The following is a 57,671-nucleotide window of genomic DNA, read 5'->3' as shown; positions in this document are numbered from 1 at the left end:
ATGATTACGCAAAGGGTTCAGCACGTAGTGTTGAACAGATATCCATGTATGAAAGTCTCGACCAGGCACGAGAATTGATTACAAAGTTTGGTGGTCATCATATGGCGGCTGGTATGACGCTACCAATCGATCATATTGAACAGTTAGAACGTAGTATCAATCATTATTTGGAAAGCGTATTAGACGGTGAACCGATAACTTCCCAGTTAAATATAGATACTGTTATTGATATGGATGATATTACAGTAAAAAATATTAGTGATATTGAATTACTACGACCATTTGGAACAGATTTTAAAGCACCGGTAATTGGTTTATATGACCAGATAATCAGTGAGATTAAACAAATTGGGCAAAATGCGGCACATTTAAAGTTTAAAACAATGTCTGATTTGAATTGTTTAATGTGGAAACAAGGAGACTTAATTAATGAATTTCCTTCAGGAGCTGTTGTTAATTTAGCAGGTTCACTTCAACTCAATGAATGGAATGGCAATGTTTCACCGCAAATGATTGTGCAGGCTATGCAATCAGATAATATTAAAATGATTGATTTTCGTAATGCACATCCAAGAAAATTTGCATTTTTAAAGGATGAACAAGTTGCCTATGTTATTCATCCAGGTCAACAAAAAATCAACGAAAATTACTATTATTATGGCGAATCTGTATTTGGGCATGATAAAATAGTATTCAGGGATATCCCACACGATTTTGAAAGTTTCAAAAGAACTTTTGATACAAATGATGCAGATACTATCTATTTAATTTTTCATAAGAAAAATCAAATTTACTTTGAGGGTATGCCAAGTATCGAAAAATTCAAATTATTATTTAAATGTTTTAAGATGAAGCCAGTCATTGATTTAAAGACAGATGGGGGTTATCTTATTGATTTACTGAAGGTGAAACCTGATACTTTACTATTTATGTTAGAAGTATACAAAGATTTAAACTTTATTTATCAAACTGAATTAACATATCATTTAAATGAAACGATTAAAAAAGCTGAAATACAGTCTTCAGAAACGTATAAAAAAAGATTAACTGCTTTGAAATTAGAACAGACTTTCCTGTTCTCAACATTTGACAGTTTAAAACAACAAATTATGGAATAATATTAAAAAAATAAATGAATTTTATTGTGGAGGCACAAAGATGGATTTAAAAAAGTATATTGCAGAAGTGAAAGACTGGCCAAAAGAAGGAATTAGCTTTAAAGATATAACTACTTTGATGGATAATGGTGAAGCATATGCCTATGCTACAGATCAAATCGTTAATTTCGCACGTGAAAAAGAAATTGATATCGTAGTTGGACCAGAGGCACGTGGATTCATTATTGGATGTCCAGTCGCTTATGCAATGAACATTGGCTTTGCACCTGTTAGAAAAGAAGGTAAATTACCAAGGGAAGTTATTCGTTATGAATATGAACTTGAATATGGAAGTAATGTGTTAACGATGCACAAAGATGCGATTAAACCGGGTCAACGTGTTTTAATAACAGATGATTTACTGGCAACAGGTGGTACGATAGAAGCAACGATTAAATTAATTGAGCAATTAGGTGGAATTGTTGCGGGTATTGCCTTTATTATAGATTTAAAATATTTAAAGGGTATGCAGAAGTTAGAAGGATACGATGTTTTAACATTGGTAGAGTATGAAGAGGAATAATAATTTACCGAAAAAGATTGAGTAGCACTAAATTGACTCAGTCTTTTTTATATTTCATTTAAAAATCAGTCATAATATAGTATTATTAATACATTATAAAAAGAGGTGGTGATAGAATGAACAATGAATATCCATATACAAAAGATGATGTTCTTGAGATGACAAAAGCTTACTTATCTGAAGAGGACTATCAATTCGTTGTTAAAAGCTATCAACTTGCCGAAAAAGCTCATACAGGTCAATTTAGAAAAAATGGTTTACCATACATAATGCATCCTATTCAGGTAGCTGGTATATTAGCTGAGATGAAATTAGATGGGCCGACAATTGTTGCTGGATTCTTACACGATGTTGTGGAAGATACACCATATACGTATGAGGATTTAAAGGCAATGTTTAACGAAGAAGTTGCATATATCGTAGATGGCGTTACAAAGCTAGAAAAAGTGAAATATCGTTCAAAAGCAGAACAGCAGGCAGAAAACCATCGTAAATTGTTTATTGCTATCGCAAAAGATGTGCGTGTTATCTTAGTTAAACTCGCTGATAGATTACATAATATGCGTACATTAAAAGCAATGCCTCACGAAAAACAAGTACGCATTGCAAAGGAAACATTAGAAATTTATGCACCACTTGCACATCGTCTTGGGATCAATACGATTAAATGGGAATTAGAAGATATTTCCCTAAGATATATTGACAGTATACAATATTTTAGGATCGTCCATTTAATGAAGAAGAAACGCAGTGAGCGAGAAGCATACATAGAAAATGCCATTGAAAATATTCGCAAAGAGATGGGAATTACGGGCATCCAGGGGGAAATCACTGGCCGTCCTAAACATATTTATAGTATCTATCGTAAGATGGTTAAACAAAAGAAACAATTCGATCAGATTTTTGATTTATTAGCGATTCGTGTATTAGTTGACTCAATTAAAGATTGTTATGCAGTATTAGGATTAGTTCATACATTGTGGAAACCGATGCCGGGAAGATTCAAAGATTATATTGCGATGCCAAAACCAAATATGTATCAATCCCTTCATACTACAGTTGTCGGGCCAAATGGTGATCCATTAGAAATACAGATAAGAACACATGAAATGCATGAAATAGCAGAACATGGGGTAGCTGCACACTGGGCATATAAAGAAGGTAAAACATTAGTTAATCCAGATGAAGCGAAAAATTTAAGCAAGATGAGCTGGATGAAAGAAATTGAAGAAACAGATTCTACATCACCGGATGCTGAAGCATTTATGGAATCACTTAAGTATGATCTACAGTCGGATAAAGTATACGTATTTACGCCGGAAAGTGATGTTGTAGAATTGCCTATTGGCGCTGTTCCGATTGATTTCGCATATGCAGTACATAGTGAAGTCGGAAATAAAATGATCGGTGCGAAAGTAAACGGTAAAATCGTTCCGATTGATTATGAGCTTAAAACGGGTGACATCATTGAGATTAGAACTTCAAAACATTCTTATGGTCCAAGTCGCGACTGGTTGAAAATCTGTAAATCAGCTAGCGCTAAAAGTAAGATAAAAAGTTTCTTTAAGAAACAGGACCGTTCGAGCAATGTAGAAAAAGGAAAGTTCATGATTGAAGCAGAGTTAAAAGAGCAGCGTATCAATATAGATGATGTGATGATTGATGAAAATATAGCTGTAGTGATTGAAAAATACAATTTCACATCAATTGATGATGTATATGCTGCTGTTGGATTTGGTGGATTAACAGCATCAGCAGTAGTTAATAAATTAACTGAAAGACACCGTATCAAAGAAAAGGAACAAAAGTTAAATCAAGTACAGGAAGTTAATAAAACGTTAAATGTTAAACGTGATATTCAGACAGAAACTGGTGTTTATGTTGAAGGCATGGACAATATGCTGATTAAATTATCAAAATGTTGTAACCCTGTACCAGGAGATGACATCGTTGGTTATATTACAAAAGGTCATGGGGTAAAAGTCCATCGTACCGAATGTCCAAATGTCGTAAATGAAACTGAACGTTTGATAGATGTAGAGTGGGTAAAATCTTCAGAGAACAAGACTTATCAAGTAGACTTAGAAATCACAGCATATGATCGACTTGGCTTATTAAATGAAGTATTACAAGCCGTAAATGCAACGAAAACAACTTTAACACAAGTTTCTGGTAAAGCTGATATCGATAAAAATGCTAAGATAAATATAAGTATTATGGTGAAGAATGTCAGTGAACTGATGCGTGTTGTTGAAAAAATTAAGCAGTTGAGTGATATATACACAGTAACTAGGATATTAAATTGAGGTGTCAAACATGCGTGTAGTATTACAAAAAGTAAAACAAGCTTCTGTCACTGCAGGAGATTATTTTCAATCCATTGATCAAGGTTACTGTTTGTTGGTTGGAATAGGACAAAATACGACAGAAAAAGATTTAAATACTGTTGCAAAGAAAATTGCCAATACCCGTATTTTTGAAGATGAACATGGAAAGATGAATTTATCAATTAACGACGTTGGTGGCAAGATTTTATCGATATCACAATTTACTTTATATGCAAATGTCAAAAAAGGTAATCGTCCAAGTTTTACAGATGCCAAGACGCCTGAAATAGCGAAAGAGATGTATGAAAAATTTAATGAAATATTAAAAGGACATCAACTTGAAGTTTTTCCTGGTGTATTTGGAGAAATGATGGAGATATCTTTAATTAATGATGGTCCTGTAACGATTATTTTTGAGAGCGTTGAGGGGAAGATACAATGAAGAAGATTGATTTAAGACCTATCCAACGTTCAAGATTTTTAAGACTACTGATTTTAGCTTTTGTCACAATATTATTGATTGTCTTATTATTTTGGTTGTTTACGAAGCAGAATAATAAACCGACAACATTGGCGATGATTGAAGATGGCGCCCTTCGCACTGGACCACAAGCGTTTTATCCTATTATTTTTGATGTTAAAAAGGGTGACCATTTTGACATTATAAAACATACCGGGAAATGGTATTACGTTGATAATGGAGAGAAAAAGGGATGGATTGCAGGATGGCACACAAATCTTAATATAAAAAAAGATAAGATTGCTGGGACTAATCCATTTAAAGATAAAGTCATCATGATTGATCCTGGTCATGGTGGAAATGATCAAGGTGCTTCAAGTAAAGACGGTACGATAGAGAAAGTTATTACTCTGAAGACAAGTTTAATGCTGAAACAGAAGTTAGAAGAAGAAGGTGCTACTGTTTTGATGACAAGAAACAGTGATGAATATATCAAGCTAAAAAATAGAAAAGGTGCTGCAGATGTATTTATCAGCATTCATGCAGATGCTTTAGAAGCATCTAGTCCACATGGTTTAACCGTATATTATCATCATGATAATCAAAAGGTGCTTGCCGACACATTGCATATGGCGATTAAACAAAAAGCACTGTTATCTGATCGTGGTGTTCGCCAGGAAAACTTCCAGGTGATACGTCAAACGAAGACACCTGCAGTTTTATTAGAACTGGGCTATATCAGTAATCCTACCGATGAAAAATTGATGAATGATAAAGTGTACCGTCAAATTATTACGACAAGTATTGTTGATGGTCTGCGTAATTACTTTTTATATTAACTTGACTTTAGCAGATTAACTTAGTAATATAAACCTATTCAAACTTAACAAATACCGTTTTAGTCTATCATTTATAGGAAATTTATTGAATAGAGACATCTATGCTGCTGAAATTAGATGATAAATTCTTATAAGATGTAACAATAGATGAGGTTGTGATATGAAAGTATCACCGTTTTACATGCGTTAAATGTACTAGAGTGGGTACTTTGTACCAATTAGGGTGGCAACACGGAAAATTTTACGTCCCTTATGCATTATTTATAATGCATAAGGGACTTATTTTTTTAGGAGGAAAATTTATGATTAATATACCAAGAGGAACACAGGATATTTTACCGACAGAAACTCCGAAGTGGCGATATATTGAAGATAGATTACATGCAATTGCTGCATCATTTAATTATAAGGAAATTCGTACACCAATATTTGAATCGACAGATTTATTTGCGAGAGGTGTTGGTGATACAACAGACATCGTACAAAAAGAGATGTATACATTCAAAGATAAAGGTGATAGAAGTATCACACTGCGTCCTGAAGGTACAGCAGCTGTAGTTAGAAGTTATATTGAGAACAAGATGAATGGTGATGCGAATCAACCAATTAAATTATATTATAATGGTCCGATGTTCCGTTATGAACGTAAACAAAAGGGACGTTATCGCCAATTTGTTCAGTTCGGTGTAGAAGCAATAGGAGCAGAAAATCCTGCTTTGGATGCTGAAGTCATCCATATGGTGTATTCGATCTATAAATCATTTGGCTTACAACATATTAAAATTGTATTAAATTCAATTGGTGATCTGGAAAGCCGTAACATCTATAAAGAAGCATTAGTTAAGCATTTTGAACCACATATCGAGCACTTCTGTAATGATTGTAAAAATCGATTACACATAAATCCAATGCGTATTCTTGATTGTAAAGTTGACCGAGATCAACCATCAGTTAAAAATGCACCAAAAATAACGGAATTCTTAAATGATTATTCTTTAAATTACTATAACGAAGTTAAACGTTATTTAGATATTTTAGAAATACCTTATGTAGAGGATGCAAATTTAGTGCGTGGCTTAGACTACTATACCCATACTGCATTTGAAGTAATGAGTGATGCTGAAGGATTTGGTGCAATTACGACATTATGTGGCGGTGGCCGCTATAATGGATTATTAGAAATGCTAGACGGTCCGAAAGAGACGGGTATTGGATTTGCTCTCAGTATTGAACGTCTGTTACTTGCAATCGAAGCAGAAGGTATCGAGCTTGAAATTGAAGAAGCAATCGACTTATATATCGTTACTATGCCTGAAACAGTGGATGCCGGAATTAAGATTTTAGCAGATTTACGTAACAACGGTATTAAAGCTGATATCGACTATTTAAACCGTAAAATGAAAGGACAAATGAAACAAGCAGATCGAATTCATGCCAAAAATACGATTGTGCTTGGTTCTAATGAACTTGAAAGCGGTAAAATAAATGTGAAATCGATGGAAACTGGTGAAAGCACCGAAATTGAGATTGAAAAACTAGCATCATTTATAAAAGGAGAAAAATAACATGGAGAAAAGAACAACATACTGTGGATTAGTTACAGAAGAATATATTGGACAAGAAGTAATATTAAAAGGGTGGGTACAAAAACGACGAGATTTAGGTGGATTAATTTTCATTGATTTACGTGATAGAGAAGGTATCGTGCAAGTTGTATTCAATCCAGATTTCTCTCAAGATGCATTAGCAATAGCAGAAACAATTCGTTCTGAGTACGTTGTTGAAATAAGAGGAAAAGTAACGGAGCGAGATGCAGCAGTTGTAAATCCAAAAATCAAAACTGGAAAAATTGAAGTTCAGGTTGCTGAAGTTAACATTATCAATAAATCTGAGACACCACCATTCCAAATCGAAGCAGAAACTGATATTTCTGAAGATATCCGTTTAAAATATCGTTACTTAGATTTACGTCGTGAACCACTTGCGAATACGTTTAAGATGCGTCATCAAATTACAAGAGCAGTACGTAATTATTTAGATGAGTCAGGATTTTATGAAGTTGAAACGCCAGTACTTACAAAGTCAACACCAGAAGGCGCACGTGACTATCTAGTACCTTCACGTGTGCAGGAAGGTAAATTCTTTGCGTTACCACAATCACCGCAAATCTTTAAACAGTTATTGATGATCGGTGGATTCGATAAATACTATCAAATCGTTAAATGTTTCCGTGATGAAGATTTACGAGCGGACCGTCAACCCGAATTTACTCAAATTGATATCGAGATGAGTTTCGTAGATCAGGAAGATGTGATGGCGATGAACGAAGGTATGCTGGCACGTATTATGAAAGACGTGAAAGGGATTGAAATTACTACACCATTTCCGCGTATGACATATGCTGAAGCAATGCGTGATTACGGTATTGATAAACCTGACACACGTTTCGATATGAAATTAAAAACATTAAATGACTTAGCTTCTAAAATGGACTTTAAAGTATTTAGTGAAGCAGTGAAAAACGGTGGTTCAGTAAAAGCAATCGTCGTAAAAGGCGCTGCTGATAAATATTCAAGAAAAGATATTGATGCATTACAAGAGTTCGCAAAAATTTACGGTGCTAAAGGGCTTGCCTGGGTAAAAGTTGTAGAAGATGGATTAAACGGGCCAATTGCTAAATTCTTTGATGAAGCTAATACAGCAGAATTAATTAAACTTACTGGTGCTGACAATGGAGATTTAGTATTATTTGTCGCTGATAAATCATCGGTAGTAAATGCGAGTCTAGCAAACTTACGTAACAAATTAGGTAAAGATTTAGGATTGATTGATGAGAATAAATTTAATTTCTTATGGGTGACAGATTGGCCACTATTTGAATATGACGAGGCGTTAGATCGTTACTTTGCGGCACACCATCCATTTACTGCTCCAAAACCTGAACATTTAGAATTATTGAAATCGAATCCTGAAGCTGCTGAAGCAAATGCTTATGATGTTGTATTAAATGGTTATGAATTAGGTGGAGGATCTATTCGTATCCACGATCAGGAAGTTCAGGCACAAATGTTTGAAGCACTTGGCTTTACGAAGGAAGAAGCGGAAGAACAATTTGGTTTCTTAATGAATGCATTTAAGTATGGTGCACCACCACATGGCGGTATTGCTCTTGGATTAGACAGAATGGTGATGTTACTTGCAGGACGTTCTAACTTACGTGACGTTATTGCTTTCCCTAAAACAGCATCTGCAACTGATCTTCTTACAGAAGCTCCAAGTGCAGTAGCAACAGCACAGTTAGATGATTTACACATTGCATTAAACATTAAGGAAGCTGCTAACACAGAAGAAGAAAAAGAAGATTCGAAATAGTTGCAAATAAATAAATATGTGATATTATATAGTCATAAGATAGGTGTCTGAAGAGTTCGATGTTTGTTTATTCTATTTTGACCTAACACTTTTTGATCGGGAGTCTAATAGGTTTTCTTTTAGCGCACACGCCTCACATGGAGGACTTGCAAAATTAGAAACGGGACACCCACCTGTTTATAGCAGGCCAAAATGATCAACACTTAAAACAACGGCTCACTTGGATACTATCGTAAGGCGAGAGACTTTTGTCTCTCGTCTTTTTTTGTAATGATTAAAGCTTACTAATATGATAGGATATATTTATTGACAATATGGAATGGAGAAATGAAATGAAACATCAATTTTCAAGAAATGAACTTGCTTATGGTAAAGAAGGTTTAGAAGCACTTAAAAACAAAACAGTTATGATATTAGGAGTAGGTGGAGTTGGATCATTTGCTGCAGAAGCACTTGCAAGAACAAATATCGGACACATTATTCTGATTGATAAAGATGATGTGGACATTACAAATGTTAACCGCCAGATTCACGCATTAACTACGACGGTTGGTCAGTCAAAAGTTACATTAATGGAAGAGCGTATTAAACTCATTAATCCTGAATGCAAAGTTACACCGCTACATATGTTCTATACAGATGAAACATATGAAGAAATATTTAAATATGATATTGACTATGTTGTAGATGCAAGTGACACGATTATGTATAAAATTCATTTAATGAAAGAATGTTTAAAACGTAATATTAAAATGATTTCAAGTATGGGAGCTGCGAATAAAACGGACCCGACACGCTTTAAAATTGTAGATATTTCAAAAACACATACTGATCCAATGGCGAAAGTTATCCGTACAAAATTAAAGAAAGAACGTATTCATAAAGGGGTTCCAGTCGTATTTAGTGATGAAAGTCCAATCGTTATTCGTGAAGATGTAAAAGCTTATGTCGGAAATGCAGATGCCCCTGTAAGAAAAGCGCAGATGCCGCCATCAAGTAATGCTTTCGTACCAAGCGTTGTTGGGCTGATTTGTGCCAGCTGGGTTGTCAATGATATATTAAAAGATTTTCCGGTAACACGTGTAAAAGATAGATGATAGTTTAATAGTTAACCTAAAAAAGCTGAAGTAAAATCAATGATGATTTCACTTCAGCTTTTTGTATGATATAACCTTAAATTTACCTTAAAAGTTGTTGCTAAAAAGTAAATGACTGGATTTATCATGTATGATAAATATAACGGAGGTGTAAAAATGGAAGAAAATCAATTTAGTTTACAGGTTAGCAATTTAAATAAGACGATTAACAAAAGGCACATTATCAAAGATTTAAACTTTGATGTAAAAAAGGGTGAAGTATTTGGCTTTTTAGGTCCGAATGGTGCTGGTAAAACAACTACTATTCGAATGATTGTTGGTCTTACGACACCTACTTCTGGAGATGTTAAAGTTTTAGGACGTTCGGTATTAAAGAATCGTAGTGAAGTCATGAAAGATATCGGTGCAATCGTTGAAAACCCGGAATTTTATCCATTTTTATCAGGTTTAGAAAATTTAAAGCAATTTGCAAGAATGCAGGTTGGAATTTCAGAAGAAGATATTGACCGTGTCGTCAAGTTAGTAGGACTTGAAAATCGGATTAAAGAAAAAGTTGGACGTTATTCATTAGGTATGCGACAACGTCTGGGCCTTGCGCAAGCGTTGCTACATAAGCCAAAAATATTGATTTTGGATGAACCAACCAATGGTTTAGATCCTGCGGGTATACGTGAAATTCGTGATTATATTAAAAAGCTTGCCCGAGAAGAAAATATATCAGTTATCGTATCAAGTCATTTAATGAGTGAGATGGAACTCATGTGTGATAGATTTGGGATAATTAAGAATGGACAGATGATTCGTATTGAAGATGTTAACACAGTTGTTACTGCGAGTGATATCGTAAAACATGATTTTGATGTCTATCCAATCGATCAGGCAGTTAAGTTCCTAAATGAAAAAGGTGTGCCATTTAAATTGAATAATAACATGCTAGCAATTGACATTGCCTCAAAAGATGTACCGCAACTTGTACGTGATCTTGTAAAAGCTGATGTCGATATTTATGGTGTTACAAAAGAAAAACTTTCACTTGAAGATCGCTTCATGGCATTAACAAAAGAAGGAGGCGGTAGCATTGTTTAAGTTAGTGATAAATGAATTTAATAAGTATTTTAATCGCCTTGGCACATATATCATGTTAGGAATTATATTAGTCTTTATGTTGATTGGTGTATTTTTGAACATGCAGTTTAGTGGTAAATACGATAATAAAACGTATACAGATAACTGGAAAACGGAAGTTAAACAGGATATCGTAAAGTATGAAAAACGTCTTGCAGAAATTTCGAAAAAAGAAAATGATAAAAAGTCTATGAAAGATATTACTGATGAAATGACACTTGGCGAACGTATGTCGAAATTGCAGTACTATCTAAAAGAAGATGTAAAACCACCAGCTATCAATAATTTTTATCAAAACTTATTAGATACGGGTAGCTTTATATCATTTGTAACAATTATGATTGTTATTATTTGTAGTGGGCTAATGTCACGTGAACACCAGCAAGGAACAATTAAATTATTACTTATTCGACCTGCATCAAGATTAAAAATCTTTTTCTCTAAATATATTTTTGCAATTTTAGCGTCAATTTTATTTTTAGGCTTTACTTATTTAATGTCGGCTATTATCTTTTTCTTTACGACAAAAATGAATCCAACTGCTCAACTTGTGGTTCAAAGTAACAAAGGATTGAAAATGATAAATGTATTTGAAGTACTTGGTCAGCAATTATTTGCAAATTTTATATTTATTATTACGTTTGCGATTTTAGCATATGCGCTATCAGTTATCTTTAAAAATACAGCACTAAGCTTAGGTGTAAGTTTTGCATTCTTATTTTTCGGAGATTTACTCATTTTGTTTTTACAAGGTAAAACGAAATTATTAGAATATTTCTGGCCGGTCAATTGGAACTTATCACAATATTTACCGACAAATCCTTCGAAACTTGTTGATAAAGATTTATCATTTGGTTTTAGTTTAACGTATGACATTGTAATATTATTGATTATTACAATAATCGCAGCATGGATCTTTAATAAAAGAGATGTAGCAAACTAATAAACAAGCATTGAGTGATTTAACTCAATGCTTGTTTTGTTGTTGTTTAATATTATCGTAAATTTGTTTGAATTGTTGTTCTGCTTTACTAGTGCTCTTTGGTACATAGTATTGCTTTTTCTTTAGTGTATCCGGTAAATATTGTTGAGCGATAAACCCTGATGGTACGCTATGAGGATATTGATAGCCCACACCATTCCCTAAATCTTTCGCACCTTGATAGTGTGCATCTTTTAAGTGTTTAGGGATGGCACCAATTTTGCCGCTTCGTACATCAGATAAAGCAGCGTCAATTGCGGAGATGCCAGAGTTTGATTTCGGTGATAAGCAAAGTTCGATGACAGCTTGCGCAAGTGGTATGCGTGCTTCGGGAAATCCAAGTCGTTCAGCAGATTCAATCGCAGCAAGCGTCCTTGAGCCTGCTGAAGGAGATGCGAGTCCGATATCTTCGTAACTGATGACCAGTAAGCGTCTGGCTATTGTCGGTAAATCGCCACCTTCGATGAGGCGCGCAAGATAATGCAGTGCTGCATCTACATCACTACCACGAATAGATTTTTGGAACGCACTCATCAAGTCATAGTGCATATCACCGTCTTTATCGAATTGAAAGCTGGATTTCTGTAAACAATCCTTCGCATCTTTTAATGTGATTTTTATTGGATTTTTAGTTTCAGATGAAAGGATTGCCAGCTCTAATGCATTTAAGCTCGTTCTAATATCCCCTTGAGCACTTTGCACGAAATGATTGATTGCTGCTTCATCAATTTCGATATCATCATTACCATAACCTTTTTCCTTATCGTTTATCGCACGAAGTAGTGCTGTTTTAATGTCGGCTTCTGTTAAAGGATAAAGCTCAAATATTTGTGTTCTTGATCTGATCGCAGGATTGATTGCATGATATGGATTACTCGTTGTTGCACCGATTAATATAATTTGACCATTTTCAAGATGAGGCAATAGAAAATCCTGTTTCCCTTTATCTAGTCGATGAATTTCATCTAAAAGGAGGATAACTTGTCCACTCATTTTAGCTTCTTCTGCAATCATTTGCATATCTTTTTTTGTATTGGTTACTGCGTTTAATTGTCTGAATTTCACTGCCGTACTGCCTGCAATTGCTTTGGCAATACTTGTTTTACCGACACCAGGAGGTCCGTAAAGAATCATTGAAGAAAGTCTTTTAGCATTGACCATTCTACGAATAATTCCTTGTTCACCAACAAGATGCTGCTGTCCAATGACTTCATCAATAGAAGAAGGACGCATTCTATATGCTAAAGGTTCCAATATATTATTCACTCCTTTAATAAAAGTGTACCTTATTTTAAGTCAAAATGTGATAAAATTGATTTATTGAAAAGGGGCGTAATAATTATGAAGATTTCAACTAAAGGTAGATACGGTTTAACTTTGATGATATCCCTTGCTAAACGATATCAGACGAAACCTGTATCATTAAAAATTATCGCAGAAGAAAATAATCTCAGTGATCTGTATTTAGAACAACTTGTAGGACCGTTAAGAAATGCTGGTCTCATTAAAAGCGTAAGAGGTGCAAAAGGTGGTTACATGTTAATGAAAGCCCCTAAAGAAGTGACAGCAGCAGATATTATCCGATTACTTGAAGGCCCAATTACACCAGTAGAAGGCATTGAAGATGAACCACCAGCTCAAAAGCAATTGTGGATTGATATTCGCGATGCTGTAAAAAAAGTACTGGATGAAACGACTTTGGAAGATTTAATGAACTATAAAGAAGAGGATATTATCGAAGGTTACATGTTCTACATATAGGGATAATCAAAAAAATAGTTATCGCAGATGCGATAACTATTTTTCTTCTGTAATTTCTTTTAACCATCTGAAACTTTGATGTTGTTTTTCAAGATCATAGATATAACTAACCACAATAAATTCATCGACATTGAATTCATTTTGAAAAGCTTGTAATTTTTGTTTTACAGTTTCTTTAGAACCTACAAAACCAGTTTGAGTACGAGACAATGCCATTTGTTTTTCTTGTGGACTCCAAATCGCATCCATATCTTCTACTGGTGGTTGAAGCGGTTGTCTTGCATTTCGGATTACACTTAAGAAAAATTGATGCGTGGAAGTCGCCAGATAATCAGCTTCTTCATCAGTTTCACCGATAATCACATTCGTACCGACCATAACATAAGGTTTGTCCAGATATTCAGACTTCTGGAAAAGATTGCGATAAATTGCGATCGCTTCTTTCATCTGTTCCGGTGCAAAGTGTCCGGCAAACGCATAAGGTAAACCGAGACGTGCTGCAAGATGTGCTGAATCAGTTGAAGAACCAAGTACAAATATCGGTACATTTGTGTCAGCACCAGGATAAGCTTTTACAAATCCTTGTTTTTCTTCAGGTCCAAAATACTTTAACAATTCCTGAATTTCTTCAGGAAAAGTATATACACTATCATGACGGTCGCGACGTAGAGCACTCGCAGTCATCATATCCGTACCAGGTGCACGACCTAATCCAAGATTCAATCGATCAGGATAAATTGTTGCCATCGTACCAAATTGTTCTGCTACAACGAGTGGTGCATGGTTAGGTAACATGATTCCACCTGAACCAACCTGTATTGATTTTGTATGTTGAAGGACATGATTAATTAGTACTACTGTTGCTGAACTCACAAGGCTCGGTGTATTATGGTGCTCAGCAATCCAGTAGCGGTTATAACCTAGTTCTTCAGCCAGTTGAGCCAGTGATACCACCTGATCGATTGCATCCTTGTTCGTATCTCCTTTTCGTACTGGCGCTAAATTCAAAATAGAAATAGGAATATTAAGATTAGACATATAATTAACTCCTTTTAATTTAGTACCGATAGTTTAGCACTTAGATCGGTAATTATGATAATTATATGCTTGTGGGAGTTATACCTGTATATTGAACGAATAATTGATATAATACTCTAACTATAATATGTTCGAGTTAGAGCAAACGACCAACTGAGAGATATAAATCAAAAATAGTGCGCTAACGTCAGAGTAAACGAATAACTGAGTGAAAAAAATCCAAATAATACGCTAACGTCAGAGTAAACGAATAACTGAGTGAAAAAAATCAAAATAATACGCTAACGTCAGAGTAAACGAATAACCGAGTGAAAAAAATGAAAATAGTGCGCTACCGTCAGAGTAAACGAATAACCGAATGAATAAACGGTAAGATGCACTAATACAAGTTGGAAATTGCACTAATATATTTAATTTTTTAAAAATATGAATCATTAAGTCGATATTTTAATTTTTTAATATAAATAATAGAATTTTGTTGCTTCCATTTCGTAAAATACTTCTCTAAAGTTCTTTTGTTAATAACTTCACCTATGAATTTATGAAACTTTATATTATCAAAAGCATTATCTCCCTTCACCAGACAATAATACTGTAAATTTTTGAATACTATGTCTGCTAAATGATATGATTCTCCACAACTGCGACAAATATATTTTTTTCGACTGCGTTCTCCGAGTAGACTGAAACATTTAGGACAATTCAAACCTTTCTTCAAAGTATCTAATTTCTCAGGATAGTGTTTCAGGAAAGGGTTATATCGCGAACGTAGTTCGAAAATATCGGCAGCAGTATACATTGATACGCGATGTCGCGATAATTTTTGAAGACATTCCTCCAATCGATTCAATTGAATAATCGGTAACTTTTTCTCCAAACCATATATATAGGCATTTTCATTACACCATATTATATAGCCATAAATTTTTAATTGCATGCCATGATAATAGAGTAACTTTTTCAAATGCTGATTTACGGTATTATTCAAACTCGTCAAAGGATTCTTTATTTGTAAATCATCTAAATACCATTCACCATTCTTGATGTAAACGTCGGTACTATAATATTTAGCATCAAAAATAATCAAATGATTACCCGATATAATCAGATGGTCTATTTGAAAATAACTGCCATCAACTTCAAATAAAATATCATGAATTGCGTCGATTTCTTCAAATTGTGCTATGATTCCTCGAACGTTTTGTTCTCCATCATTACCTAATCGTAACTTTTCTAGTTTTTTTGATTGGTCAAAGTCAACATCACGGCTATTTAGAATTTCTAATATGATTCGTTCCAAATGAAATCTCCTCCTATTTATATATAGTAGAAAATCGTTAAAGTATTTTTCAAAATGAGAATCTTTACAATTTTTACAATTAAGTTAATTAGATAGTTTTTTTTCTTAAAGGGTGTTAAGATAAGTTATTGAAAAATTTGAAAGGATGTTCATAAATCATGAAGGTATATGCAGACTATGCAGCAACTACTAATGTTGCGCCGGAAGTTGTATCTGAAATAAATGAAGTATTAACTGATCACTTTGGTAATGCTTCGTCAATACATCATATCGGACGTGATGGTCGTAGAATTTTAGATCAGTCACGCATGAAAATTGCAAAAATATTGAACGCATCACCAAGAGAAATTGTCTTTACTAGTGGTGCCACTGAATCGAATAATCTGGCGATTAAAGGTATTGCATACCAGAATCAGCATAAGGGTAAACATTTGATTACCTCTTCTATTGAGCATCACTCTGTATTACACGTCTTTGAGCAACTTGAAAAAGAAGGGTATGAAGTCACATATTTACCTGTGGATGCACAAGGCTTTGTAGCAGTTGATAAATTGAAAGATGCACTTCGTGAAGATACGATATTAGTTTCTATTATGTTTGGAAACAACGAAGTCGGTACTGTTCAATCAGTTGACGAAATGGCTGAACTATTAAAAGAGCATCAGGCAATATTTCATACTGATGGCGTTCAGACGATTGGTCATATGCCGATCGATTTAAAGTCACTAAACGTAGATTTATTTACCCTCACTGCACATAAGTTCTATGGCCCAAAAGGTGTGGGATTACTATATGTGAAAGATAAGACGCCATTACAATTTCAGCAGCTTGGAGGCGCACAGGAGACTAAACGTCGAGCGGGTACAGAAAATATCGCATATATTAGTGGTATGGCAAAAGCATTAGAAATGGCTACAGATAATATTGAACAATCAAGTTTAAAATTGATACAATTGAAACAACATTTTATTAACGCGCTTCAGTCTTACGATATTCCATTTGAATTGAATGGTGATATAAATGCATCATTACCTCACATCACTAATCTATATTTTCCATTCAGCGATGTTGAGAAAATGCTTACAATCCTTGATATGAATGGCGTGTATGTATCAAGTGGTTCTGCATGTACTGCTGGTAGTATAGAACCGAGTCATGTACTTACTGCAATGTTTGGTGAACATCCACGTACAAAACAGTCGATACGTTTTAGTTTTTCACATCAAATGACAGAAGAAGATATTGATTATATTGCATTACAAATTAAAAAAATTTATGAAATGAATAGAAATGAGTAGATAAGAATGACAAATGAAAAAACTAAAGTAGTAGTTGGAATGAGTGGTGGCGTTGATAGCTCAGTAACTGCATTATTACTAAAAGAACAAGGCTATGACGTTATCGGTATCTTTATGAAAAACTGGGATGATACTGATGAATTTGGTGTATGTACTGCAACAGAGGATTATGAAGATGTTATCCGTGTTTGTAATCAAATCGGCATCCCTTATTATGCAGTAAATTTCGAAAAAGAATACTGGGATAAAGTTTTTACATACTTTCTTGATGAATATAAAAAAGGCAGAACGCCAAATCCGGATGTAATGTGTAATAAAGAGATTAAGTTTAAGGCATTTCTAGATCATGCATTAGCGTTAGGTGCGGATTTTGTCGCTACAGGGCATTATGCTCAAATTCGTCGTAATGATGACGGTACCGTTGAAATGTTACGTGGTGTTGATAATAACAAGGACCAAACATATTTCTTAAACCAGTTATCACAAGATCAGTTACAACATGTCATGTTTCCTTTAGGGCATCTGCAAAAACCAGAAGTACGTGAAATCGCTATAAACAATGACTTAGCAACTGCTAAAAAGAAAGATTCTACAGGTATCTGTTTTATTGGAGAACGTAACTTCAAAACGTTTTTAAGCGGTTATCTTCCTGCACAAAACGGTAAAATGATGACTTTAGATGGCATTGAAATGGGAGAACACTCAGGATTAATGTACTATACCATTGGACAACGTCATGGGTTAGGTATCGGTGGAGATGGCGATCCATGGTTTGTTGTCGGTAAAAATTTAAAAGACAATGTATTGTATGTTGAGCAAGGATTTGACCACGAAGCATTATACAGTGACTACTTGATTGCATCTGACGTCTCATTTATCAATGATATTGATTTGTCTAATGGATTTGAATGTACGGCTAAATTCAGATATCGTCAAAAGGATACAAAGGTTACTGTTGAACGTATCGATGACAATACGGTTAAAGTGATTTTTGCGGAACCCGTGAGAGCAATCACACCTGGTCAGGCAGTGGTATTCTATCAGGACGAAGTTTGTCTAGGTGGTGCAACGATTGATGAAGTATTTAAAAATTCTGGTCAGTTAACATATGTGGTGACACAATAAATTTCAAAGGAGACAGCAATGTCTTCTTTTTTATTTTTTGATATAATAATACAATGAATATAATAGAGGAGAACGCTAATGAATGACGAACATTTAATGCAACTGATTGAAACGAAACAATATGAAGAAGCACTAAAAATACTTATAGAAGCAATTGATGAAGAACCTGAAGAAGTGACACATTATATTAATATGGGAACGATTCTTCTGGATTCAAATCAATCGATTGAAGCAGAACGTTTCTTTCAAAAAGCTATTACTGTAGACCCGACACATGGTGGTGCATACTATGGTCTGGCTAATATATATTACAATGCGGATCGATTTGAAGAAGCGGTGAAATTGTATCATAAAGCCATTGAAAATGGACTGGAAGATGGTGATACATACTATATGCTCGGTATGTCATTTGTTAATCTAAGTGATTTCGCGTCAGCATTACCATTCTTAATGCGTGCACATGAACTCAAACCGGATGACAATGAGATAACATTCCAATATGGTCTTGTGATGTGTCAGATGAATATGTTTGAAGAAGCATCAAAGACTTTAGCGCGTGTATTAAGTGATAATCCAGATCATACAGACGCGATTTATAATAAGGCACTTGCAGATTATATGATGACAGAAAATATAGACGCAGCGATTGTTGAATTTGAGCGTGTTATTGACATTAAGCCTGATCATCTGCTCGCTGGCCATGCACTGAAAACATTCAAAGCAATGAAGGAGGAATAAACTTGGAGAACGCCACTTTATTTGATCAATCTTATGTTAAAGGCACTATTATCCGTATACTTTTTCAGAATAACGATAACTTTTATACGGTATTAAAAGCCGAGGTAATCGATACAAATGAAGATTTTGATGATGAAGTGACGGTTACAGGTTTCCTACCTCAAATTGCAGAGGGTGACACTTATACATTTACCGGAAAGATTATGTTACACGCTAAGTATGGGAAACAATTACAGGCAGAGAAATTTGAGAAGGATTTACCACAGTCAAAAGACGGCATCATTCATTATCTTTCTAGTGACCTATTTAAAGGTGTCGGCAAAAAAACAGCACGTACAATTGTTGAAATACTTGGCGAAGATGCATTGAATATTATTTTAGATGATAAAAGCAGTCTGGATCAAATTCCGAAATTATCACAAGATAAAAAAGATTTAATTTACAATACAATCAATGAAAACCAAGCGATTGAGAAAGTAATGATTCAATTAAATGATTGGGGCTTTGGACCACAGCTTGCAATGAAAATCTATCAGTTTTACAAAGACGATACGATAAGAGTAATAAATGAATCACCTTATCAATTAGTGATGGATATCGAAGGTATAGGTTTTAACAAAGCTGATGAATTAGCCCGTCATATCGGTATAGATAACAATCATCCTGAACGATTAAAAGCAGCATTAGTCTATGGTATGGAGCAGGCATCATTACAGAATGGTCATACTTACATTCCGGATCAGATTTTACTCGAGACAAGCTTCAATCTATTAACAAAGAATGGTTCTGATGTTAACCCCGATGCATTAGTAAATGCATTAACTGAACTTTGCGAAGAGAAAAAATTACTTGTCGAACATGAAAAAAATATTTATATACCTAGTTTATTTTATTCTGAAACAAAGACCGTTCAAGTATTACACAGATTAATGAATCATCAAAATCAACTTAAGCAATTTGAACAATCTGAAATAATGCTTGCTATTGGGGAGATTGAACAGTTATTTGAAGTGTCATATGCAGAAAAACAGAAGGAAGCACTAATGCAGGCGATGCATAGTAAACTGATGATTTTATCTGGTGGTCCTGGTACTGGGAAAACAACAGTTGTAAGAGGTATTGTGACACTTTATGCAGAACTGCATGGATTAAGTCTTGACTATAATGATTATGATGGTCAGGACTTTCCCGTTGTTGTCGCAGCACCAACAGGTCGTGCATCGAAACGACTTTATGAATCAACAGGATTGGAAGCAACAACGATTCATAGACTGATCGGTTGGACCCGAGATAATAAGCCTGATGATATTCTGGAAAATGAAATTACTGCAAAGCTTATCATTATCGATGAGATGTCTATGGTTGACACGTGGTTAATGTTTCAATTGATGAAAGCAGTACCAAATGACGCTCAGATTATTTTTGTAGGTGATCAGGACCAGTTGCCATCCGTAGGTCCAGGACAAGTATTTAAAGATTTAATAGAGTCTCAAATTATTCCTCAGATTGAACTGAATGAAGTTTATCGTCAGCAGGAAGGCTCTTCTATCGTAGAACTGGCACATCAGATTAAACGAAATGAACCATTCGATATCACAAAACGATACAGTGATAGAAGTTTTATTCCATGTCAAACGGATCAAATTCCAGAAGTTATCGAGAAAATCGTAACATCAGCTGTTAATAAAGGTTACGATATGCGGGATATTCAGGTGCTCGCACCAATATATCGAGGTAATGCAGGGATTCGTGCATTGAATAAAGTTTTACAGAAAATTTTAAATCCACCAGAAGAAAAAAAGCGCGAAATGGAATTTGGTGATATTGTCTTTAGAAATCACGATAAAGTTTTACAGCTTGTTAACCGACCTGAAGATAGTGTATTCAACGGAGACATCGGAGAAATCGTAGGTATCTTTAAAGCAGCAGAAAATGCACTGAATAAGGATGTTGTCATTGTAGATTATGATGGGAATGAAGTAACGTATACAAAAGCTGATTTAATTGAAATTACCCATGCATATTGTTGTTCTATTCATAAAGCGCAAGGATCAGAATTTCCGATTGTCATTATGCCTGTTGTCAATCAGTACTATAGAATGCTGCAGAAAAATATATTATATACAGGATTAACACGTGCGAAACAGTCACTTATCTTTTGCGGTGATGTTAATGCCTTCAATGATGGTATAAAAAGATTAGGCAATGCCAGATTCACTTCTTTTTATCAATTTTTAATGGATTATTTTAGCACAGATGATCAAAAAGACATTGTAAAAAGCGACATCGATACTGATGAAAATAATGAAAATGAAGTATTTAAAAAATTACCATTTCAGGTTGGTGAAATGACCGAAGAGAATATGCATCTAGTTTCACCGATGATTAATATGGGAGATATATCTCCATATGATTATGTTTAAGTTGACGATAAGCATATGATTCAATTATAATTTAACTAATTCAAATTTAAAGCTGAGTAGGTAATCCCTCAAGACTTAGAGACATATCGGTTGGTGAAAGATATGCTTGATATTACTGAAGCTACTTTATCTTATAATTTCGAATATTAATCGAGTGATGACTTTGTCATAACTAGGGTGGTACCGCGAACACGTTCGTCCCTTTTTTAGGGATAACGTGTATTTTTTTATTTTAAAGGAGAAGATAATAATGAAACGATTAACTGCAGCAGAAATTAGACAAATGTATTTAGACTTTTTTGTAGAGAAAGGACATATGATTGAACCTTCAGCACCTTTAGTACCAATAGATGACGACACACTTCTATGGATTAACTCAGGTGTAGCAACGCTTAAGAAATATTTCGATGGCCGTGTTATTCCAAAAAATCCACGTATCACAAATGCACAAAAATCAATCCGTACAAATGATATTGAAAATGTAGGATTTACGGCACGTCACCATACATTCTTTGAAATGTTAGGGAATTTCTCTATTGGTGATTACTTTAAGAAAGAAGCAATTGAATTTGCATGGGAATTCTTAACGAGTGAGCGCTGGATGGCGATTGAACCAGAAAAATTATACGTTACTATTCATCCGGAAGATACTGAAGCGTATGATTTCTGGGTTAATGATATCGGTTTAACTGATGACCGTATTACACGTATTGAAGGAAACTTCTGGGATATCGGAGAAGGTCCGAGTGGTCCGAATACTGAAATTTTCTATGATCGTGGAGAGAGCTATGGCCAAGATGATCCTGCAGAAGAAATGTATCCAGGTGGAGAAAACGAGCGTTATTTAGAAGTATGGAACTTAGTGTTCTCTGAGTTCAACCATAATCCTGATCACACATATTCACCGCTTCCTAAGCAAAACATAGATACAGGGATGGGATTAGAGCGTATGGCTTCTATTTCTCAAGATGTTCCGACAAACTATGATACAGATTTATTTATGCCGATTATAGAAGCAACAGAACAAATTTCAGGGAAAAAATATCGTACTAATAAAGAAGATGATATTGCTTTCAAAGTGATTGCAGACCATATCCGTACAGTAAGCTTTGCAATTGGAGATGGTGCACTACCATCAAATGAAGGGCGTGGCTATGTATTACGTCGTTTACTACGCCGTGCAGTTCGTTTCGCTCAGAAATTAAATATTAATAAACCTTTCATGTATGAGCTTGTTGATATCGTAGCAAGCATTATGAAACCATATTATCCAAATGTAGATAAAAATAAAGATTTCATTAAAAAAGTAATTAAATCTGAAGAAGATAGATTCCATGAAACACTTGAAGAAGGTTTAGTACATTTCAATGCATTAAAAGAAGCTGCACAAAATTCAGATAAACGATTAAAAGGCGAAGATGTATTCAAATTGTATGATACATTCGGTTTCCCTGTGGAATTAACTGAAGAATTAGCTGAAGAAGCAGGTATTGCAGTTGATCATGAAGGATTCGAAATGGCTATGGAAGCACAGCGTACACGTGCGCGAGAATCACGACAAAAGACGCAAAGTATGCAGGTTCAAAATGAAGTGTTATCGAATATTAAAGTTGAAAGTAAATTCGTTGGTTATGATACTTTATCAAATGAAACACAAGTAGTAGCGATTGTGGAAAACGGTGAAAGTGTAGATGCTTCAAAAGAAGATACAATACAGTTTATCCTTACTGAGACACCATTTTATGCTGTAAGTGGTGGACAAATTGCTGATACAGGGATTGTTTCAAATGAAGAATTTGAGATTGAGGTTACCGAGGTTACGAAGGCCCCAAATGGCCAGAATCTGCACACAGGAACAGTTCGTTTCGGTAAAGTAACTGTTGGTGCTAAAGTGAAGACGCAAGTAGATCCAAACTTCAGAACATTTGTAATTAAAAACCATAGTGCGACGCATTTAATGCATCAGGCATTAAAAGATGTTTTAGGCACACACGTTAATCAGGCTGGTTCATTAGTAACACCAGAACGACTTCGCTTTGACTTTTCTCATTTCGGTCCAGTTACACAAGAAGAAATAGAAAAAATTGAACGTATCGTAAATGAAAAAATATGGGCAAATCTACCGGTTGAAATCAATGAAATGCCGATAAAAGAAGCAAAAGAAAAAGGTGCGATGGCTTTATTCGGTGAAAAATATGGTGATATCGTTCGTGTTGTTGAAATGAGTGATTATTCAATTGAGCTATGTGGTGGTGTGCATGTACGCAATACTGGTGAAATAGGTTTATTCAAGATAGTGTCTGAATCAGGTACAGGGGCTGGTGTACGTCGTATTGAAGCCGTAACAAGCAAAGCAGCATTTGAATATTTATCAACATATCAAAATACAGTGAATGACATTTTACCAAAAGTGAAAGTAAAACAGAAAGAACAATTAGCAGGTAAGATTGATGAATTAACAGCTACGATTCGTGGTCAGGAAAAAACAATCACTGAATTGAATAAAGCAGTAGCATCTCTTAAGATGGGTGACATAACAGAACAAGTTGAAGAAATTAACGGACTTAAGTTATTAGCAGTGGAAGTAGATGCAGAAGATAATAAAATGCTGCGTGAACTTATGGATGACTATAGATCAAAATTACAGGATGCAGTAATCTTTATCGCTGCAGCAAATGACAAGTTAAATTATATGGCGAGTGTACCAAAAGATAAAACGTCACAAGTGAAGGCTGGAGACATTATAAAAGGTGTTGCAAATGCAACTGGCGGTAAAGGTGGCGGCCGTCCTGATTCTGCTCAAGGTGCAGCAAATGATCCAGCTGGTATTACAACAGCATTACAATTTGTGAAGGATTATATTAATACATTGTAATTAAAAATTGTTTTATAGTATGATATTATTGAACAAATGTCATACAAAGGAGTGTATTGCAGTGGAAAATTTCGATAAAACAATGAAGTTCAACTTTGATGAACTACCGAAAGAAGAAGTAAGAACTGTATTATTGAATGTTTATAATACTTTAGAAGAAAGAGGATATAGCCCGATCAATCAAATCGTTGGTTACCTATTATCAGGAGATCCAGCTTATATTCCAAGACATAATGATGCCAGAAATCAAATCCGACGTTTAGATCGTGACGATATTATGGAACAACTTGTATCAAACTATATTCAAACTGAGAAAAAAGGTAATGAATAAAGTTATCGGTTTAGATGTTGGTTCTAAAACGATTGGTGTTGCATTAAGTGATGCCATGGGTTGGACTGCGCAAGGTCTTACTACACTCCGCATCGATGAAGCAAATGAAGAGTTTGGGATAGCCGAACTCAAAAAGATCATAGATGAAAATAATGTTGATACTGCCGTTATTGGATTACCTAAAAATATGAATAATTCAGTAGGACCAAGGGGAGAAGCATCAATTCGATTTAGTGAAATGTTGAAAGCAGTTTGTCCTGACATTACAATAGTAATGTGGGACGAACGTTTATCGACAGTTGGTGCTGAAAGAACACTGTTAGAAGCGGATGTTTCACGCAAGAAAAGAAAGCAGGTCATTGATAAGATGGCTGCAGTTTTCATATTACAAGGGTATTTAAATTCAAAATAAAAAGGATGATTAAAATGACAGAAGAAATGAACAATCAGGAGACGCTAGATATTAATGAAGAAGTAGAATTATTAGAACTTTATGATGAAGAAGGTAATCAAGTATTATACCGCAAATTAGTAAGTTTTAGACACCCAGGATTTGAGAAAGAATATGTTATCTTAGCTGAAGAAGGTTCAGATGAAGAGGAAGAAATCGAATTAATTCCAATGATCAATGTACCTGATAGCGAAGGAGAAGGCGGAAAATTAATTCCAATCGAAACAGATGAAGAATGGGATATGATTGAAGAATTCGTAAACACTAACTTTGATGAAGAAGAGCTTTAATCTTAAAGGAGTTTGATTATGTCGAATAGAAACAAAGAAATTAGAGATTCAAAATCTTTCTCTAAACTTCTTTCTTCTATCATTATCGGAATTATTTTAATAGGCGTGTGTATTTTAGCAGTTGGTAGTTATTTTTATATTAGCTCTAGCCAAAAGCCACTGAATCCAGATGATAAGTCTACTACTAAGATAGAAATATTACCTGGTGAGTCTGCAACGATGATTGGAGAAAAATTAGAAAAAGAAAAAATCATTAAAAGTAGTACGATGTTCAAGTATTATTTGAAGTTTAATAATATTTCTAATTTCCAGGCAGGAAATTATGAATTATCGCCTTCTATGACGTTTAAACAAATTTCAAAAAGTCTTCAAAAAGGTGAAGTTTACATTCCAGTTGTCTTTAAAATGAATGTTCCTGAAGGTATTACAATCGATCAAATCGGTGAGATTGTTGAAAAGAAAACTTCAATTAATAAAGCGGATTTTGTTAAAGAGGTAAATAATCCTGCTTTCATTAAAAAGATGCAGAAGAAACATCCGAAGTTAATTACAAAAGAGGTCTTTAATAAAGATATTAAAGTACCTTTAGAAGGCTATTTATATCCTGCGACATATGATTTTACTGAAAAGAATCCTACGACTGAAGAAATCGTTGATAAAATGCTAACAGCGACTGAAGAAAATGCTTTTCCGTTATGGGATAAATATGGTGGCATTTTATTGACAGAAGCTGGTGCTGAAAAGCGACTAACGTTCCATGAATTCCTGACATTCTCATCATTAGTTGAAAGAGAAGCGACAGGACTAACAGATCGAGCGAAGATTGCATCAGTATTTATTAATCGTATGGAAGCAAACCCTGCCATGCCACTGCAGACAGACCCTACAGTATTATATGCGCTAGGTCGTCATAAAGCTGTTACATATGAAGCAGATTTGAAAGTTCAATCCCCTTATAACACGTACATCAATACAGGTTTACCACCTGGGCCGATTGCAACAAGTGGTAAAGAATCAATGGAAAGTGTCTTAAATCCTGCAAAGACAAATTATTTATACTTCTTAGCAGCAAAAGACGGTAAGAACTATTTCTCTAAAACATATGAAGAACATCTGCAACTTAAAGATAAACATATTGATAGTCAGCAATAAGAATAGGATATTTTGTCCTATTCTTTTTTGATTTTATCAAGTTGTAATTTTACTATTACAATTTTGGTTGTTTTATGGTACAATATCATGAAAATATAAAACACTACTACCAGCCTTTGTGGTTGGTAATTTTTTCGTTAAAGGATTGTTTTAATTGATAAAAGAAGAGACATATATCAGTAGATTAAATCCAATCAGTACAATCGATGATTTAATTGAAGTCGCAAAAGAAAATGACGTGCCAATTATGGATAAAATATCAGTAGAATTCGTCAAACAGTTGATTCGCATACATCATGCGAAGTCAGTACTAGAAATCGGTACAGCAATTGGATATAGTGCATTACATTTTGCATCAGTAAAAGATAATATTCATATCACAACGATTGAACGTAATGAAACAATGTATCAATATGCTTTGAAGCATATTGAACAATATAACAAAGCACACCAAATTCGCCCGATCTTTAAAGATGCGCTTGAAGCATTTGATGAGGTGAGCGACACAGAATATGATATATTATTTATCGATGCTGCTAAGGCGCAATCATTAAAGTTTTTTGAGTTATACAGTCCATTAGTCCGAAAAGGCGGTTTAATTATTACTGATAATATTTTATATCACGATTTTGTAGGCAATATTGAAATTGTGCGCAGTAGAAATATTAAACAGATGGTGCGTAAAATTGAAAAATATAATACATGGCTAAGTGAAAATACATCGTTTGATACGAATTTCATTGATATTGGAGATGGAATGAGTATTTCAGTGAAAAAATAAAGGAGTACATTATGACAGAATTATTAGTAACACCTAAATCTTTATCACATATTAGTGATTTAATTGAAGCAGGTGCAGATGCATTTGTTATCGGAGAAGAACAATTTGGATTACGTCTGGCAGGTGAATTTAATCGTGAAGATTTAAAGGCTGCAATAGATTTAATTCATGAACACAATAAGAAGGCATATGTTGCAGTAAACGGGATATTTCATAATGAACATTTAGATGCGGTTGAAGATTATATGAAATTTTTACACGTCGTAAAACCAGACGCAATTTTATTTGGAGATCCTGCAATTGTAATGTATGAAAGAGAACTAGGCAATACGATACCGTTACAATGGAATCAGGAAACTTTAGTTACGAATTATTTCCAGGTGAACTACTGGGGACAACGTGGTGCAAACCGAGCGGTACTTGCACGTGAGTTATCTCTTGATGAAGTATTAAACATTAAAGCGCATAGTGATGTTGCGATTGAAGTGCAAGTGCATGGCATGACATGTATGTTCCAATCGAAACGTAGTTTATTAGGTAATTATTTTATGTATCAGGATAAAGTAATGAAAATTGAAAATCGTGAAATTAAAGATGCAATGTTACTTTATGATGAAGAACGAAATAATAAATATCCAATTTTTGAAGATAGTAATGGCACACATATTATGAGTCCAAATGACATTTGCGTTATCGAAGAATTAGAAGAGTTAATTGAAGCTGGGATTGATTCATTTAAAATAGATGGCGTATTACATTCAGAAGAATATATTACGACAGTGACAAAAGCATATCGACAAGCGCTTGACCTTTATGATGAAGATGTCGAAGCATATGAGGATGCTAAATTTGATCTTGTAGATATGATTGAAGAAATTCAACCAGAACATCGTCCACTGGATCAAGGATTCTTATTTAAACAAACTGTATATTAAGGAATGATTTGATGAAAACGGAATTAGAAATTAAACAACCAAAACAAATAATAAAGAAACCAGAATTATTAGCGCCTGCTGGTAACCTTGAGAAATTAAAAATTGCAGTACATTACGGTGCTGATGCTGTATTCCTTGGAGGACAAGAATACGGATTACGTTCAAACGCTGACAATTTCACAATTGAAGAAATTAAAGAAGGCGTAGACTTTGCGAATAAATATGGTGCTAAAATTTATATTACGACCAATATTATTGCGCATGATGAAAATATGGATGGTTTAGAAGATTATCTTATCGCACTTGAAGGAACTGGAGCGTCAGGAATTATCGTAGCAGATCCGCTAATCATTGAAACATGTAAACGTGTTGCGCCTAAACTTGAAATACATCTTTCCACACAACAATCACTATCAAACGTGAAAGCTGTTGAATACTGGAAGTCTGAAGGTTTAGAACGTGTCGTACTTGCTCGTGAAACGAGTGCTGAAGAAATTAAGGAAATGAAAGAAAAAATTGATATCGAGATTGAGGCATTCATTCATGGTGCAATGTGTATTGCTTATTCTGGTCGTTGTACATTAAGTAACCATATGACAGCACGAGATTCAAATCGTGGCGGCTGTTGTCAAAGTTGTCGCTGGGATTATGATTTATTAACAGTAGATGATGGTGAACTTGATGTTGTTTATGATGGAGATGCAACACCTTTTGCAATGAGTCCTAAAGATTTAAAGCTTGTTGAGTCAATTCCGAAGATGATTGATATCGGCGTAGATTCATTGAAGATAGAAGGTCGTATGAAATCAATTCATTATATCGCTACAGTAGTATCTGTTTATCGCAAAGTAATTGATGCTTATTGTGCAGACCCTGAAAATTTCAAGATTGATCCGAAATGGTTAATTGAATTAGATAAATGTGCCAATCGTGATACAGCAAGTGCATTCTTCGAAGGGGTTCCTGGTTTTGAAGAGCAAATGTTTGGCCATGAACAGTCTAAAAAAACACCTTTTGATTTCTGTGGATTAGTGTTAGACTATTCTGAAGAAACACAAATTGCAACAATTCAGCAACGTAATAATTTTAAACCAGGACAGGAAATTGAATTCTTTGGTCCTGAAATAGAAAACTTTAAGCAAGTCATCGATGTTATATATGATGAAGAGGGGACAGAATTAGATGCAGCACGTCATCCTCTTCAAATCGTACAAATTAAAGTAAAACATCCAGTCTATCCAATGAATATGATGAGGAAGGAACTAATTTAATGGCGCATACGACTATCATCGGTATTGCGGGAGGTTCTGGTTCAGGTAAGACATCAGTAACTTCTAAAATACTTAAAAATTTAGAAGGCTACAGTGTAGCTTTAATCGAGCAGGATTATTATTATAAAAATCAGGATCATCTTAGTTTTGAAGAACGTTTAAAGACCAATTATGATCATCCTTTAGCATTTGATAATGATTTACTTATTCAAAATTTAATTGATTTACGTAATGGTGAGACTGTAAAGGTTCCTACATATGATTACACAAATCATACAAGAAGTAAGAAAACGATTACATTTGAGCCAAAAGATGTTATTATAGTAGAAGGCATTTTTGCTTTAGAAAATGAAACACTTCGTGATTTAATGGATGTTAAAATTTATGTTGATACGGATGCAGATCTTCGTATTTTAAGAAGACTGATGAGAGATATAGAAGAGCGTGGTCGAACAATGGAATCAGTTATTGATCAATATTTAACTGTTGTGAGACCGATGCATAATCAATTCATTGAACCAACGAAACGATATGCTGACATTATTATACCTGAAGGTGGCAGTAATGCAGTTGCTATCGATATTATGACAACAAAAATACAATCATTAATTCGAGTGAATTAGTAGAAAGAAGGATTTATCCATGGAAATGCAAAAAGAATACCCAATGACTAAAGAAGGATTTGAAAAGTTAGAAGTTGAATTAGAACATTTAAAAACAGTAAGACGACCTGAAGTCGTTGAAAAAATTAAAGTTGCACGTAGTTTTGGTGACCTTTCAGAGAACTCAGAATACGATGCTGCTAAAGATGAGCAAGGCTTTGTTGAACAGGAAATTACTAAGATTGAAATGATGTTACGTCATGCAGTTATTATTGAAGATGATGGTTCAAAATCAGAAGTTCAATTAGGCAGAACAGTAACATTTACTGAAGTGCCTGGTAATGAAGAAGAATCATATAAAATTGTAGGTTCTGCTGAAGCTGATCCTTTTGAAGGTAAAATTTCAAATGAATCTCCAATTGCTAAAGCATTACTTGGTAAAAAAGTTGGCGACGAAGTAAACGTTCCGTTACCAAACGGCAATGAAATGCGTGTTAAAATCGTTGAAATCAGCTAATATATTATATATACATTAAAGTAGATCTTATGATCTACTTTTTATTTAGGAGGAATTCGTGTGATTGGAATTATCGGAGCAATGCAGGAAGAGATTGAAATTTTAAAGGGTGATATGCAGGAACTGCAAACAGAAAAGATTGCCCATGTTGAAATCTTTAAAGGTAATTTATATGGTAAAGATGTTGTATTAATGCAAAGTGGTATCGGTAAAGTGAATGCTGCAATCTGTGCAACACTGCTTATCCAGAATTATCATCCGGAGATAATCATCAATACAGGTAGTGCAGGTGGCTTAGGTGCTTCTTTAGCTGTTGGTGATATTGTTATTAGTCAAAGCGTACTTCATCATGATGTTGTTGCGACTGCTTTTGGCTATGCATTAGGGCAAGTACCAGGTATGCCTGCACGATATCTTGCTGATGAAAAATTAATTGAATATACACAACAGGCCATTGAACAAAATAATCTTAAAGCACATATCGGAGTCATCGTTTCAGGTGATAGTTTCATTGGCTCATCTGAACAAAAGCAGGAAATCATAACAAACTTTAATGAAAGCCTTGCAGTTGAGATGGAAGCAGCTGCAGTAGCACAAACATGTCATCAATTTAAGGTTCCGTTTATTATTACACGTGCTATTTCTGACCTTGCAAACGGTGAGGCAGAGATGAGTTTTGAAGAGTTCTTAAAAGTGGCTTGCGTATCAAGTTCTAAAATTGTAAAATCATTAATAGAGACATTACCAGCTTAAGGGGATAGGAGGCGCACGTTATGATATTTATTATGGCATTATCAGTAATTGCAACGGCAATTATCGGATTTTTAATTTACACAGGTACTGAAGTAGATTACGCTCCAAATCAAGAAATCGAATAATACATTATACCCCGATCCTTATTGGATTGGGGTTATTGATTGTATAAAAGGGTATAACTAAGCAATATAAAATTTAGAGGTGACTTATGGGATTATTTCAAAAATATTTATTACCAAGTAAATATGCAAAGTCAATATTTGAAATCACACCAGAAGAATTATCAGGACGTGGTGTAAAGGCAATCATTACTGATTTAGATAATACGCTGGTTGGCTGGGATGTTGCTTTAGCAACACCTGAAGTAATTAACTGGTTTAACAGTATGCGTGAACACAATATTAAAGTTACAATCGTTTCAAACAATAATCAGGCACGCGTTGCAACATTTGCGACACCATTAGAAGTAGATTATATTTTTAACGCACGCAAGCCTATGGGACAAGCTTTTAAGAAAGCTTGTGTCGCAATGGGAGTACAACCTGAAGAAACTGTAGTTATCGGTGATCAGATGATGACGGATGTGCTTGCAGCAAATTCTAATGGATTTTATTCAATAATGGTAGTACCAGTGAAATCTAATGATGAATGGAAAACACGTGTCAACAGAATGATTGAGCGTAAGTTTTTAGCATATTTTAAGAAAAAAGGTTTAATCAACTGGGAAAACTAAAATCTATTTTTACTTAAAGAGACAAGCACATTGTCTCTTTTTTGTTGTTAACCTTAAATTTACCTTAAAAATATCAGTTTATCCTTTTAAAACAATATAAAATGGTAAAATAGATACAATACTTCTTTATAAAGAGGAGGATTTATTTGAAACTTTTTCTAATATGGTTATTTATTTTAGTGATTGTACTTACGGTTCTTTATTTTGTATTAAGTCGCCTTTATGATTATTTTAGCCATAGAGAAGTAAAAGAACAGATTGAGCAACAAAACATTGAAAATATGCGCAAATATGAATTGAATCAGGCTGCTTTAAGAAGTAAAAAGAAGATGCTTGAAAGTGAGATATTTGCAAAGACCGGTATGATTAGTGACATTGCAGAAATTAAATATTTAGAGAAGGAGCTGGAAGAAGTTAATGAACTCATCGACAGAATCAGTAAAGACGATTAAACCTAAAAATCGTAAACCAATCAATAGAAAATCATTCTTAATCACATCTATGCTTGGGCTATTATTATTGTTAGGTATTATGTTAGCATTTATGTCTATAGAAAAGGTACCTCAAGGATACCAAGCGGTCATCTATTCAGTCAGCGGTGTTAAAGAAGAGACGAAACCTGCCGGGTGGCACTTTATTTTTCCATTAGATAAAGCTGTACATTACCCAATTCGTACGCAGACGAAAGAATACACAGATTTAAATGTTGCCACTAGTGATGGTAAAAATTTAAATATGGATATTAGTGTGAACTATCATGTGGATCCTACAAAAGTTGTGAAGATCTTTAATAAATTTGGTAATGCAGATATTACTGGACTTGAAAATGGATTTCTTCGAACACGAGTACTAGATGGATTACGTCAATCTGTTGCGAAATTCTCGGTGATTGAAACATTCGGTGTTAAAACGGGTGAAATTAAGAAGAATACTTTAGAACAGTTACAGCAAAACTTAACAGATCAAGGGTTTATTGTAGAAGATATAGCGATTTCCAGCCCAAAAGCTGATAAAGCAACACAAGCTGCAATTGACGAACGTGTAAAAGCAAATCAAGAATTAGAAAGAGCAAAGACAGATAGAGCAATTGCGGAACAAAATGCCAAGAAGAAACAAATTGAGGCAGAAGGTCAGGCAAAAGCGAATGCTATTTTAGAAAAATCATTGACAGATAAAATTATTCGTAAACAGATGATCGATAAATGGGACGGTAAGCAACCCATTACGATAGGTGGGGAAGGCGTTATCGTTGATTTGAATAAGTAGTTATTTCGAGTTCGGGAATTTCCTGAACTCTTAATTTGTATTAAATATACTAAAATCAACACATAAGTTTATTTATTCTTTACAAAAATGATAATATTCGTTATTATATTTATACCAATTTAATATATGCGGGTGTAGTTTAGTGGTAAAACCTCAGCCTTCCAAGCTGATGTTGTCGGTTCGATTCCGATCACCCGCTTAATCTGGGTCGTGCATACTCGCACAACCCTTTTATTTTGTCTTACAATACTTAGTAGGCGTTATGTGCTAAAATAAATATATTGATAAATATTTTCAGGAGGAACATTATTTGAGTAATGAAATGAAATGTATTGGTTGTGGTGCAATCTTGCAATCAACAGACCAATCAAAGCCAGGCTACGTTCCAAATTCAAGTTTGAATAAAGAGGATGTCATTTGTAAACGTTGCTTTAGATTAAAACACTATAATGAGATACAGGATGTGCATTTAACAAGTGATGATTTCTTAACCATGCTAAATGCTTTAAGTGATAAAGATGGTATTATCGTTAATGTGATCGATGTATTTGATTTTCAGGGGTCATGGATCAATGGTTTAAAGCGAATCGTTGGAAATAAAAAGGTCATAATTGCGGCAAATAAAATGGACTTATTACCGAAATTAATTAATAAACGTCGTGTGAAACTATGGATCGAAAAACAGGCGAAAGATTTAGGGATGAAAGCTGATGATGTCGTACTCATATCTGCACAAAAGAATCATGGTATTGATGAATTATTGGAATCAATTGAAACACACCGTGGGGGAAAAGATGTTTATGTGGTTGGGACGACAAATGTCGGTAAATCAACTTTAATCAATAAGTTAATTGAAACAAGCGTCGGTGAAAAGAATGTCATTACGACCTCTCATTTTCCTGGTACAACGTTAGATTTAATTGATATTCCTTTAGATGAACATTCATTTATGTATGATACACCTGGTATTATCCAGGCACATCAAATGACACATTATGTAAGTGATAAAGAATTAAAAATCATAATGCCGAAGGATGAAATTAAACCACGTAACTTCCAATTGAACGAAGGTCAAACATTATTTTTAGGTGGTCTTGTACGTGTTGATTACTTAACAGGTGGTCGTAGAAGCTTAAACTGTTTTGTTTCTAATATGCTTAATATACATCGAACGAAGCAGGAGAATGCTGAATCGCTTTGGCACCGCCAAATAGGGGAGTTACTAACACCACCAGGAACAAAAGATTTTGATTTTGATAATGTCAAAAGAACTACACTATCGATTAAAGAAGATAAACAAGATATTATTATTTCTGGTCTAGGGTTTATAACTGTAGAAAAAGGTGCAGTTATAGATGTATATGCACCGAAACAAGTCGATGTATATTTAAGGTCAAGTATTCTATAAAGTAGGTGGCGAAATGAATTTTGCAGTCATTGGCCATCCCATTCGACATTCGTTATCTCCAGTGATGCATCATGCAAATTTTAAAGCTTTAGGAAGAAATGATGAATATAGTGCATTAGACATCGATCCGAAACATTTTCATCATATCAAAGATGTCATTGCGCAAAAGAATATAGATGGTTTTAATGTTACGATTCCATTTAAAGTTGATATTATGGCTTATTGTGATGAAATAGATATTGCTGCTAAAATGAATGGTGCAGTCAACACGGTTCATATTAAGAATGGCAAATGGATTGGATATAATACGGATGGATTAGGGTATTTATCAAGTATAAATCATGTTCTAAAAGAAGATATGAACATATTAATTTTAGGAGCCGGTGGTGCGAGTAGAGCGATTAGTTATACAATGATGCAAAAACATCGTGTTACGGTTGCTAACCGTACTTTAAAACGTATTGAAACGTGGCCTTTCAAAGTTAATGGTGTGACATATGATAAGCTAAATGACCTTTCAGTATACGATTTAGTCATCAATACAACACCTGTCGGAATGACAGGATTTGATGAGATGTCGTTGATTCGATGCCATGATTTAAAAAAATCGTGTGTAGTAAGTGATATTATTTATACACCGGAAAAAACAGCATTTTTAAAGGAAGCAGAATCAAACAATTTAAAAATAATAAATGGATTAGGTATGTTTGTGATGCAAGGGGCTAAAAGCTTTGAGTTATGGACGGGGCTAAAAGCTGATTCTCACGCAATGAGTGAAGCAGTGCAAACAACCTTGAAAGGAAGAAATAAATGTTAACAGGAAAACAAAAAAGATTTTTACGAGCAGAAGCACACCATCTTGATCCGATCTTTCAAATAGGAAAAGGTGGTATCAGTGATAATTTAATTGAACAGCTCAATGATGTACTTGAAAAAAGAGAACTAATCAAAGTAAGTGTGTTACAAAATAATGATGATGACAAACAAGAACTTGCTGAAACAATTGCGCGACGTGTATATGGTGAACTTGTACAGGTTATTGGTTCAACAATTATTTTATATAAACCATCAGTAAATAATAAGAAGATTGAATTACCACGATGAAAATCATTGTTTATGGGGGTTCATTTGATCCGGTTCACATCGGACATTTAACTGTGGCAAATGAAGTGTTTCATCAGGAGCAGCCAGATATGTTCTTATTCATACCTACAGGACATAGCCCTTTAAAGAAAAGTGGTGCACATACAAGTAATAATGCGCGTATTTCGATGCTGAAACTAGCGATTGATTACTTAGGTTTTGGAGAAATTGATACTGTAGAGATGCACCGCAAAGGTAAAAGCTATACGTATGACACAATGCGATATTTGCAGGATAAATATCCAGGTGCAGACATATCGGTCATAATTGGTACAGATCAGTATATATCTATAGCACAATGGTATGAAATTGAAAAACTAAAAGAAATGGTTCGGTTTATTGTGGTTAACCGAGATATAGATACGCAGGAATTGCCTGAACCATTTATAGCGTTTAATATACCAAGAATGGATATTAGTTCTACAATGATTCGTAATCGAATTGCTCAGCGCAAGACAATCCGTTGTTTTGTAATAGATACGATTGAGCGATTGATCAGAAAGGAACATCTATATGAAGCAGAAGAAAGCTAAAAAGCTTGTTGAAGAGAAATTACCTAAGAAAAGATATGAGCACTCAATTCGCGTTGCAGAAACAGCTTTAAAAATGGCTGACATTTTTGATGGTGATCAGGATATTGTTGAAATGGCTGGTATTTTGCATGACTATGCGAAATACGATGAGTTAAGTAAGTTATATCAGGCAGTTACGAAATATAATCTCGATAATGATTTATTGTCATATAACTCAGAAATATTACATGGTCCGGTAGCCGCTGCATACATGATGGATAAACATGAGATAGATTCAGAGATATATAACGCGATTTATTATCATACTACAGGACGCGCCGGAATGGGTTTAAACGAAAAAATTATCTTTATTAGTGATTATATTGAACCAGGACGTACACAACCTGGTGTTGATGATATTCGCAAGATTGTATTTGAAGAAAAGAATTTAGATAAAGCAATTTATGAAATTTCTAAACGTACTGCATTATATTTAATCGAAAATGATAAACCGATATATTCTAAAACGATAGAGTGTTTAAATTATTATAATTTACAGAAGTAAAAGAAAAGGAATGATTGAATGAAAAAAGAAGCATTATTGGAACTTGCGTTTAACGCTTGCGATAACAAAAGAGCAGAAGATATTATAGGAATAAATGTAGCAAATGTTACAGGTATTACGGACTATTTCGTAATTTGTGAAGGGAATAGTGACCGTCAAGTACAGGCAATCGCACGTGAAGTAAAAGATGAAGCACAAAAACATGGTATCGAAGTAAATCGACTTGAAGGTTTTAATGAAGCTCGCTGGATTTTAGTGGATCTAGGCGATGTTGTAGTACACGTATTTCATCACGAAGAACGTGACTATTATAACTTAGAGAAGTTATATCGTGATCAGGAAATTATCGAGTATATGCCGGAGCAAGTTTAATGTCTTACGGTCAATTTGCATCAATTTATGATCAGTTTATGTATGATCAGCCATATGATAGATGGCTTGAAGTGATAAGACCATATTTGAAAGAAAATATGTTAGATTTAGCAACAGGCACGGGTGCTTTACTTGATTTAATGCCACACAATGTTAAAGTGACAGGTGTTGATTTGAGTGAAGAGATGTTAGCGATTGCTGCATCAAAACGTAGTGATGTGACCCTTATTGCTCAAGATATGACAAAACTAGAACTCAATCAAAAATTTCAATTAATTACTTGTCTATGTGACAGTTTAAATTATTTAGCTGAACCAGAAGATGTACAGAAAACGTTTCAAAGTGTTTCAGATCATCTGGAGGATGATGGTATCTTTATTTTTGACGTTCATAGTACAGCTAAATTTGAAACATATTTTGATAACCAGACTTATAGTGATGAACTTGATAAGATGTTATATATTTGGCATGCTATTCAAGGTGAGGTACCGTTTTCTGTTTATCATGATCTGACATTCTTTATCAAAGATAATGAGCAAGATATTTATCATCGTTTTGATGAACAGCATTATCAGAGAACTTATGAAATTGATGAATATAAAGTGATGCTAGGACAGATTGGTTTTGAGATTATCACTATATTTGCAGATTTTGATCCTGATTTTATTGTGGATACAAATGAAGATGCATATTTTGATCGTGTATTTTTTGTCGTAAGGAAGAAAGAAAAAATAAAATAATATTTAATTTATGACAAATAAAATATTTTTAAGCACTTCTACAGATAATAATGTGGAGGTGTTTTTTATGTATTTAGAATTGATAAAAACATGGATAGACAAAAATAAGATGTCCAGTCTGTTTATAGGAATTATTATCATGCTTAGTGGAGTAGTCATCTTTCAAAATTACGACCAATCAAAGAATATTCAGGAGGATACTTCGCTAAGTCAGTTAGCACAAATGGATGCTAAAGAAACAAAAACTTCTTTAATACCTGTAGACCAGCAATCTCAATTGACGAGTGATAAGCAGCAAGTTGTAACGGAATTGAAAGTAGATATCAAAGGTGCCGTGAAATTCAGTGGTGTATATCCTGCCAAATCCAATCAAGTGGTCAATGATATTGTTAAACTAGCAGTACCCCTTAAAAATGCTGACCTTGATGCGGTCAATCTCGCTGCACCTGTTAAAGATGCGATGGTCGTCTATGTTCCATTTAAAGGTGAAGTGAAGCAGGATAAGTTTTCGATGTATCAACAAGCAGGAACACATGATAGTAATGATCTAACTGATAAAAAAGTAATTAATATAAACACGTCTGAACAAAGCGCTTTAGAAGAAATTCCTGGAATCGGGCCGAAAAAAGCTCAAGAAATTATTCAGTATCGCGAAACAAATGGAGGGTTTAAATCAATAGAAGAAATTAAAGAGATAAAAGGGATAGGGGATAAAACGTTTGAAAATTTAAAGGAATATATATCTATTTAAATGTCTGTACGTATCTAGATCACCTTGAATAAAATATGAATAAATATTACAATGAGTTCAAAAAGACATAGGTGATGTTATGGAAAGAATTCAATGGAAAGAATATTTTATGGCACAATCACAATTATTAGCATTACGCTCAACGTGTACACGTTTAAGCGTTGGAGCAACAATCGTAAAAGATAATCGAATAATTGCAGGTGGATATAATGGTTCTGTATCTGGTGAAGTACATTGTATAGATGAAGGATGTTACATAGAGAATGGCCATTGTATTCGTACAATTCATGCTGAAATGAATGCGCTATTACAATGTTCAAAAATGGGTGTATCAACTGAAGGTGCGGATATATATGTGACACACTTCCCGTGTATTCATTGCACGAAATCAATTATTCAGGCAGGTATAAAGAAAATATATTATGCGAATGATTATAAGAATCATCCTTATGCAATTGAGCTGTTAAAAAAGGCTAATATTGATACTGAAAAAATTGAATTCAATCCTAAACATGTAGCAGGCTATTTTGAACAAATGTAAAGATAGGAGGTAGTCTTGGGTGTAGTTGTTGTATTACTTGTATTAGCAGGTATACTTTCATCTTATTCTATCGTTATTACAATCTTTTTAATAATAATTTCCTGTATTATCATATTTCAAAAGCAGCTACAAAAATGGTTGTTAATTTTTTTGGCTGCATTTTTAATTGCGTTTTATTTTTATAATATGTATGATTTTAAACGTGAAAAACTGCCATTTGATTTTGAGCCGAAAGTCAATACAACAGGTGAGTTCAGATTTTCAGATGATTTAGAAATTGACGGCAATTTACTAATGGGGTCATTAACAGTACAACAGGAAGAATATCAATTTTTCTACAAGATAAACAATGAAGCTGAAAAAGAACGATTACAAATGATGCAATTAACATTTCTAAGTTGTTCAGCTCAAATGAGTTTTCAACATATTCTACCAAATACTAATTTTTCAGGTTTCCATTATGATGCCTATCTCTATTATACACATAAAAGAGGCAGTTTGAAGCTAACGAACGTTGACTGGCAAAATTGTTCTTATCAAGATTTAAATATGATTGAACATATTCAGAAATATAGAAAAGATGTTGCTATAGCAATGTATCAATCCAATATAGTGCATAAGGGATATTTAATCGCTTTAACGTTAGGTGACACATCATACTTAAATAAAAATGAGATGTCTCTACTTAAAACACTAGGTATTTATCATCTTTATGCCATCAGTGGGAGTCACGTTGCACTGATATCAGTACAGTTCTATTTTGTTTTACGGAGATTAAGTGTTCCAATAATCGTGTGTAAAATGATTTTGCTAATGTTGTTACCTATGTATATGATTTTTACAGGTAGCCAACCGTCTGTTTGGAGGTCCACTATTTTTATTTTGCTTATCTTATTTAATCCAGGTCTAAAGACGCAGCTTACGGATCTTTTATCGCTCACATTTATACTAAATTTAATATATGATCCTTTTACAGTTTATGATATTGGCTTTCAACTATCGTATGTTATATGTTTCAGTTTTTTGCTTATCTTACCGTTATATAATGAAAAATCAAAGCTTTTTCAATTTTTCCTCATTAACTTTATCTCACAATTAGCAACAATTCCAATTCTTTTCTATCATTTTAATAACAATTATTTAATCGGTATGTTGACAAATATTTTTTTCATCCCACTATTTACTTTTATTATCTTTCCGATTTATACGCTCATCCTATTATTATTTATGTTAAACATCCATATTAATTGGTTAAATCAATGGGTAGATGGTTCTTTTATATTGAATGACATGTTAACAAAATTTTTTACGCAGTTTTCTAGAGTCGAAATTATATTAGAACAACAGCATATATTCATTTATGTATTGATGTTTATTGCTTTATCGTTACTATTTAGCAAATTAAAAAGTTATAAAGGTTTAAGCATTGCATTGTTGCTATTTTTATTAATATTTACAAATAAAAATATTAAAGAAAATAGTAATTATGTTCACTTTTTGGACGTTGGGCAAGGTGATGCATTCATACTGGAGCTAGGTAGAAAGACGATAATGATCGATACAGGAGGAAAGCTGGATTTTAGCAAATCTTGGGAAAGACGCAGCAATGCACAAAGTATAAGTGACAAGGTTACGCTCCCTTTTTTAAAATATCGTGGTATTTCTAAAATTGACGCGCTTATTTTGACGCATCCTGATGCTGATCACTTTGGAGAATCTGAAAATTTAATAAAGGCAGGGATGGTTGAGCGTATTATTTTAAATTCTAAAGCACATGGCAGCGAAAAGTATAAGAACATAATTCGATTAGCACAATTAAAAGGCATAGCATTGATAGATGTGAATAATTATTTACATGAAGCGCAAATTCAGTTCGTGCGTCAAAATGAAAATAATAACAAAAATGTATCTTTAAGATTTTTATCTGCAGGTCAAACTGGAGAAGAGAATGATGACAGTATCGTTGTGTTTTTAAAACACGATAAACCCGGAAGAAATATATTATTTTTAGGTGATTTAAGTAAAGCGTATGAAGATGAAATCTTAAGTCAGATTGATGATGCTATAGATATAGTGAAAATTGGTCATCACGGAAGCAGAACGAGCACAAGTGAAACTTTACTTAGCCGACATCCTAAATTTGCAATTATTTCTGCGGGTCGGCATAATCGATTTAAACACCCTCATAATGAAACTGTAACTGCTTTAATCAATAACGATATCAAAATTTTTAATACACAGAAAAATGGAAGGATAACTGTTGATTTAGATAGAGGGACTGTTCAGACACAGTATCAAGCATTATTTCATGATAAATAAAAAAAGCGGTGATTTCACCGCTTTAAAAAAATTATTTCGCTACTAAGTCGAAAATTTGAGCAATAATATAAATTGTTGCGAATCCGCCAAAGCCAATTAAAAATGCATAGCCTGAGTCTTGAACGTCATTGTTTTTAGATTGTGTATTTTTTTCGAAATGATTCATGTCATAAACCCCCTACTTTTCTATCTATTTAAGTATATGATATTGAACGAAAAAAAGCTATAATGAAATTAAGATTTTTACGTTAGGAGTGCTCATAATGAGTCACATTTATTTAGCCTATGGGAGTACAAAACCATTAGTTGAAGATAAAGTTGATAAAATTATCCATCAATATATCGATGAACAGGATGATTTTAATTTTAGTCGATATGATCTACAGGAAACACCATTTGAAGTAATTGCTGAAGATGCGATGACTTTACCATTTTTGAGTGATCAGAAAGTGATTGTAATCAATAATAGTTTTATTTTTACAGGTGAAAAATTAAAAATTGCACATGAAATTAATTTAGATAAAGTAGTGGATTTTCTCGAAAAGTATGAGGGACCTAACATTGTCATCTTTAAAGTGCTACAGGATAAATTAGATGAGCGAAAGAAAATTGTTAAACGCATCAAGAAATTGCATACAATTGAGAAAATAGAACCGCTAGATGAAAATGGGATGAAACAGCTGATTAAAAAGCGTTTCAATGAACAGTTTAAAGATATTAAAGCGGATGCGTTAGACGAGATGATACATCTTACAGGACTCAATTACAGTAATGTTGTAAAAGAGATGGACAAATTAGTATTATTTATTGGAGATAATCCAGTCATTACGAAGAAAGATGTCACTGAAGTAGTAAGCAGAAGTCTAGAGCAAAATGTCTTTTTACTCACTGATTATATCGCTAAAGATGACAAGAAAAGAGCGGTTCATTTATTGAAAGATTTGATTAATATGAAAGAAGAACCGATTAAACTTCTGGCATTGATAAGTAGTCAGTATAGATTGTTCTATCAGGTGAAAATATTATCACAAAAAGGATTTAGTGAAGCACAGATTTCAAAACAAGTAAAAGTTCATCCATATCGAGTGAAACTAGCATTACGTAAAGTAAGGACAATGGAATTGAAACAACTACTAAATATCATAAAAGAATGTGCTGATACGGACTATGCTTTAAAATCCAGTTATCTCGATAAAGTATTAATACTAGAAATGTTTATCTTAAAAATATAAAAAAGCGACCCTCAGGTCGCTTTGTTTATAATTATTATTTGTTACGCATAACTTGTGATTTTAAACGGTCAGCTTTGTTAGCGTGGATTAAGTTGCTTTTCGCAGCTTTATCAATCTTTTTAACAGCTACTTGTACTAATTCTGATTTATTGTCAGCGTTGTTTTCAATTGCCGCTTTTGCATTTTTCACAGCAGAACGCATATCATTCTTTTGAGAAATGTTTGCTTGTTGTGCTTTATTGTTAGTTGTAACACGTTTGATTGCAGATTTAATGTTTGGCATAATGTCACCTCCTAGAAATGTCTTGCACTTAAAATAGATATTTTGATTGCAACAAGAAATATTTTATCAAATTCAGACAGTATATGCAATCTATATTTTTTAAAACTCATTGAACAACTGTATAAGAGTTGTTATAATCAAATATACGTACAATTTAAGAAAGTTGGGCAAAAAGATGAATAATGAACAGCGTTTAAGCCGTCAGGAAAAAATAAGAAACTTCTCTATTATTGCGCATATCGATCATGGGAAATCGACTTTAGCAGATAGAATTTTAGAAAATACAAAATCTGTTGCTTCACGAGAGATGAAATCTCAATTGCTGGATTCTATGGATCTAGAGCGTGAACGTGGGATAACAATTAAACTGAACGCAGTACAATTAAATTATACAGCAAAAGATGGAGAAACATATATTTTCCATTTAATAGATACACCAGGACATGTCGATTTTACCTATGAAGTATCACGAAGTTTAGCGGCATGTGAAGGAGCTATATTGGTAGTTGATGCAGCCCAAGGTATCGAGGCACAGACATTAGCAAACGTTTATTTAGCTTTAGATAATGATTTAGAATTATTACCTGTTATTAATAAAATAGATTTACCTGCTGCTGAACCTGAACGTGTGCGTCAGGAAATTGAAGATGTGATTGGCTTGGATGCAAGTGAGGCGGTACTCGCTTCAGCTAAGGCAAATATCGGTATAGAGGAAATCTTAGAACAAATCGTTGAAAAAGTTCCGGCACCTATGGGCGATCCTGAGGCACCATTAAAAGCTTTAATCTTTGATAGTGCGTTTGATGCTTATCGTGGTGTAATTTCATCAATACGTATTATTGATGGCACTGTTAAAGCTGGCGATAAAATTAAAATGATGTCTACAGGTAAAACTTTTGATGTGGTTGAAGTAGGAATCAATACACCGAAACAATTGCCTGTTTCTGAATTAACGGTCGGTGATGTAGGTTACATTGCAGCTTCAATTAAGAATGTTGCAGATTCAAGTGTAGGGGATACTATTACTTTAGCTGATAATCCAGCAGATGAACCGCTACAAGGTTATAAAAAGATGAATCCAATGGTATTCTGTGGTATTTATCCAATTGATACTGGACGATACAATGATTTAAGAGAAGCATTAGAGAAACTCCAATTAAATGATGCTTCTTTAGAATTTGAAGCTGAAACTTCTCAAGCTTTAGGTTTTGGTTTCCGTGTCGGTTTCTTAGGATTATTACATATGGAAATTATTCAGGAACGTATTGAACGGGAATTCGGCATTGAGTTAATTGCAACAGCTCCATCTGTTATTTACAAGTGTGAAATGACAGATAAGAGTGAAGTAATTGTAGATAATCCTTCAAAAATGCCAGACCCTCAAAAGATTGATAAAATTTATGAACCATATGTAAAAGCGAGTATTATGGTACCGAATGATTATGTCGGTTCCGTAATGGAATTATGCCAAAGAAAACGTGGTAACTTTCAGACGATGGACTACATGGACGATATTCGTGTAAATATCATCTATGAAATTCCATTATCAGAAGTCGTATTCGATTTCTTTGATCAGTTAAAATCAAATACTAAAGGATATGCCTCTTTTGATTATGAGTTAATTGGCTATCAGGAAAGTCGCTTAGTGAAGATGGATATCTTACTCAATGGTGAAAGTGTCGATGCTCTAAGTTTCATCGTACATAGAGACTTTGCCTATGAACGTGGTAAAGTTATTGTAGAGAAACTCAAAACTTTAATTCCACGTCAACAATTTGAAGTGCCTGTTCAAGCTGCTATCGGACAAAAAATTGTTGCACGTACAAATATTAAATCAATCGGTAAAAACGTACTAGCTAAATGTTACGGTGGGGATATCTCACGTAAGCGTAAACTTTTAGAAAAACAAAAAGCCGGTAAAGCAAAGATGAAGGCAGTAGGTTCTGTGGAAATTCCACAAGATGCATTTCTAGCTGTGTTAAAAATGGACGAAGAATAGCAAAAAACACGATTGTATCTTTAAAAGAGCAATCGTGTTTTCATTTTGGAGGTGGTAGCATGAGAAGCTTATATATTCATATTCCATTTTGCAATCGTATCTGTACGTATTGCGATTTCAATAAATTTTTAATTAAGAACCAACCAGTCGATGCATATCTAGATGCACTTATTAAAGAGCTGGGAATGATTAGTGAGAAGGAAATTTATACAGTTTTTATCGGAGGCGGGACGCCGACAGCATTATCTGGCAAACAATTAGAACGATTGCTAAAATATATTTCAGATAGATTTGTAATTATGAGTGAATTTACTGTTGAAGCGAATCCGGATGAATTAACAACCGATAAAATTGCTATTATGAAGCGCTATGGTGTTAATCGTTTATCGCTTGGTGTGCAAACATTTAATAATCGTTTGTTGAAATCACTGGGTAGAACCCATGTAGAAAGTGATATTAAACGTGCTGTAGATGAAGCGAACCGTTTAGGAATTGAGTCAGTTAGTATCGATCTGATGTATCATTTACCTACGCAGACACTCGAAGAGTGCCAATACGATTTAGAACAGGCGGTTCAGCTTAATATTAATCATATTTCGAGTTATTCACTCATTTTAGAACCAAAGACACAATTTTATAATCTATATAAAAAAGGAATGCTTCAAATGCCTGATGAGACTCTCGCCCAGGACATGTATGAATATACAATGAGATTCTTAGCAGAACATGGGTTCCATCAATATGAAATCTCGAATTATGCTAAAGGAGATTTTGAGTCAAAGCACAACAAAGTCTATTGGGATAATAAAGAATATTACGGAGCAGGAGCTGGTAGCCATGGTTATATTGATGGTAAACGCTATTATAACGTAATACCTGTCCCACATTATATTAAAGCGATGAATACCGGTAGTGCTGTTAAAGAGATTATTCCAGTCGATATCGATGCTTCGATGGAAGAATTCATGTTCTTAGGATTGAGATTGAATAAAGGTATTAACATCAATGATTTCGAGAAAAGATATGATAGAAAATTTAATGATGTTTTTGGCACTGTAGTTCAAGGTTTGCTAAAAGAAGGTCAAATCATCGTTGAGGATAATCATGTCAAACTATCTGAACAAGGTAGAATGCGTGGTAACGATGTGTTTGAAAAGTTCTTATTAACTGTGTAATATCATGGTTTTTAACAACTTTTTTTCATTTAAGAAAATTTAAGTGTTATATGTTGACATACTTTGACCAATTTGATAAATTGTTATTAGCACTTGAAGTAATAGAGTGCTAACGAGGTGAATTATGCTAACAGATAGACAATTACATTTATTAAACGTAATTGTTGAGGATTTTGTTGATAGTGGATCACCTATCGGTTCGAAGAAACTGATTGAACAACATAATCTGAATGTTAGTCCTGCTACAATTAGAGCTGAGATGAAGCGATTAGAAGATCATGGTTTAATTGAAAAAATGCATTCTTCTAGCGGTAGAATTCCTTCAGAAGCAGGCTATAAATTTTATGTTGAAGCGTTGCAAAAAGAATTTCCTTATGAAGAGAATTTTTTTATTGATCAGACAAATTTTGTTGATTTTAGAATGCTCGCTAAGGATATTGCGATGGATACTCAATATCTATCAATTGCAACAACAACTGAAATCGATAAACGATCAATTTCACAGATTCATTTGACGTATTTAACACCGACTAATCTGGTATTAATTATTGTCTATGAAAATGGTAATGTTGAACATCAACAAATTTCATGGCAAGTACGTTTAACGAGACAAGAGATTGAGCGCATGAACAATTATCTAAACCAAAATTTACTTGCAATTATTGAAGGTAATATTCATTTAGATGTAAATCGAGAGGGCTTTAAACAGTTACCGCTTACGCATTTAAAATCTCAAATCGTAAAAAAAGCACATACAAAATCTCATACAATATATTTTGAAGGACGAGAATATTTGTATGAAATTATTGATTCTGATAATTTGAATGCTGTAAAAGAAACATTGAAATTAATTGATTCCGAAGACTTACCGATTATATTAAGTCAGGTTGAATCTGATCATATTCAGGTAACGTTAGGCCAGGAAATTGATAAAAACTTAGAAGGCATCTCAATTGTAACTTCACCGATTCATCTTCATAATATGAATGGTAAGATTGCGGTCATTGGACCGACACAAATGAGTTACCGAAAAGTCTTTAATAAATTAGCAAGTATTAATCACTTGTTATAAGGAGGTAAATATCTTGTCTGAAAAACATGAAGAACAAGCATTTGAAAAAACTGATCAAACAGATGAGTCGACTGAAACAGTTGCGCCAGAAGCACCTGTTGAAGCTTCTGAAGAAGAAACAACTGATGAGCTCACTGAAACTAAAAAATCATTAGAAGCAGCTGAAGAGAAATATTTACGTCTTTATGCTGAATTTGAAAACTATAAAAAACGAACACGTGCAGAATTAGATACTGAAAGAACGTATCGTGCGCAAAGTGTACTGCGAGACATTTTACCAGCAATAGATAATATTGAACGCGCACTTGCACAAAAAGGTGAAAGTGAAGCATTTAAATCTTTACATAAAGGTGTAGAGATGGTTTATGAAAGTCTGCTTAGTTCATTGAAAGATAATGGCCTTGAAGTGATTGAAGCACTTGATCAACCATTTGATCCGAATTTACATCAGGCTGTAATGCAGGAACATGATGAAAATAAGGATTCTGGAATTGTTTTGGATGAGCTTCAAAAAGGTTATAAATTAAAAGAACGTGTTTTACGACCTTCAATGGTAAAAGTAAATGAGTAATCGTTCTTAAAAAATATTTAAAATTAATTTTAAAATAATGGAGGAATAATATAATGAGTAAAGTAATTGGTATTGACTTAGGAACTACAAATTCATGTGTATCTGTATTAGAAGGTGGAGAACCGAAAGTAATCGCAAACCCAGAAGGTAACCGTACAACACCTTCAGTAGTAGCATTCAAAAATGGTGAAACACAAGTTGGTGAAGTTGCGAAGCGTCAGGCAATCACAAACCCTAATACAATCATTTCGATTAAACGTCATATGGGTACAGACTACAAAGAAAACATCGAAGGTAAAGCATACTCACCACAAGAAATTTCAGCAATGATCTTACAAAACTTAAAGGCAACTGCTGAAAGCTACTTAGGTGAAAAAGTTACGAAAGCGGTAATTACAGTTCCTGCTTATTTCAATGACGCAGAACGTCAGGCAACTAAAGATGCTGGTAAAATTGCTGGACTTGAAGTAGAGCGTATTATTAACGAACCTACTGCAGCTGCACTTGCTTATGGTTTAGATAAAACAGATAAAGAACAAAAAGTATTAGTATTCGACTTAGGTGGCGGTACGTTCGACGTATCTATCCTTGAACTTGGTGACGGTGTATTTGAAGTATTATCAACTTCAGGTGACAACAAATTAGGTGGAGATGACTTTGACCAAGTAATCATCGACTACTTAGTAGAAGAATTCAAAAAAGAAAACGGGTTAGATTTATCTCAGGATAAAATGGCAATGCAACGATTAAAAGATGCTGCTGAAAAAGCGAAAAAAGATTTATCAGGTGTATCTTCTACTCAAATCTCATTACCGTTTATCTCAGCTGGAGAAGCTGGACCATTACACTTAGAATTAACGTTATCACGTGCGAAATTTGAAGAATTATCACATTCATTAGTAGATCGTACAATGATTCCTACACGTCAAGCGATGAAAGATGCTGGATTATCTAATGCAGATATCGATGAAGTCATCCTTGTTGGTGGATCTACACGTATTCCTGCTGTACAAGAAGCAATTAAAAAAGAATTAGGCAAAGAACCAAACAAAGGTGTTAACCCGGATGAAGTTGTAGCGATGGGTGCTGCAATTCAAGGTGGCGTTATCACTGGTGATGTGAAAGACGTTGTATTATTAGACGTAACACCATTATCGTTAGGTATTGAAACAATGGGTGGCGTGTCTACAGTATTAATCGAGCGTAACACGACAATTCCAACATCTAAATCACAAGTATTCTCAACTGCAGCGGATAATCAACCGGCAGTAGACATTCACGTATTACAAGGTGAGCGTCAAATGGCAGCAGATAACAAAACATTAGGTCGCTTCCAGTTAACTGACATTCCACTAGCACCACGTGGTATGCCACAAATCGAAGTAACATTTGATATCGATAAAAACGGTATCGTTAACGTTACAGCGAAAGATTTAGGTACTCAAAAAGTACAAAAAATTACTATCCAATCTTCATCTTCATTAAGCGACGAAGAAATCGATCGTATGGTTAAAGATGCAGAAGCTAATGCTGAAGCAGATAAAAAACGTCGTGAAGAAGTTGACTTACGCAATGAAGCAGATCAATTAGTATTTGCTACTGATAAAGCGATTAAAGATTTAGAAGATAAAGTGGATGCTGCTGAAGTAGAAAAAGCAGAAGCTGCTAAAGAAGATCTTAAAAAGGCTTTAGAAGGCAATGATATTGAAGATATTAAGGCCAAAAAAGATAGTTTAAATGAAATCGTTCAGGCATTATCTATGAAATTATATGAAGAGATGGCTGCACAACAAGGTGCTGAAGGTGCTCAAAACACAAATCCTGAAGATGATGTAGTAGATGCAGACTTTACTGAAGTTAAAGATGACGATAAAAAATAATAAGTAATAACATAAAGTCAAAGTCAATTTATTGACTTTGGCTTTTTCTTTCAGCATATTTAACTAAGTAGTAAGAAAAGGAGAATGAAAAGTGGCGAAAAGAGATTATTATGAAGTCCTAGGTTTACAAAAAGGTGCTTCTAAAGAAGAGATTAAACGTGCATATAAAAAATTATCAAAAAAATATCATCCGGACATCAATAAAGAAGAGGATGCAGATGTAAAGTTTAAAGAGATTGCAGAAGCATATGAAGTATTAAGTGATGATCAGAAAAAAGCACAGTATGATCAATTTGGTCACGCAGGTATGGGCCAAGGTGCTGGATTTGGTGGTCAGGACTTTGGCGGTTTCGGTGGATTTGAAGATATCTTCAGTTCATTTTTTGGCGGTGGAGCTAGACGTGATCCGAATGCACCTAGAAAAGGTGATGACTTACAATATCAGATGAATATATCTTTTGAAGACGCAGTATTTGGTGCTGAAAAAGAAATATCAGTTAAAAAAGAAGTGATTTGTGAAACATGTGGAGGCAGCGGTGCAAAACCAGGTACTGAAGTGCATACTTGTAAAACATGTCATGGACGTGGTAATGTACAGGTGGAACAAAATACACCATTTGGTCGTGTAAGAACTGAGCGACCATGTCATGATTGTGGCGGTACTGGTAAAACATTTGATGAAAAATGTCATGATTGTGGCGGTACAGGTCGTGTAATTAAGACCGTTAAAATTAAAGTAACTGTTCCAGCTGGAGTTGATACTGGACAACAAATCCGTTTAGCGGGTCAAGGTGAGCCGGGTATTAATGGTGGTCCTGCTGGTGATCTATATGTCGTCTTCAAAGTTGCTGACCATACTCATTTTGAACGTGCAGGGGAAGATATTTTCTATACATTAAACTTATCAATCGCTCAAGCAGCGCTTGGTGATGAAGTAGAAGTGCCTACGCTTGACGGAAAAGCAAAGATTACAATTCCATCAGGAACTCAAACTGGTAAACGCTTCAGATTAAAAGAAAAAGGTATTCAAAATGTACACGGCTATGGTAAGGGTGACTTATATGTCACTGTCAATGTAGTAACACCTGTGAAGATGACAAATAGACAAGCAGAATTATTAAGAGAATTTGCTGAAATAGATGGTACGGAAATTAACGAACAACCTTCAAACTTTTTCGATAAAACAAAACGCTTCTTTAAAGGGGAATAATAATGAACTATAAAGAAATAACATTGATGATCAACCATGAGGTAGAACCATTTATTGCTGATATATTAAATGAAGTTGGTGCAAATGGTGTTGTTATAGAAGATAGTTTAGAACTTGTTAAAGGTCGTATTGAAACGTACGGTGAAATCTATGAGTTAAATCCAGATGATTATCCAGAATCTGATGTACGTGTAAAAGTGTATTTTAGTGAATTAGATTATTCTGATGCAATCATTAATGAAATCAAAGAAAAAATTAATGGTTTACAGGATGTTGAAGTTACTAGATTAGAAATTACTACTGATGAAGTTCAGGAAGAAGACTGGGCAAACGAATGGAAAAATCATTTTCATGCATTTAAAGCTTCAGAAAGATTTGTTATTGTACCAAGCTGGGAAAATTATGAGAAACAAAATGATGACGAGTTTATCATTAAGCTTGATCCGGGCATGGCATTTGGTACAGGCGATCATGCTACAACATCGATGTGTTTAAAATTAATAGAGAAATATATTCAACCAAATCAATCTGTTATTGACGTCGGTACTGGTTCAGGTATTTTAAGTATAGCAGCGCATCAATTAGGTGCGGCACCCATTAAAGCGCTGGATCTAGATAGTGTGGCAGTACGTGTTGCTGTGGATAACTTTGAAAAAAATGATTGTGCTGATGCGATTCAAGCGGAACCAGGCAACTTATTAAAAGGTGAAAGTGAAAAACGTGATGTCATTTTTGCAAATATATTAGCACATATTGTTGATCTAATGATTGATGATAGCTTTGCATTATTAAATGATAATGGATTACTGATCACTTCAGGTATCATTTTAGAAAAAGAAGAAATGATCGTTGAACATTTGGAACGCGTTGGTTATAAGATAGAAGAAATTACGCGTGAAAATGGCTGGATTGCGATTGCCGCTAGAAAAGAGTCATAATATGCAGCGATATTTTCTAAATACTGAAGCTGAAATTAATAAAAGCTATGCAATTATCGATAAAGAGGATGTACATCATATAAAAAATGTGATGCGCCAAACTGTAGGAAGTAAAATCATCATTAATTTTATCAATGCTAGTTTTATAAGTGAAATTACTGCTATTGATAATCAAATTACAGTAATAACCCGAGAACAAGTAGAGCTATGTACAGAACTCCCTGTTCAAATTACGATCGCAAGCGGCTTATTAAAGAACGATAAATATGAATGGATGATTCAAAAAGCGACTGAACTCGGTGCTTATCGCTTCCTGCCTTTTATATCTGACCATACTGTGATTAAGCTGGATGAAAAGAAAATGGCAAAAAAGGTAGAAAGATTTCAGAAGATTATAAAGGAAGCAGCAGAACAAAGTTATCGTCAAATGATACCTGAAATTAAAGTTGTAAAGAATAGCACTGCTTTAACAGCATTACTAGATGATTATGATGTTGTACTCGTTGCATACGAAGAATCTGCTAAAAATGGTGAAACATCTGCGCTTAATCAGACATTAAAAAGACTAGAATCTGGCACAAAGGTAATCGTTATCTTTGGACCAGAAGGTGGTTTGAGTGAAACAGAGATTAAACAATTTAATGCACCGACAATTGGTTTAGGACCTAGAATACTACGTGCAGAAACTGCTCCACTATATTTACTGAGCGCGATGAGTTATCATATTGAACTATCATAAATATTTATTATAAAAGACAGTGTGATGGACATAGCATCCCACTGTCTTTTATAATGATTAGATTGAAATTCCTATCAATTAATGTTATTTTTATATAATGTGATTTATTGAACGAAAATAAAATGAGGTGAAATAAATGGCAACTGTTGCCTTCCATACTTTAGGATGTAAAGTAAACCATTATGAAACTGAGGCCATCTGGCAATTATTTAAAGAAGCATCATATGAGCGTGTGGATTTTGAAACAAATGCAGACGTTTATGTGATTAATACCTGTACAGTGACAAATACCGGGGATAAGAAAAGTCGTCAAGTTATTCGTCGTGCCATCAGACGTAATCCGGAAGCGGTTATTTGCGTAACTGGTTGTTATGCGCAAACATCGTCAGCTGAAATTATGGATATAGCGGGTGTTGATATCGTTGTCGGTACACAAGATCGAAATAAGATGTTACCGTATATTGAACAGTTTAGAAATGAAAGACAACCGATTAACGGTGTTACAAATATTATGAAGAATCGTACGTATGAAGAACTAGATGTACCATATTTTACTGATAGAACACGTGCATCACTGAAGATTCAGGAAGGCTGTAATAACTTCTGTACATTCTGTATCATCCCATGGGCAAGAGGATTGATGCGTTCAAGAGACCCTAAAGAAGTTGTAAGACAAGCAACACAGCTTGTTCAATCTGGTTATCAGGAAATTGTCTTAACAGGTATCCACACAGGTGGCTATGGTGAAGATTTAAAAGATTATAATCTTGCACAACTGCTTCGTGACTTAGAAACGATTGATGGATTAAAACGTATCCGTATCTCATCTATTGAAGCAAGTCAATTAACGGATGAAGTGATTGATGTCATCGATAAAAGTGAAAAAGTCGTGCGTCACTTGCATATTCCACTGCAATCTGGGAGTGATACAGTTTTAAAACGTATGCGTCGTAAATATACGATGGAACATTTCTCAGAAAGGTTAAGAAAATTACATGCAATTATGCCCGGACTTGCTGTGACAAGCGACGTTATTGTTGGATTCCCTGGTGAAACTGAGGAAGAATTCCAGGAAACATATGATTTTATCCAGGAACATGGTTTTTCTGAACTGCATGTTTTTCCATATTCAATGCGAACTGGTACACCAGCAGCGCGTATGACAGATCAAATTGATGAGAATGTGAAAAATGAACGTGTACATCGCTTAATTAGTCTGTCAGATCAGCTTGCTAAAGAATATGCTAGCAGATTTGAAGGTGAAGTATTAGAAGTTATTCCTGAAGAGAAAGCAAGTGTTGAAAATATGCTGGTCGGTTACACTGATAATTACTTAAAGGTACAATTTGAAGCTGACGAAAGCTTAATCGGTGAACTTGTAAAAGTTAAGATAACTGAAGCTGGCTATCCTATGAATAAAGGACAGTTTGTTAAAGTAATTCCAAATATATATAAAAAGGTAACAGAAAATAAGGAACTTACTGTAAATTAAAAAATGAGTATTGACCGTAGATTGATAATCTATTATAATATTTTAGTACATAGAAATATTTATTTAAATAAATCTGTGTTTAATATGTTCCGTTGATATTTGGAGGGAGGGAAATTAAATGTCTAAAACTGTAGTTCGTAAAAACGAATCAATCGAAGATGCTTTACGTCGTTTCAAACGTACTGTTTCAAAAAATGGTACAATTCAAGAAGTTCGTAAACGTGAATTCTACGAAAAACCAAGTGTTAAACGTAAAAAGAAATCAGAAGCAGCTCGTAAACGTAAATTTAAATAATAATTGCTCCCTCAAATATTATTTATAGATAGGCACACCACATTTGTGGTGTGTTTTTTTGTTATATCGTTTAAAAGGACATACCTTAAGTGTTACCTTAAATTTACCTTAAAAACGCTAATAATTTACAGACTATTAAATTATTTCAGTTATAATATAAGTAAGGAGGTGTTTGATTGGAAATCAGTACATATGATTATGTGATATTATTGCTCATGATTATTATGGTATCTACAGGTCTGTGGCAATTGTATTCACCGAAAATAGGTATTTCAGGCATCATCAGTAGTATTGCTGCAATTAGTTTTCTTGGACTAAATTTATTTAATAATCAGATGGAAGCATTATCTATAATATTGTTTTTAGGAGGTATTATTTTAGTAGTCCTGGAGCTATTTGTTGTGGGAGCGATATTAGGTATTATAGGTATGTTAAGTATTATTGCTAGTTTCTTACTGATTGGTGATAACGTCGCTAAAATGGGTGTTTTTGTGGCGATTTGTTTAATTATTGCAATTGTAGAATGGGTGATCTTAGTGAAATTTTTAAAGAAGACGATACCGATTTTCTCTCAAGTTGTCCTCTATGATTCAACGAATAAAGAGTCAGGATACACATCTCATGATGATAGAAGTTATCTTGTTGGACAAACCGCAACTACCTTAACTGAACTACGTCCTTCAGGTATTATTATACATCAAGGGAAACGTATTGATGCTGTAAGTGATGGTGCATTTATTAAACGCGAGAAAGAAGTTCGTATCATTGAAGTGGAAGGCACAAGAGTTGTAGTAACAGAAATATAATAAACAGGAGTGAATTTTATGGCAGGATTAATAACAATCGGTATTATTGCATTTGTAGTTCTTATTCTATTAATGATTTTATTTTCATTTGTACCTGTTGGTTTATGGATCTCGGCATTAGCAGCTGGCGTTAAAGTTGGTATTGGTACATTGGTTGGGATGCGTTTACGTCGTGTTTCGCCTAGACGTGTTATCGATCCATTAATTAAAGCACATAAAGCCGGATTACATTTAACGACAAATCAATTAGAGTCACATTATTTAGCGGGTGGTAACGTTGACCGCGTTGTCGATGCAATCATCGCTGCACAACGAGCTGATATCAATTTGCCGTTTGAACGTGGTGCAGCAATTGACTTAGCAGGTCGTGATGTTTTAGAAGCAGTTCAAATGTCAGTTAACCCAAAAGTTATTGAAACACCATTTATTGCGGGTGTTGCGATGAACGGTATCGAAGTGAAAGCGAAAGCAAGAATTACTGTACGTGCAAATATTGAACGCCTTGTCGGTGGTGCTGGTGAAGAAACAATTGTTGCCCGTGTTGGTGAAGGGATCGTCTCAACAATCGGTTCTAGTGCTTCACATACTTCTGTATTAGAAAATCCGGATATGATATCTCAAACGGTATTAGGTAAAGGATTAGATAGCGGAACAGCATTCGAAATTCTATCGATTGATATTGCAGACGTAGATATCGGTAAGAACATAGGTGCAGACTTACAGACTGAACAAGCATTAGCAGATAAAAATATTGCACAAGCTAAAGCAGAGGAACGTCGTGCAATGGCCGTTGCTCAAGAACAAGAGATGAAGGCGAAAGTTCAGGAAATGAGAGCGAAAGTAGTAGAAGCTGAAGCTGAAGTACCTTTAGCAATGGCACAAGCTTTAAAATCAGGAAATATCGGAGTAATGGATTATTATAACTTAAAGAACATTGAATCAGACACAGGAATGAGAAATTCTATTAATAAAATGACTGATCCGAATAGTAGTGACACTCCTAAAAAATAAAGGGTGATTAGATGGATGTAGGATTTATAATATTTATTATTTTTACTATTATTAGCGTAGTAACTTCGATTATTGAAAATGCTAATAAGAAGAAAGCAAATCAATCAAAACGTCCGATATCAACGAAGCAGCAAGTGAATTCTAAAAATGTATTCACACAGTTACAACAATCAATCGGTAATTTAGAAAAAGAATTTACCGATTTTAAGAATAATCCGCAAGCAAAATTAAAGGAAATTGAGAATCGTATTGATGCAGGTTCTAAGCAAACTCAAAAATTAGAACAACAAGTGAAAAATAAAGCATCTGAAGTAAAGGATCAAAAACGTCCAGTGGAACGCTCGGCGGCTAAGAAAATTCAGGCATTCGAAGAAAAAATACAGGCTAAAGAAAAATTATCGCTAGCTGAACGTATTGAGAAAATTGAAGCAGACCCGCATTTGTCACCACGACAGAAGATGAATCGCATTAATATGATACGTATGGAAGATGATATTGATAGCGCAGGTTCACTTGTAGATTTTACGCCTGAAAATACACTTAAAGGGATTATATATAGTGAAATACTTGGCCCTCCAAAAGCAAGAAGGTAATAACTATGATACGCAAAATAATTTGCGTATCATAGTTATTTTTTTGAAATTTTTGATAAAATTAAAGAGGGTGATATTATGATCTATAAAAGTCGCATCAATAATTTCCAGAAAGTAATGGTTTTTATCGTTATCATTTTAATGATATTAGCATGTTTCATGAATTTCATGACAAGTGGGATTGCTTCAATTGTAATCGGAATAATATTAATCTATATCATCTTACATGAATATTATGCAATTCAGTCAAATTATTTAAAGATTAAAAAAGGGTTAGAAACAAGTCAGATCAATATATTGAATATTGATTTATTAAATATTGTGCGTGTTAAAAATATAACGTATATCGAAATTGTTAGAAAAGATAAAAAGATTGTTGTAAAACCCGTCGAAGCTGAACGATTTATTCAGCATCTGATAAGAATTAATCCTAATATTCATGTACAAAATATGAAAAAATTAACAAAACAGGTTATTCAGCCTGCCGTAAAAGAATCTG

Annotated in this window: 59 protein-coding genes, 1 tRNA gene and 1 other RNA gene (2 of these 61 cut by a window edge); 56 read left to right on the top strand and 5 right to left on the bottom strand. The window is 34.2% G+C overall.

All coding sequences use genetic code 11. From position 1 onward, the window contains the following. The 11 genes from recJ to BHU61_RS05725 form a co-directional block, all read left to right on the top strand. Positions 1 to 1,118, top strand: partial view of a single-stranded-DNA-specific exonuclease RecJ gene (gene recJ / locus BHU61_RS05775; protein ID WP_379883797.1) — the 3' portion only. The gene continues 1,138 nt to the left of window position 1, outside the view; only the last 1,118 of its 2,256 coding nucleotides appear in the window; its start codon lies beyond the left edge, outside the window; the stop codon is at positions 1,116 to 1,118. Positions 1,119 to 1,158: 40 nt separating this feature from the next. Then, positions 1,159 to 1,680: an adenine phosphoribosyltransferase gene (locus tag BHU61_RS05770; protein ID WP_111715288.1), complete on the top strand. Its 522-nt coding sequence runs from the start codon at positions 1,159 to 1,161 to the stop codon at positions 1,678 to 1,680. 116 nt (positions 1,681 to 1,796) lie between these two features. Further along, complete coding sequence (locus BHU61_RS05765) at positions 1,797 to 3,986, top strand: RelA/SpoT family protein (RefSeq protein WP_111715286.1); 2,190 nt, start codon at positions 1,797 to 1,799, stop codon at positions 3,984 to 3,986. 10 nt (positions 3,987 to 3,996) lie between these two features. Further along, positions 3,997 to 4,449: a D-aminoacyl-tRNA deacylase gene (dtd, locus tag BHU61_RS05760; protein WP_111715285.1), complete on the top strand. Its 453-nt coding sequence runs from the start codon at positions 3,997 to 3,999 to the stop codon at positions 4,447 to 4,449. Then, entirely contained in the window at positions 4,446 to 5,306 is an 861-nt protein-coding gene (locus tag BHU61_RS05755) for an N-acetylmuramoyl-L-alanine amidase family protein (protein ID WP_111715283.1), read from the top strand. Before dtd ends, BHU61_RS05755 begins: the two co-directional genes overlap by 4 nt. 302 nt (positions 5,307 to 5,608) lie before the next feature. Then, complete coding sequence (hisS, locus tag BHU61_RS05750) at positions 5,609 to 6,871, top strand: histidine--tRNA ligase (protein ID WP_111715282.1); 1,263 nt, start codon at positions 5,609 to 5,611, stop codon at positions 6,869 to 6,871. 1 nt (position 6,872) lies between these two features. Further along, positions 6,873 to 8,678 (top strand): aspartate--tRNA ligase, encoded by a 1,806-nt coding sequence (aspS, locus tag BHU61_RS05745; protein ID WP_111715280.1) that lies wholly within the window; start codon positions 6,873 to 6,875, stop codon positions 8,676 to 8,678. 41 nt (positions 8,679 to 8,719) lie between these two features. Beyond that, positions 8,720 to 8,909: non-coding RNA, 6S RNA (ssrS, locus tag BHU61_RS05740), on the top strand. 101 nt (positions 8,910 to 9,010) lie between these two features. After that, positions 9,011 to 9,775, top strand: a complete 765-nt coding sequence (locus BHU61_RS05735; protein WP_111715279.1) for a tRNA threonylcarbamoyladenosine dehydratase — start codon at positions 9,011 to 9,013, stop codon at positions 9,773 to 9,775. Positions 9,776 to 9,931: 156 nt separating this feature from the next. Further along, on the top strand, positions 9,932 to 10,861 hold the full coding sequence (locus BHU61_RS05730; RefSeq protein ID WP_111715277.1) for an ABC transporter ATP-binding protein: 930 nt from the start codon (positions 9,932 to 9,934) through the stop codon (positions 10,859 to 10,861). Next, positions 10,854 to 11,843 carry an ABC transporter permease gene (locus tag BHU61_RS05725; RefSeq protein WP_111715275.1) on the top strand — a complete coding sequence of 330 codons (990 nt, stop codon included), beginning with the start codon at positions 10,854 to 10,856 and terminating at the stop codon, positions 11,841 to 11,843. The genes BHU61_RS05730 and BHU61_RS05725 overlap by 8 nt, the downstream gene beginning before the upstream one ends. A gap of 24 nt (positions 11,844 to 11,867) precedes the next feature. Here BHU61_RS05725 and BHU61_RS05720 read toward each other — a convergent pair whose 3' ends face one another. After that, positions 11,868 to 13,115, bottom strand: coding sequence for a replication-associated recombination protein A (locus tag BHU61_RS05720; protein ID WP_111715542.1), 1,248 nt, complete (start codon positions 13,113 to 13,115; stop codon positions 11,868 to 11,870). Positions 13,116 to 13,223: 108 nt separating this feature from the next. Here BHU61_RS05720 and cymR point away from each other — a divergent pair, with 108 nt between their 5' ends. Then, positions 13,224 to 13,643 carry a cysteine metabolism transcriptional regulator CymR gene (gene cymR, locus BHU61_RS05715; RefSeq protein ID WP_099580130.1) on the top strand — a complete coding sequence of 140 codons (420 nt, stop codon included), beginning with the start codon at positions 13,224 to 13,226 and terminating at the stop codon, positions 13,641 to 13,643. Between the two features lie 36 nt (positions 13,644 to 13,679). Here cymR and BHU61_RS05710 read toward each other — a convergent pair whose 3' ends face one another. Together BHU61_RS05710 and BHU61_RS05705 are read right to left on the bottom strand one after the other, a co-directional pair. Further along, complete coding sequence (locus tag BHU61_RS05710; protein WP_111715274.1) at positions 13,680 to 14,681, bottom strand: LLM class flavin-dependent oxidoreductase; 1,002 nt, start codon at positions 14,679 to 14,681, stop codon at positions 13,680 to 13,682. A 418-nt stretch (positions 14,682 to 15,099) separates the two neighbouring features. Next, positions 15,100 to 15,981: a nuclease-related domain-containing protein gene (locus BHU61_RS05705; RefSeq protein ID WP_170122463.1), complete on the bottom strand. Its 882-nt coding sequence runs from the start codon at positions 15,979 to 15,981 to the stop codon at positions 15,100 to 15,102. A 158-nt stretch (positions 15,982 to 16,139) separates the two neighbouring features. Here BHU61_RS05705 and BHU61_RS05700 point away from each other — a divergent pair, with 158 nt between their 5' ends. The 29 genes from BHU61_RS05700 to BHU61_RS05560 all read left to right on the top strand — a co-directional run bounded on the left by BHU61_RS05700 (position 16,140) and on the right by BHU61_RS05560 (position 41,876). Next, positions 16,140 to 17,279 carry a cysteine desulfurase family protein gene (locus BHU61_RS05700; protein WP_111715271.1) on the top strand — a complete coding sequence of 380 codons (1,140 nt, stop codon included), beginning with the start codon at positions 16,140 to 16,142 and terminating at the stop codon, positions 17,277 to 17,279. A gap of 6 nt (positions 17,280 to 17,285) precedes the next feature. Continuing rightward, positions 17,286 to 18,404: a tRNA 2-thiouridine(34) synthase MnmA gene (gene mnmA / locus BHU61_RS05695; RefSeq protein WP_111715269.1), complete on the top strand. Its 1,119-nt coding sequence runs from the start codon at positions 17,286 to 17,288 to the stop codon at positions 18,402 to 18,404. Positions 18,405 to 18,482: 78 nt separating this feature from the next. Continuing rightward, positions 18,483 to 19,142, top strand: coding sequence for a tetratricopeptide repeat protein (locus tag BHU61_RS05690; RefSeq protein ID WP_111715268.1), 660 nt, complete (start codon positions 18,483 to 18,485; stop codon positions 19,140 to 19,142). A 2-nt stretch (positions 19,143 to 19,144) separates the two neighbouring features. Then, positions 19,145 to 21,565: an SF1B family DNA helicase RecD2 gene (recD2, locus tag BHU61_RS05685; protein ID WP_111715266.1), complete on the top strand. Its 2,421-nt coding sequence runs from the start codon at positions 19,145 to 19,147 to the stop codon at positions 21,563 to 21,565. A 250-nt stretch (positions 21,566 to 21,815) separates the two neighbouring features. Next, positions 21,816 to 24,440 carry an alanine--tRNA ligase gene (gene alaS, locus BHU61_RS05680; RefSeq protein ID WP_111715264.1) on the top strand — a complete coding sequence of 875 codons (2,625 nt, stop codon included), beginning with the start codon at positions 21,816 to 21,818 and terminating at the stop codon, positions 24,438 to 24,440. A 61-nt stretch (positions 24,441 to 24,501) separates the two neighbouring features. Continuing rightward, positions 24,502 to 24,771, top strand: coding sequence for an IreB family regulatory phosphoprotein (locus BHU61_RS05675; RefSeq protein ID WP_099578563.1), 270 nt, complete (start codon positions 24,502 to 24,504; stop codon positions 24,769 to 24,771). Beyond that, a complete protein-coding gene (gene ruvX / locus BHU61_RS05670) occupies positions 24,764 to 25,183 on the top strand; it encodes a Holliday junction resolvase RuvX (protein ID WP_099578561.1) in 420 nt (139 codons plus the stop codon). Before BHU61_RS05675 ends, ruvX begins: the two co-directional genes overlap by 8 nt. A 14-nt stretch (positions 25,184 to 25,197) precedes the next feature. Next, positions 25,198 to 25,512 (top strand): DUF1292 domain-containing protein, encoded by a 315-nt coding sequence (locus BHU61_RS05665; RefSeq protein ID WP_111715263.1) that lies wholly within the window; start codon positions 25,198 to 25,200, stop codon positions 25,510 to 25,512. Positions 25,513 to 25,530: 18 nt separating this feature from the next. Continuing rightward, positions 25,531 to 26,664 carry an endolytic transglycosylase MltG gene (gene mltG, locus BHU61_RS05660; protein ID WP_242444220.1) on the top strand — a complete coding sequence of 378 codons (1,134 nt, stop codon included), beginning with the start codon at positions 25,531 to 25,533 and terminating at the stop codon, positions 26,662 to 26,664. Between the two features lie 154 nt (positions 26,665 to 26,818). Next, positions 26,819 to 27,445: an O-methyltransferase gene (locus BHU61_RS05655; protein ID WP_111715261.1), complete on the top strand. Its 627-nt coding sequence runs from the start codon at positions 26,819 to 26,821 to the stop codon at positions 27,443 to 27,445. An 11-nt stretch (positions 27,446 to 27,456) separates the two neighbouring features. Continuing rightward, positions 27,457 to 28,380 (top strand): peptidase U32 family protein, encoded by a 924-nt coding sequence (locus BHU61_RS05650; protein WP_099578557.1) that lies wholly within the window; start codon positions 27,457 to 27,459, stop codon positions 28,378 to 28,380. 11 nt (positions 28,381 to 28,391) lie between these two features. After that, positions 28,392 to 29,651: a peptidase U32 family protein gene (locus BHU61_RS05645; protein WP_111715259.1), complete on the top strand. Its 1,260-nt coding sequence runs from the start codon at positions 28,392 to 28,394 to the stop codon at positions 29,649 to 29,651. Next, positions 29,651 to 30,274 carry a uridine kinase gene (gene udk / locus BHU61_RS05640; protein ID WP_096076294.1) on the top strand — a complete coding sequence of 208 codons (624 nt, stop codon included), beginning with the start codon at positions 29,651 to 29,653 and terminating at the stop codon, positions 30,272 to 30,274. The genes BHU61_RS05645 and udk overlap by 1 nt, the downstream gene beginning before the upstream one ends. A gap of 19 nt (positions 30,275 to 30,293) precedes the next feature. Further along, positions 30,294 to 30,770 (top strand): transcription elongation factor GreA, encoded by a 477-nt coding sequence (greA, locus tag BHU61_RS05635; protein WP_099578553.1) that lies wholly within the window; start codon positions 30,294 to 30,296, stop codon positions 30,768 to 30,770. Between the two features lie 60 nt (positions 30,771 to 30,830). Beyond that, positions 30,831 to 31,523 (top strand): 5'-methylthioadenosine/S-adenosylhomocysteine nucleosidase, encoded by a 693-nt coding sequence (gene mtnN, locus BHU61_RS05630; RefSeq protein WP_111715257.1) that lies wholly within the window; start codon positions 30,831 to 30,833, stop codon positions 31,521 to 31,523. 211 nt (positions 31,524 to 31,734) lie between these two features. Beyond that, positions 31,735 to 32,259: a YqeG family HAD IIIA-type phosphatase gene (locus BHU61_RS05625; RefSeq protein ID WP_111715256.1), complete on the top strand. Its 525-nt coding sequence runs from the start codon at positions 31,735 to 31,737 to the stop codon at positions 32,257 to 32,259. Between the two features lie 146 nt (positions 32,260 to 32,405). Further along, the gene (locus BHU61_RS05620) at positions 32,406 to 32,711 is read left to right on the top strand and encodes a hypothetical protein (protein WP_099578547.1); all 306 of its coding nucleotides are present in this window, start codon (positions 32,406 to 32,408) and stop codon (positions 32,709 to 32,711) included. Further along, entirely contained in the window at positions 32,677 to 33,525 is an 849-nt protein-coding gene (locus tag BHU61_RS05615) for a prohibitin family protein (RefSeq protein WP_111715254.1), read from the top strand. The genes BHU61_RS05620 and BHU61_RS05615 overlap by 35 nt, the downstream gene beginning before the upstream one ends. A 128-nt stretch (positions 33,526 to 33,653) precedes the next feature. Beyond that, positions 33,654 to 33,724: transfer RNA gene (locus BHU61_RS05610), tRNA-Gly, on the top strand. A 111-nt stretch (positions 33,725 to 33,835) separates the two neighbouring features. Further along, complete coding sequence (gene yqeH, locus BHU61_RS05605; protein ID WP_111715252.1) at positions 33,836 to 34,933, top strand: ribosome biogenesis GTPase YqeH; 1,098 nt, start codon at positions 33,836 to 33,838, stop codon at positions 34,931 to 34,933. Positions 34,934 to 34,946: 13 nt separating this feature from the next. Continuing rightward, a complete protein-coding gene (aroE, locus tag BHU61_RS05600) occupies positions 34,947 to 35,750 on the top strand; it encodes a shikimate dehydrogenase (protein ID WP_111715250.1) in 804 nt (267 codons plus the stop codon). Then, entirely contained in the window at positions 35,744 to 36,037 is a 294-nt protein-coding gene (gene yhbY / locus BHU61_RS05595) for a ribosome assembly RNA-binding protein YhbY (protein ID WP_096076302.1), read from the top strand. Before aroE ends, yhbY begins: the two co-directional genes overlap by 7 nt. Continuing rightward, positions 36,034 to 36,609: a nicotinate (nicotinamide) nucleotide adenylyltransferase gene (nadD, locus tag BHU61_RS05590; protein WP_111715249.1), complete on the top strand. Its 576-nt coding sequence runs from the start codon at positions 36,034 to 36,036 to the stop codon at positions 36,607 to 36,609. Before yhbY ends, nadD begins: the two co-directional genes overlap by 4 nt. Then, on the top strand, positions 36,590 to 37,153 hold the full coding sequence (yqeK, locus tag BHU61_RS05585; RefSeq protein ID WP_111715247.1) for a bis(5'-nucleosyl)-tetraphosphatase (symmetrical) YqeK: 564 nt from the start codon (positions 36,590 to 36,592) through the stop codon (positions 37,151 to 37,153). Before nadD ends, yqeK begins: the two co-directional genes overlap by 20 nt. An 18-nt stretch (positions 37,154 to 37,171) precedes the next feature. Next, positions 37,172 to 37,525 (top strand): ribosome silencing factor, encoded by a 354-nt coding sequence (gene rsfS / locus BHU61_RS05580; RefSeq protein ID WP_111715246.1) that lies wholly within the window; start codon positions 37,172 to 37,174, stop codon positions 37,523 to 37,525. Further along, a complete protein-coding gene (locus tag BHU61_RS05575; RefSeq protein WP_111715244.1) occupies positions 37,525 to 38,265 on the top strand; it encodes a class I SAM-dependent DNA methyltransferase in 741 nt (246 codons plus the stop codon). Before rsfS ends, BHU61_RS05575 begins: the two co-directional genes overlap by 1 nt. A gap of 67 nt (positions 38,266 to 38,332) precedes the next feature. After that, positions 38,333 to 39,016 (top strand): helix-hairpin-helix domain-containing protein, encoded by a 684-nt coding sequence (locus BHU61_RS05570; RefSeq protein ID WP_170122462.1) that lies wholly within the window; start codon positions 38,333 to 38,335, stop codon positions 39,014 to 39,016. 79 nt (positions 39,017 to 39,095) lie between these two features. Beyond that, positions 39,096 to 39,557: a ComE operon protein 2 gene (locus BHU61_RS05565; RefSeq protein WP_111715241.1), complete on the top strand. Its 462-nt coding sequence runs from the start codon at positions 39,096 to 39,098 to the stop codon at positions 39,555 to 39,557. Between the two features lie 15 nt (positions 39,558 to 39,572). Next, positions 39,573 to 41,876, top strand: coding sequence for a DNA internalization-related competence protein ComEC/Rec2 (locus tag BHU61_RS05560; RefSeq protein WP_111715240.1), 2,304 nt, complete (start codon positions 39,573 to 39,575; stop codon positions 41,874 to 41,876). 31 nt (positions 41,877 to 41,907) lie between these two features. Here BHU61_RS05560 and BHU61_RS05555 read toward each other — a convergent pair whose 3' ends face one another. After that, on the bottom strand, positions 41,908 to 42,042 hold the full coding sequence (locus tag BHU61_RS05555; RefSeq protein WP_096076310.1) for a YqzM family protein: 135 nt from the start codon (positions 42,040 to 42,042) through the stop codon (positions 41,908 to 41,910). Positions 42,043 to 42,136: 94 nt separating this feature from the next. Between BHU61_RS05555 and holA the strand changes: the two genes are divergently transcribed. Next, entirely contained in the window at positions 42,137 to 43,108 is a 972-nt protein-coding gene (holA, locus tag BHU61_RS05550) for a DNA polymerase III subunit delta (protein ID WP_379883798.1), read from the top strand. A gap of 34 nt (positions 43,109 to 43,142) precedes the next feature. Here the strand turns inward: holA and rpsT are convergent, their stop codons facing one another. Next, positions 43,143 to 43,391, bottom strand: coding sequence for a 30S ribosomal protein S20 (rpsT, locus tag BHU61_RS05545; RefSeq protein WP_096076311.1), 249 nt, complete (start codon positions 43,389 to 43,391; stop codon positions 43,143 to 43,145). Positions 43,392 to 43,566: 175 nt separating this feature from the next. Between rpsT and lepA the strand changes: the two genes are divergently transcribed. The 14 genes from lepA to BHU61_RS05475 all read left to right on the top strand — a co-directional run. Continuing rightward, positions 43,567 to 45,390: a translation elongation factor 4 gene (gene lepA, locus BHU61_RS05540; RefSeq protein WP_099578523.1), complete on the top strand. Its 1,824-nt coding sequence runs from the start codon at positions 43,567 to 43,569 to the stop codon at positions 45,388 to 45,390. 59 nt (positions 45,391 to 45,449) lie between these two features. Continuing rightward, a complete protein-coding gene (gene hemW / locus BHU61_RS05535) occupies positions 45,450 to 46,565 on the top strand; it encodes a radical SAM family heme chaperone HemW (protein WP_111715237.1) in 1,116 nt (371 codons plus the stop codon). A gap of 124 nt (positions 46,566 to 46,689) precedes the next feature. Further along, entirely contained in the window at positions 46,690 to 47,637 is a 948-nt protein-coding gene (gene hrcA, locus BHU61_RS05530; protein ID WP_111715235.1) for a heat-inducible transcriptional repressor HrcA, read from the top strand. Between the two features lie 13 nt (positions 47,638 to 47,650). Next, on the top strand, positions 47,651 to 48,208 hold the full coding sequence (gene grpE / locus BHU61_RS05525; protein ID WP_242444219.1) for a nucleotide exchange factor GrpE: 558 nt from the start codon (positions 47,651 to 47,653) through the stop codon (positions 48,206 to 48,208). A gap of 53 nt (positions 48,209 to 48,261) precedes the next feature. Next, entirely contained in the window at positions 48,262 to 50,088 is a 1,827-nt protein-coding gene (dnaK, locus tag BHU61_RS05520) for a molecular chaperone DnaK (protein ID WP_111715231.1), read from the top strand. Positions 50,089 to 50,179: 91 nt separating this feature from the next. Then, the gene (gene dnaJ, locus BHU61_RS05515) at positions 50,180 to 51,298 is read left to right on the top strand and encodes a molecular chaperone DnaJ (RefSeq protein ID WP_111715230.1); all 1,119 of its coding nucleotides are present in this window, start codon (positions 50,180 to 50,182) and stop codon (positions 51,296 to 51,298) included. 2 nt (positions 51,299 to 51,300) lie between these two features. Then, positions 51,301 to 52,236, top strand: coding sequence for a 50S ribosomal protein L11 methyltransferase (gene prmA, locus BHU61_RS05510; RefSeq protein ID WP_111715228.1), 936 nt, complete (start codon positions 51,301 to 51,303; stop codon positions 52,234 to 52,236). 1 nt (position 52,237) lies between these two features. Continuing rightward, on the top strand, positions 52,238 to 52,975 hold the full coding sequence (locus BHU61_RS05505) for a 16S rRNA (uracil(1498)-N(3))-methyltransferase (protein WP_111715227.1): 738 nt from the start codon (positions 52,238 to 52,240) through the stop codon (positions 52,973 to 52,975). A gap of 136 nt (positions 52,976 to 53,111) precedes the next feature. Next, on the top strand, positions 53,112 to 54,467 hold the full coding sequence (gene mtaB / locus BHU61_RS05500) for a tRNA (N(6)-L-threonylcarbamoyladenosine(37)-C(2))-methylthiotransferase MtaB (protein WP_111715225.1): 1,356 nt from the start codon (positions 53,112 to 53,114) through the stop codon (positions 54,465 to 54,467). A gap of 118 nt (positions 54,468 to 54,585) precedes the next feature. After that, positions 54,586 to 54,762 (top strand): 30S ribosomal protein S21, encoded by a 177-nt coding sequence (rpsU, locus tag BHU61_RS05495; protein WP_041636032.1) that lies wholly within the window; start codon positions 54,586 to 54,588, stop codon positions 54,760 to 54,762. Positions 54,763 to 54,938: 176 nt separating this feature from the next. Further along, positions 54,939 to 55,568 (top strand): NfeD family protein, encoded by a 630-nt coding sequence (locus tag BHU61_RS05490; RefSeq protein WP_111715224.1) that lies wholly within the window; start codon positions 54,939 to 54,941, stop codon positions 55,566 to 55,568. Between the two features lie 18 nt (positions 55,569 to 55,586). Then, positions 55,587 to 56,579, top strand: a complete 993-nt coding sequence (floA, locus tag BHU61_RS05485) for a flotillin-like protein FloA (RefSeq protein ID WP_099578504.1) — start codon at positions 55,587 to 55,589, stop codon at positions 56,577 to 56,579. An 11-nt stretch (positions 56,580 to 56,590) separates the two neighbouring features. Then, the gene (locus tag BHU61_RS05480; protein ID WP_111715222.1) at positions 56,591 to 57,172 is read left to right on the top strand and encodes a hypothetical protein; all 582 of its coding nucleotides are present in this window, start codon (positions 56,591 to 56,593) and stop codon (positions 57,170 to 57,172) included. A gap of 78 nt (positions 57,173 to 57,250) precedes the next feature. Then, positions 57,251 to 57,671, top strand: the 5' portion of a protein-coding gene (locus BHU61_RS05475) for a hypothetical protein (protein ID WP_111715220.1). The gene runs 8 nt beyond the window's last position; 421 of the gene's 429 nt are visible here — the first part of the coding sequence; it begins with the start codon at positions 57,251 to 57,253; its stop codon lies beyond the right edge, outside the window.

This window comes from Macrococcus epidermidis, assembly GCF_003259695.1.
Classification (GTDB): Bacteria; Bacillota; Bacilli; order Staphylococcales; family Staphylococcaceae; genus Macrococcoides; species Macrococcoides epidermidis.
This window is presented reverse-complemented; position numbering and strand designations above follow the sequence as displayed.

Coding starts and splice junctions, on each gene's coding strand:
- BHU61_RS05770 (WP_111715288.1), top strand. CDS start 1,159: ATGGATTTAAAAAAGTATATTGCAGAAGTGAAAGACTGGCCAAAAGAA.
- BHU61_RS05765 (WP_111715286.1), top strand. CDS start 1,797: ATGAACAATGAATATCCATATACAAAAGATGATGTTCTTGAGATGACA.
- dtd (WP_111715285.1), top strand. CDS start 3,997: ATGCGTGTAGTATTACAAAAAGTAAAACAAGCTTCTGTCACTGCAGGA.
- BHU61_RS05755 (WP_111715283.1), top strand. CDS start 4,446: ATGAAGAAGATTGATTTAAGACCTATCCAACGTTCAAGATTTTTAAGA.
- hisS (WP_111715282.1), top strand. CDS start 5,609: ATGATTAATATACCAAGAGGAACACAGGATATTTTACCGACAGAAACT.
- aspS (WP_111715280.1), top strand. CDS start 6,873: ATGGAGAAAAGAACAACATACTGTGGATTAGTTACAGAAGAATATATT.
- BHU61_RS05735 (WP_111715279.1), top strand. CDS start 9,011: ATGAAACATCAATTTTCAAGAAATGAACTTGCTTATGGTAAAGAAGGT.
- BHU61_RS05730 (WP_111715277.1), top strand. CDS start 9,932: ATGGAAGAAAATCAATTTAGTTTACAGGTTAGCAATTTAAATAAGACG.
- BHU61_RS05720 (WP_111715542.1), bottom strand. CDS start 13,115: ATGCGTCCTTCTTCTATTGATGAAGTCATTGGACAGCAGCATCTTGTT.
- cymR (WP_099580130.1), top strand. CDS start 13,224: ATGAAGATTTCAACTAAAGGTAGATACGGTTTAACTTTGATGATATCC.
- BHU61_RS05710 (WP_111715274.1), bottom strand. CDS start 14,681: ATGTCTAATCTTAATATTCCTATTTCTATTTTGAATTTAGCGCCAGTA.
- BHU61_RS05700 (WP_111715271.1), top strand. CDS start 16,140: ATGAAGGTATATGCAGACTATGCAGCAACTACTAATGTTGCGCCGGAA.
- mnmA (WP_111715269.1), top strand. CDS start 17,286: ATGACAAATGAAAAAACTAAAGTAGTAGTTGGAATGAGTGGTGGCGTT.
- BHU61_RS05690 (WP_111715268.1), top strand. CDS start 18,483: ATGAATGACGAACATTTAATGCAACTGATTGAAACGAAACAATATGAA.
- alaS (WP_111715264.1), top strand. CDS start 21,816: ATGAAACGATTAACTGCAGCAGAAATTAGACAAATGTATTTAGACTTT.
- ruvX (WP_099578561.1), top strand. CDS start 24,764: ATGAATAAAGTTATCGGTTTAGATGTTGGTTCTAAAACGATTGGTGTT.
- BHU61_RS05665 (WP_111715263.1), top strand. CDS start 25,198: ATGACAGAAGAAATGAACAATCAGGAGACGCTAGATATTAATGAAGAA.
- mltG (WP_242444220.1), top strand. CDS start 25,531: ATGTCGAATAGAAACAAAGAAATTAGAGATTCAAAATCTTTCTCTAAA.
- BHU61_RS05650 (WP_099578557.1), top strand. CDS start 27,457: ATGACAGAATTATTAGTAACACCTAAATCTTTATCACATATTAGTGAT.
- BHU61_RS05645 (WP_111715259.1), top strand. CDS start 28,392: ATGAAAACGGAATTAGAAATTAAACAACCAAAACAAATAATAAAGAAA.
- udk (WP_096076294.1), top strand. CDS start 29,651: ATGGCGCATACGACTATCATCGGTATTGCGGGAGGTTCTGGTTCAGGT.
- greA (WP_099578553.1), top strand. CDS start 30,294: ATGGAAATGCAAAAAGAATACCCAATGACTAAAGAAGGATTTGAAAAG.
- BHU61_RS05625 (WP_111715256.1), top strand. CDS start 31,735: ATGGGATTATTTCAAAAATATTTATTACCAAGTAAATATGCAAAGTCA.
- BHU61_RS05615 (WP_111715254.1), top strand. CDS start 32,677: ATGAACTCATCGACAGAATCAGTAAAGACGATTAAACCTAAAAATCGT.
- aroE (WP_111715250.1), top strand. CDS start 34,947: ATGAATTTTGCAGTCATTGGCCATCCCATTCGACATTCGTTATCTCCA.
- yhbY (WP_096076302.1), top strand. CDS start 35,744: ATGTTAACAGGAAAACAAAAAAGATTTTTACGAGCAGAAGCACACCAT.
- nadD (WP_111715249.1), top strand. CDS start 36,034: ATGAAAATCATTGTTTATGGGGGTTCATTTGATCCGGTTCACATCGGA.
- yqeK (WP_111715247.1), top strand. CDS start 36,590: ATGAAGCAGAAGAAAGCTAAAAAGCTTGTTGAAGAGAAATTACCTAAG.
- rsfS (WP_111715246.1), top strand. CDS start 37,172: ATGAAAAAAGAAGCATTATTGGAACTTGCGTTTAACGCTTGCGATAAC.
- BHU61_RS05575 (WP_111715244.1), top strand. CDS start 37,525: ATGTCTTACGGTCAATTTGCATCAATTTATGATCAGTTTATGTATGAT.
- BHU61_RS05570 (WP_170122462.1), top strand. CDS start 38,333: ATGTATTTAGAATTGATAAAAACATGGATAGACAAAAATAAGATGTCC.
- BHU61_RS05565 (WP_111715241.1), top strand. CDS start 39,096: ATGGAAAGAATTCAATGGAAAGAATATTTTATGGCACAATCACAATTA.
- BHU61_RS05555 (WP_096076310.1), bottom strand. CDS start 42,042: ATGAATCATTTCGAAAAAAATACACAATCTAAAAACAATGACGTTCAA.
- rpsT (WP_096076311.1), bottom strand. CDS start 43,391: ATGCCAAACATTAAATCTGCAATCAAACGTGTTACAACTAACAATAAA.
- lepA (WP_099578523.1), top strand. CDS start 43,567: ATGAATAATGAACAGCGTTTAAGCCGTCAGGAAAAAATAAGAAACTTC.
- hemW (WP_111715237.1), top strand. CDS start 45,450: ATGAGAAGCTTATATATTCATATTCCATTTTGCAATCGTATCTGTACG.
- hrcA (WP_111715235.1), top strand. CDS start 46,690: ATGCTAACAGATAGACAATTACATTTATTAAACGTAATTGTTGAGGAT.
- dnaK (WP_111715231.1), top strand. CDS start 48,262: ATGAGTAAAGTAATTGGTATTGACTTAGGAACTACAAATTCATGTGTA.
- prmA (WP_111715228.1), top strand. CDS start 51,301: ATGAACTATAAAGAAATAACATTGATGATCAACCATGAGGTAGAACCA.
- BHU61_RS05505 (WP_111715227.1), top strand. CDS start 52,238: ATGCAGCGATATTTTCTAAATACTGAAGCTGAAATTAATAAAAGCTAT.
- mtaB (WP_111715225.1), top strand. CDS start 53,112: ATGGCAACTGTTGCCTTCCATACTTTAGGATGTAAAGTAAACCATTAT.
- rpsU (WP_041636032.1), top strand. CDS start 54,586: ATGTCTAAAACTGTAGTTCGTAAAAACGAATCAATCGAAGATGCTTTA.
- floA (WP_099578504.1), top strand. CDS start 55,587: ATGGCAGGATTAATAACAATCGGTATTATTGCATTTGTAGTTCTTATT.
- BHU61_RS05480 (WP_111715222.1), top strand. CDS start 56,591: ATGGATGTAGGATTTATAATATTTATTATTTTTACTATTATTAGCGTA.